We start from the raw sequence: 57,671 nt of genomic DNA, 5'->3' as shown, positions 1-57,671 counted from the left end.
TTAGGGGTTAGTGTTTAATACATAAACTGCCCCTAACCCACTAAACATTAATGTACTAAGGGATTTTATCCAATGCCGGAACATTGTTTTCGTAACCCGTATAGCCTTTATTTTGATTGATACGGCCCTCTGTATTAAAGCGCTGCGCTGCTGCCGGAACAGGCCAAAGCACATGGTATGGGGAAATCCTGAAGTTGACCCCTAATACTGTTGGTACCTTGTTCCGGTAAAAATCGTTCTTTTCTATAATCCTGTCGTAAAAGAAATTATTATCAGAAAAGGTGGCAAGATTATAGCTTTTTCCATTATAGGCAGGCTTACCTGTTGTTGCAAAGATATAGGCAATACGGGTAAGCTCTGTTTTACGCGGTTCTTCGTAAAAGAGTTCTCTCGCTCTTTCGTCTAATATCGTTCCAATAGTAACTGCTGAGGCATCAGTTAACAGTGCTGCATTGGCCCTAGAACGCACTTGGTTTAAATCGGCCATCGCCAGGGCTAAATTCCCTTTCCAATAATAGGCTTCCGCCCGTAATAGATAGGTTTCGGCCAAACGGAAGATATACCAGTCGGTATTGGTTCCTCTTGGCGGTGTCCAATATTTATCAGCCGCAAGTGCATTGGTAGAATTGATAAAAGTTTTATAATGTGGCCAACCAAAAAAATGGCGGATGGTATCTAAACCTTTATTCAAAAACATGTTGTTTACATTCGCAGGGGTCACATCTACCAGCGGTTTACCATACAGCGCTCTTTCGGCAACGTTACTTCCCGTTTTAATGGCAGGGTTATTATATACCAGGTCAGTCATGTTCATCCACATGCCCGGTGCATGGCGGTAATCGGTATTGTCTGTCCAGATATTTTTGGTGCTATATGCGGTACCACGGTAACGCCCAATTCCCCGGCCATACATTAATGTTAAAGGTATTTCTACATTTACCCCATCTACAATGGCCTGGGTGGCACCAGATGGTGTTTTCAAATTGGCGAAATGCCAGGCAGGTACACAGTTACGCATTACTTGTGAGCCCAAATCGGTAGCCCCGGCAAGTGTTTCTCTGTCAATGGTTAAAAAAAGTGCCTCCCGGTTAGCCGCAATAGCTTTATTATCCATCCGGTGCAAATCCCAAACCACATTTTTGCTTGCATCACCGGCAGTACTTCCGAAGCGGGTCCGCATTAAGCTATATGTTCCACTGTTGATTACATTATTAGCTGAGGTAATGGCTGCATCAAAATCGCCCAAAGCCAGATTAACTTTGGTAAGCAGGTGGCTACAGGCGCCCTTGGTTACGTCCCCACGATCTACATTATCCTTTAACCATTTTTCGGCAAATAAAAGATCTTCCTGCATTTTTTTCAATATCACGTCGCGCCTGGTCGAAAAGTAATCCAGTTTGGGAGATGTGATATCTTTTAAATTCAACGGTACGTCGCCAAATTGATGTACCAAACGGTAATAATAATAAGCACGGTAAAAATAGGCCGCACTAAGAATAGCATTTCTTTCGGCCTCATCTTTAAAAGTTACATTATCGATGTAGGTAATCACGGTATTGGCCATACGTACTCCTCTAAAACCTTCTGTCCAGTAAAACCCGATCCTGTTGAAATCAGGATTGTCCAGATTCGCATCGGGCGTTACCCGGGTATCCATATCCTGGGCCTGCGTGGTTTTATCGGTTGTTCCGTCTACAGCTACTTCAGAGAATATGGATTCGGTAACAATGGGCGCCATATCGCCGGTAAATTCTCTTCTCACGTTGGCTCCAATCGCTGCAATAGCTGCTTTCATCGCGGCTACACTTGTTAAAGCGGTTTGAGGCTCCAATTGTGATAATAATTCTGAATCGAGATTTGATTTTTTACATCCATTTGCTGATAGTAGAACGGCCAGGGCCACAAACGGAATTATTTTTTTATATGTGATATTCATCTTTGTCATTTTTTAAAGGGTAACATTCAGTCCGAAAGTGTAAACTCTTGGTGTTGGAACCGGATTTCCATTATTATCTGCAGTTTGCGGGTCCCATTGGTTCCAGTTTGGCGCATATACACCAGCATTACTTACATTGGCATATATTTTTGCACCCTGTACCCTCAGTTTACCCAGAAAATCTTTGGGCAGGCTATAGGCAAGCGCAATGGTATTTAACCGGATAAACGAGCTTTTACGATACGAATTAAAACTTACACCACTTAAACCCGAATTTAGGCGGGCATAATCATTAATGGGGTTACCGGGAGTCCAATAAGGTACAGCATATGAGCTCGATCGGCCAAAACCTACACTGCCAGGCTGATTTTTAGTCTGGTTATCCGCCCTAAGCTGCCCCCAGCTAGATATAAGTTGAAAAGAAAAATCGAAATTTTTATAGATGTTAAAATCGTTGCGGAACGACCAATTGAACCTTGGGCTTCTGTAGCCTATAAACTGTTTATCCAGATCGTTGTACACATAATTTCCATCTACATCCAGTAATTTAAAGTCGCCCGGCTTAATACCCTTGTTAAACTTATTAGCTTCTGCCACTTCATTTTCCTGCCATACCCCTAAAATTTTATACTCCCAGATTACATCGATATCTTTACCGATAAACCATCCGTTACCCGGGTCATCATTAGGTGTGGCCAAGCCAACAATTTTATTGCGGTTAAGTGAAAGGTTTGCAGAAGTGCTCCAGGTGATATTTCCGCCTGTAAAGTTTTTACTGGTGATGCTAAACTCAAATCCTCTGTTATTTACCCGGCCCAAATTGGCAATAACATTTACATAGCCCGAAACATTCGGTAAAGTCTGACCAATTAAGAGATCTGATGTTTTCTTGTCATAAAGTTCAATAGATCCGTTGATTCTATTGTTCAAAAATCCAAAATCCAAACCAAGATTTAACGACTTTGTTTTCTCCCACTCCAGGTTTGGATTACCCAAACGCGAGCTGTTTACAACCGTATTCACCTCTCCTGGTGTACCACTGCCGTTAACCGATTGATACTTGCCCCCGGTTAAAGTCTGGATAGCTACATAAGGATCAATCACGTTGTTGGCATCCCTGATTTCTCTGTTTCCATTGATACCGTAAGATAAACGCAGTTTTAAAAAATCGATCCATTTAACCGGTTTCAAAAAGCTTTCTTCACTTACTGTCCAGGCCACTGCAGCAGCAGGGAAATTAGCACGTTTTTTAGAAGCTCCAAAAGCAGAGTACCCATCTCTACGCACAGAGCCTGTTAAAGCATACCTGCCTTTGTACGAATAATTTACCCTGGCCATCAAAGCATCGCCCGTGTACACCTTATCATCGCTGCTTACGGTTGGTTTGTTACCACTTTGAATGTTATGATAACCCAAAACATCTGTTGGCGCAAAACCCTCATTACTGGCAATGGTATACCAGGTAGAATATTTTTCGGCATTAACCAAAAGCGTTACATCAATGTTATGATCTGTTGCAATGGTCCTGTTCCATTTTAAGAGGTTATCCAGCTGCCAGTTGTATCTGGTTTCCTGCGCCCTTGATGCTGAACCGCCAGGTATGGTTACATTTGGATTTTTAGAAGATTGGTGGTTAAAGGTGCGGTATTGATCTAAACCCGGACTAAAATTAGCTTGATAAGTAATACCAAAAGGCAATTGTACCTTGGCATAAAGGCTACCAAACAAAGTACTCTGTTTTTGCAACCTCGAATTATAAGTTCGGTCAAGAAAAGGATTACGGGCATTAAGGCCGTTATCATCGGTAGGGATTCTCCTCAAAGAGCCATCTGCATTGTAAAAATCGCCGTAAGGAGATAAATCCGGCAGTTGCGAAAACTGTGCTTCAATAGCACCCTCATCACGGTCGGCAAATTGTAGGTTCATACCCAGGGTTAAAAACTTAGCCGCTTTACCTTCCAGGTTTAACCGGGTACGGAAAGTGCTGAAGCCACCACCAGCAATAATACTTTCGTTTTTAAGATAACCAAGCGACATGTAATAAGAAACTTCTTCTTTTTTCCCACTGAGGCTTAAGGTATGATCCTGGCGTTGGCCCGTTACAAAAAGCATATCGTACCAATCGGTTGTTTTTCCGGCAAGGTAGTTGGCCTTCTCGTTGGCCAAAAGACCAAGACGGCTTAACCAAAGATCAGTTGGATTGGTGGTGGTTTGTCCATTTAACCATTGGGTAAGTGTTACGCCCTCTGGCAGGTTATTGGGGTCATTGTAGATATACGGTGGGTTTACCCCGCCACTACGCTGTACATCAGCACGCCAGTTTAAAAAACCCGGGCCATCATACACAGGTTGATCCTCGGCCAGGGTAGCCATCCCGAAGTTTGTATTTACGGTAATGGTTGGCGCGCCGCTTTTTCCTTTTTTAGTGGTAATGGCTACAACCCCCGTTGCTGCTTTAGCACCATAAACCGCAAGCGAACTTGCATCCTTAAGTACATCAACCGATTCGATATCGTTGGGGTTAATATCAGACAGCTGGCCGATAAAAATAACACCATCTAACACAATCAGGGGCGTTGTAGTACCCGTAAGCGTTGTCTTACCACGCACAAGCAGATCTCCTCCACCTTTAGCGCTGTTATTAAAACCAACACTTAAACCCGGGATATTACCACGAAGAATATCGGTAACACTATTTGGATTTTCATTTTCCAGCTGCGTGGCTTTAATACTCGAAACGGCACCGGTAACATCTTTTTTCTGTGCAGTACCATATCCGATTACCACTACATCGTTAAGGCCTTGCACACCATCGTCCATCGTAATATTAATAGTGCTTCTACCGTTTATGGTAACTTCTTGTGTAGTAAAGCCAATAAATGTGAATACCAGGGTTTGATTGCCATCAGGAACCTTTATGCTATACTTACCCGAAGCATCGGTTAAGGTGCCAACTGATGTATTTTTTAGCCTTACACTTACCCCTGGAAGCGTTATGCCTTTGTTATCTTTAATAGTACCCACAATAACAGTTTGGGCAAAAGCACTGCCACTGCCAAGCAGCACCAGAAGCAAAAACGCAACTTTTTTTGCCTTACCTGCACAGATGCGCCTGAGGTATAGCAATACTACTTTTTGGTTGTAAATTTCACTCATAATTATAGTTTAGTTAATGATTATCTATTAAATGATCTTTGTCGCAGTCAGAACGGCCAAATGCTTAGCTGTAAAAAGTTCAGAACTTAGTTAGATGGCAAAACGGCTGCTGAAATAGAATGGAATATTAGCCTGAAAAAAAATGAATAGTCCCAGCGAATGGTGGCCTTGGTTGATTCTTAAACATGGATAATTTGGTTAGACTTATTTATCTAATATAAAAATCTGTAGCGCCAGATGTAAAGGGCTATAATTCAAATAAGCTAAAAATGTGCCTCAGATTGGATTTACAACGATGTAATTAATTTCGGGTTTTATACTTTATGTTTTCTATTACCACAGATGGAACAGCTAAACATGCACTTATTTGCTTGCATTTTAGTAGTTAGCCACGGAGGTGCAGCAAACGCGAAATACATATGCGTTTATTATCCTGAGAGATTATTTATTGTATAAAAATCAACACGAATGACATGAGATTTAACGAATCAATATATTGCGTAGAATCGTCATTAAACCCCACTAAACAAAAAATGGTGCCTGAAAATATTTCCGGCACCATTTTCTTATTGAAATTTTCAGTTTTAATAACCTGGATTTGGAGTCAGGTTAGGATTATTTTTGATTTCCGAAGTCGGAATCGGAAACAATAAATGTTTGGTTTGCAAAGGTTGGTTTACACTTTTGTTAATGTGACCAACAAAATTATCAAAACCATTAGTGGTTTCATTGTACACTTTACGCAAGCGAACCATATCAAACCAGGTAATACCTTCGTAACACAGTTCATGCCAGCGCTCTCTCCAAACCGCTTCTTCAAACTGCGTTTGGCTCAAGCCTGCAAGATCAGCCAGTTGAGCCCTTTTCCTTACAGCATTTACCGCAGTATATGCAGCAACATTCGGGCTACCATCTGCCCTGTTCTGTGCTTCTGCATAAATTAATAGCGTTTCGGCATAACGGATCTGTGGAATATTCAGATCACTCCTGCTGGTACCTTCTACACCTAGTGTTCCATTTGCAATCAGATCGAAGTGTTTAAAAACATAAGGTTTACCACGGTTAATCAGCGGCATTTTAAAGCCATCGGTATAATAATCGGTAAAGAAATAACCTTCTCTGTTTTTAGCCCTTAAATCTCCTGCTTCATACGAACCATAAAAACTTGCTGTTGGGATAGCAGTTCCAATCCCATCAATTTTAGAAACCAAAGGCTGGTGTAAAGGTAGATATGAAGACTGTAAAGGATTACCAGATCCGGCAGCATCATTGTACTGGATTCCGAATAAATGCTCCACTTTATTGTCATTCTTCGCATCGTGCAGGGCTCCATAACTTGGAAATAATCCAAGTGATGCAGGATTCCCGGTTGAATAATCGATTACCTCTTTGGCTTTATCTGCAGCTAATTTATAATAAGCTGCTCCCTTGTTAAGGGGTTGTCCGGCCATGGTTAAATATACTTTTGCCAGTTCCGTTTTAATTGCCGCTGTAGAAATACGCCCGCTTGCATCCATAAAAGGCAAACCTGCTGCTTCTGCAGCAACCAGATCATCAACAATCTGCTTGTATACCTGTTCTTGTGGTGTACGGGAAGGAGAAAAATTAGGATCGTTAGGACTGGTAATCGGTTTTGTAATCAAAGGTACATCACCCCATAAACGTACCAGGTAAAAATAGGCCCAGGCCCTGATGAAAGATGCCTCTCCTAAAATTCTTTTTTTCTGCGCATTATCCATCGGATTAATGCCCGGAACTTTATCCAATACCAGGTTGGTTTGTGCAATCACTTTGTAAAAGCCGTTCCAGGTTTGGTTAACATGCAAGTTTGTTCCATCATAAATTAATGAATACAAATTATTCAGGTCGGAGTTTTGCGCGGTTTCGGTAGATTGTATTCCCGTTGGTGCATCCAGCATCTGCCAGTTGTTGGAATAAATACCAGCACCGTTTCCAATAAACCGGATCTCTGCATAAACAGCAGCAATACCCGCCTCTGCATGCTCGGGTAAAGTATAAAAACTATTGGGCGAAAGATTGGTGGGATCTGTTTCATCTAAAAACTTCTTACATCCAGAGTTCCCGATTATAGCACCGCTTAGCAACAACAAAGCAGCGATATTTTTTATATTTATTTTCATTTTGATATCCTTTCTTTAGTTAATGTTTATAATCCAATGTTTAAGCCTACCATGAAAGTAGTTGGCTTTGGATAATCGAAAAATGTTTGACCTTGTGCAAATGCATTTCCATAGGTGGTTACTTCAGGGTCGTTACCTGTATACTTGGTGGCCAGGAAGAAATTCTGAACAGATGCATAAACGCGGAGTTTACTTAAGCGTAATTTTTCCACAAGTGTTTTATCAAATGTATAACCGAGTAAAAGATTTTTCCCGCGGATGAAAGAACCGTCTTCTAACCAGTGGGTATCTACGTTGGTTACATATCCGGCAGACTGATCCCTGATGGCGGCAATCGGTGTATTCTGGTTCTGAGGAGTCCAGGCATTTAATACACTGGCAAAACTATTGGCCTGTACCTGTCTGTCCTCACCCGAGTGGTGGGTCATATTCAATACATCATTACCATAAGAATATTGAAGCTCTACAATCAGCTCTAGGTTTTTATAGCGGAATGAGTTACCGAACGATCCCCAGCCTTTTGGTGTTCCGTTACCAATAATCTGACGGTCGGCATCTGTAATGGCATGATCGCCGTTTACATCTAAATATTTAATGTCGCCCGGAAGCAAAGTTTTACCACCACGGTAACTTACATATTTAGCGGCTTCTGCCCTTTCGGCCTCGCTCCAGGTCCCTAAACGAACAAGCCCCCAAAATGAACCCACGGGCTCACCTACCCTGATAATACCAGTTTGATTGGTGAAATTTGGGTTACCCACCCCAAAAATATCATCAGGAGTAGCCAAAGAAAGTACTTTATTACGGTTAAGGGAAATGTTGAAACTGGTTTTCCAGGTAAAATCGTCAGTTTGTACGTTTACTGTATTAATCCCTAAATCTAAACCTTTGTTCTGCATAGAGCCGATATTTTTTCTGATCACCGAGTACCCTGTGGTACGCGGAACCGGTGCATCCAATAACATATCGGTTGTTTTTCTGTAATAAAGATCGGCTTCTAAATTAATGCGGTTATTAAACAAGCCTAATTCTAAACCCGCATCAACCTGAGCTGTTTTTTCCCAAACCAGATCTGGATTTGCCAACCTACCGATACCAATGCCTGTTACCCTACTATCGTTAATAATAGCTGAGTTATTCACTAATGTGGCTAGCGATTGATACGCAGGAAGCTCTGAGTTACCACTTAAACCATAACTGGTTCTTAGTTTTAAGTTAGAGATGGTTTTGTTTCCTTTAAGGAAATCTTCATCTGAGGCTTTCCAGGCCAATGCTGCCGAAGGGAAAAAGGCGAATTTATGGTTCTCTCCGAATTTGGATGACCCATCTACCCTACCTGTAAAAGTAACTAGGTATTTATCTTTAAAGGCATAGTTTAACCTTCCAAAATAAGAGTTAAAAGCCGATCTGTTCCTGCTAGAACCCACTGTAATCGATTTACTTCCAGAGCCCATATTGTTGTTTCCGTAGAAATCGGTTACAAAATTCTCGGCATGGCTGGTGTTGGTAAAGAAGTTGGTGGCCTGCCACGAGATACCCAATAACGCATTAATGGCATGCGATTCGGCAAAACGTTTGTTATAGGTTAAATAGTTTTCCAATGACCAGAAGGTTTCCCGATCGTCGGTAACGTTCGCCGTTCCATTCTGTCCGTCAGAGATACCGTATAATTGTTTGGCATTGTACTCGTTAATGTTACGGCTTACAATATTGGCACCTAACTGGGTACGGAACTCTAAATCTTTGCTAAAGCTAATGGTAGAGTAAATACTCCCCAAAGCAGTTTGGGTAACCATTCCATATTTTTGATCGGTTAAGATGTGCACCGGATTGGAACCTCCTTCTGCCCATGGAATCAGTTTATTATCGCCCCACTTGCCATCTGCCAGTTTAATTGGTAGAAAAGGGAATGCTTCTGTAATCATACGGACTGAATTTAAACCGCCTGTTCCCTGATCAACAATGTTTTCATTCTGGTTATTGTAGCTCAAATTACCACCTACCTTTAACCAGGGTTTAATTTTACTGTCGAAATTAAACCTGCCCGAATAACGTTTTAAATAAGAGTTCAGTAAAAGCCCCTGGTCATCGCGATAGCCTGCAAAAACACCGTAGGTACTATTTTCATTCCCACCTGTAAAACCCAGCTGATGATTTTGCGAAAGTTTATTCTGTGTAGATTCTTTTAACCAATCGGTATTATATAGTGGATTTCCACTGCTATCGAAAAATTGAGGTAAAGCAATTCTGGCTGCTTTTGGAACGGGTGTGGATGCATAATTTCCTGCTGCCCACCCTACCGGATCGTAAACTTTGATGTTATCGTAAGCCAGATCCTGCACTTTAACATATTCGAAGGCATCGAGCATCTTCACATGGTGTGCCGCCAGTGTATTTATACCAAAATCTGCATCATAGGTAATGCGCTGGGCATTTGCTGTTCCTTTTTTGGTCGTGATTAAAATTACCCCATTTGCACCCCTTGCACCATATATGGCCGTTGAAGATGCATCCTTTAACACCTCAACTGAAGCGATATCGCTTGGGTTAATGTAATCGATAGCATTACTGTTCTGTGTTTGCGAGCCCACTGGCAAAGCCACGCCATCTACTACATAAAGTGGATTGTTACTTGTATTGATTGAACTAAATCCGCGGATTTTGATATTAGTCTGTCCGCCGGGCCTACCCGAGTTGGTGTTTACCTGTACACCAGAAATACGGCCAGCTAGCGCCTGGTTTAGGGATGAAGACGGACGTTCCTGAAGCTCACTTGCTTTAACCACACCAACAGAACCCGTGAGGTCTGTTTTTTTTACCGATCCATAACCAATTACCACTACTTCATCTAACTTATTGGCTTCGGCAGGCATCATTTTAACGCTTATGTTGGCTTCATTGCCCACTGTAACATCTTTATTTTGATAGCCTACATAAGAAAAACGGATCACATCGTTCGGGTTGGCCTCAATACTGAATTTACCAGCTTCATCGGTTACAGCAGTTTTACCTGAAGAAATATTTTTGATGCCCACTCCAGGAATAGGCATGTTTTTTTCGTCTAATACAGTTCCGGTAATTACTTTTCGGTTTTGGATATGCATTAAAGGCATTCTTCGCTCAGAAAATCCATCGGATTTTTCAGCAACCGGATTCATCGAAAAAACAGGACTATTGAGCAAAAAAAGCACAGAAAGCCCTGAAATCTTTAGTAGATTGATTTTCATTGGTTTAGGTTTAGTAAATGGTTAGTTAATAATATATAATTCAACTGCTAGCAGCTAAAACGTTTTATCAATTATTCAATAAAAATAACTGATGGCAAATATCATTTTTAATCAGAAGGCTTTGAGTTAAAAGCAATTGTGTGATGGGAGATCGTATTTTCAAACTTTTTAAAAACTACACACAAATAAACTACACAGACATATACTGCACCACATGCAGCAAATATTCCTAAGCTCATCATCATATTCGGTTATTGATAAATCGATTTATCAATTCAATATTAAATATTTTATCACAAAATCAAGAATATTATTTCGATCATTAGAAATACGCTATCGTATAAATTCGATTACAGTATGATTACTTTTACAGGCACTGATTTTTTTGAATAAATATTCCAGGTAAATCAAAAAATGGCTCAGTCTAAATTCATTATGCCTCACCTACTTAAGTGTATTTTTAGGAATTGAATAAAAAAAATGAGTTTTTTTTTCAAAAGAAGGGTGCTCAGTTTTATCACAGCGCGCATTAATCAGTTCGCCTATTTTTAATTGCTGGGTAAATCCGTTAAAACGAGAAAGCCCCATATTTCTATGAGGCCAATTATTTTGTCTTATTAGCATCCACCAATAAAACTAAACCAAACAAACTAATGAAACTAAAAGACAAATAAGTTTGAGAATTGTTTTTAATAAATAAAAAATATTAAAATATTTTTTATTTATTAGGTTATAGGAGAAAATAGATGCTGCTCAAACTACGTTTCAAAGGTTTCCAATACTAAAAACAAACCATTTGCTGAAAGATGGACGTGTCTTATGCTGAATTACCCTTCACAAACTGCAAAGTGAGATCCGCATCAGAACATGAGAAAAAACGATAATACAAAAAAGGCACCGAAAATTTCGGTGCCATTAAATGTTACACTGTATTTCTGATTAATTTAAATCAAAACGATCTAAATTCATTACTTTATTCCAGGTGGCCACAAAGTCTTTTACAAATTTATCTTGTGCATCTGTGCTTGCGTATACCTCTGCAATTGCCCTAAGTTCGGCATTAGAACCAAATACAAGATCAGCACGGGTTGCGGTCCATTTTGGCTGACCAGTTGAACGGCTGCTTCCGATATAGAGTTCTTTATCTTCTCCCACAGCTTTCCATGCAGTTTCCATATCCAATAGGTTTACAAAAAAGTCGTTAGTTAACTGACCGGGTTTTCCGGTTAAGACACCATTTTTCGAACCATCAAAATTTGTATCCAGCGCACGTAAACCACCCACCAACACCGTCAGTTCAGGTGCAGTTAAAGTAAGCAACTGGGCTTTATCAATCAGGAATTCTTCCGTAGGAACAGGAGATTTTGAATTACGGTAGTTACGGAAACCATCAGCAGCGGGCTCTAAATAACCAAAAGATTCTACGTCGGTTTGTTCTTGCGAAGCATCCATCCGTCCAGGCGCAAAAGGAACTGTAACTGAATGTCCGGCAGCAGCGCCAGCTTTTTCAACTGCAGCATTACCTGCCAATACAATTAAATCGGCTAAGGAAACTTTTTTACCATCAATTTGTGCTGCATTAAATTCACTTTGAATATCCGATAATACGCCCAATACTTTTTGTAATTGTGGAGGATTGTTAACTGCCCAATCTTTTTGAGGAGCCAAACGGATCCGCGCGCCATTGGCACCACCACGTTTATCAGAACCGCGGAAAGTAGAAGCCGAAGCCCATGCAGTAGAGACCAATTCGGCCACACTCAGTCCTGAAGCCAATACTTTTGCTTTTAATGTTGCGATATCGCTCTCGTTAATCAATGCATGGTTAACCGCAGGTATTGGATCTTGCCAAAGCAATTCTTCCTGCGGTACATCTGGCCCCAGATAACGTGCCAAAGGTCCCATATCGCGATGGGTTAATTTAAACCATGCCCTGGCAAATGCATCAGCAAACTGATCTGGATTTTCTAAGAAACGTCTCGATATTTTTTCATAAGCCGGATCGAATCTTAAAGAAAGATCGGTGGTAAGCATGGTTGGCAGATGTTTTTTCGATCCGTCAAATGCGTCAGGAATAATAGCCTCCGCATTTATAGCTTTCCATTGATGTGCACCGGCAGGGCTTTTTGATAATTCCCATTCAAATCCAAACAGGTTTTCGAAAAAATTATTGCTCCACTGCGTTGGTGTTGTGGTCCAGGTTACTTCCAACCCACTCGTAATGGTATCAGCACCCTTTCCAGAAGCATAACTATTGTTCCATCCTAAACCCTGGCTTTCGATACCGGCGGCTTCAGGCTCTTTGCCCACGTGATCTGCTGAAGCAGCACCATGCGTTTTACCAAAGGTGTGCCCACCAGCAATTAATGCTACTGTTTCTTCATCATCCATTGCCATGCGGCCAAAAGTATCGCGGATATCTTTCGCAGCAAGGATTGGGTCTGGGTTTCCATCCGGGCCTTCAGGGTTTACATATATTAATCCCATTTGCACTGCAGCAAGTGGTTTTTCTAAGTTACGTGAGTGAACATCTCCATCGGCATCGTCATCCGTAACCACTACGCCATGCGCCTTATGTGCACCATCAGAACCGTGTGCATAACGGAGATCGCCACCCAGCCAGGTTGTTTCTGAACCCCAATATACCGATTCATCTGCTTCCCAAACATCCTCACGCCCGCCGGCAAAACCAAAAGTTTTGAAGCCCATTGATTCTAGTGCGATATTTCCTGTTAAGATCATTAAATCTGCCCAAGAAATTTTGCGTCCGTATTTTTGTTTAATGGGCCAAAGTAATCTGCGGGCTTTATCAAGGCTCACATTATCCGGCCAACTGTTCAGCGGTGCAAAACGTTGTAATCCGGCACCTGCACCACCACGGCCATCGCCTACTCTGTAGGTCCCTGCACTGTGCCATGCCATGCGGATAAATAAACCTCCATAGTGACCAAAATCTGCCGGCCACCAATCTTGCGAATCGGTCATCAGTGCATGAAGGTCTGCCTTTAATGCGGCTAGATCTAAACTTTTAAAAGCTTCGGCATAACTAAATTCTCCATCCATTGGGTTGGATAAATTAGAATGTTGACGCAAAATACTCAGTTTTAACTGCTTTGGCCACCAGTCGCCGTTTCGGGTCCCGCCACCACCTACATTACTTTTCATGCTGCCATTATGAAACGGGCACTTGCTAATATCGTTCGATTCTTTTTCCATATATATTGTCTTTTGTTAGTGAAAACTGATCCGCTATTAAAACTTAACCAGATTACTATAAATTTAGAGAATTGAAAGAACTAATCACAATCATTTAATTCTATAATGGAATAGTTAGAATCTATTACTATGCTATATCAGCAATTTAGGAGGATGCCAGGGCTTAGATTCATAAAATATAACTTTATGTTAATCCTTCCTTAAAACAAAAAGGCCTACTAAGTATTTAACTTTTGGAGGATTGATGTAACTGTTTTTCTCAGAATATACCCAGAAATTTCTTCTTCTTTTTACCGTTCTGTTTCCTTGCTTTTTCGGTTGCTTTTACTTGCTGGGCCCATTGCATTTTTGCTTTCCGAATGCTGTCTTCCTTCGCTGTTTGCAGCGATTGTCTGTACTGTTCATTTGCAATTTCAAATGGTGACCGGTATGAGGTTGCCGGTAAGGCTGTAATATCATGGTTTTCTGTCTTAGTTAAGCTATAAACTACAAAGACAACAACTAAGGTGCAGGCGGCAGCGTAGCCTAAAAAAGCCTTTCTTGGCGCATGGATGTAATTTTCCTGGTGATATTCACCGGTCGAGCCATTGTATTTTATTCCAGCCTTCAGGGCGAGCGGTTTTAGTGTTGCGAGCTCTTTTTCAAGCTTTTCGTTCTTTTGCTGTGCCTCACCGTATAAGGCGGCATAATGCAAGACTTCGTTGGGTATGGTGGTTTTCGCGTCCCTGGTATCTTGTGGTGCCGATAATAGCCCGGCAGTAACTGCTTTCTGCAGTTCCATTCCACTGGCATACCGGTCATCTGGATTTTTTTGCAGGCATCGTCCGATCAACTTGATTAACCATTGGGGTACCTGCATTTCTGCATGTAGAATATCGTCCTGAAACATATTTTCCAGATTGCTTTTACGCAGTAACATGGCATCGGGGATTTCCTTTTCAAGATGTGCGATCATGACCGTGTTGCGGGAGGTATCGCCCCCTCCTTCGAGTGGAAAAGGAACCTGCCCGGCCAGGAGTTCATACAGAATAATACCGTAACTATAAACGTCTGTCTGTAACAGCATTTTTCCCTCATGCTGTTCTGGCGCCATAAATTCTACTGCTCCGGCATGGCGAATGCTTGTCCTGCGCTGCTCTTCACTCATAATGGCCAGGCCAAAATCCAGTAGCACGTAATTGGCAGTCTGCGTATTGTACTTCACATTATTGCTTTTAACATCACCATGTTTAACCCCAAACTGATGACAATGTGCAAGTGCCGCAGCCAATTGTTCAGCTACTTTCAATAGTTCTTTAACAGTGAAGACTTTTTGATGCGGAGGCAATAGCAGTTCGCTAAGTTCGGGGCCTTCGATGTATTCCATTTCTATATAAGGAAAGGAACCGCTATCGGTGATCCCCGAACTAAGTATCTTCACCACATTCGGGCTGGGATGAATATTTACCTGCTGTAGCTTATTCACTTCATTGAGGAAATTCCGGTAGTTTTTATCGCTTTCATCTTCCACATAAATTGGTGTGGGGATAAGCTTAATAGCAGAATAAACCGGTCCCATGCGCATCCCCTTGTAAACAGATCCCTGCCCACCGGTTTTTAAAGCCCCAAGGTTTTGTAGCCCTTCTGCAATTGTAAAAATTTTACTCATGATGCTGCGGCTTAAAACTAAATTCCAATACGACCGATTCTCCTAAGATAATCTGATCTCCCTCGGCTAATTCCTGGCCGATCTGCGTAGCATGGAGTTTTACTGTTTTTTCGGTTAGCGCTGAACGCAATTTAACCTTATTGCGGGGCGGTATCCCACCTTCATCTGCGAAGATTAAAAATTTGGCTGTGTTGGTGTCCCATTCAATATGCGCGTGCTGCCTGCTGATGTACTTATTTCGTTCATCATCACTTTCCGATGGAAATGCAATGTGGTTGGTACGGAAATAACCTTCATCAGATTGTGCCTTTTCATCTCTGCCGATATTGTATTTCCCTCCCGTGGAAGTTATTTCATAGCTTGGCTGTAAAGTCGTGCCGCTAAGCGCTTTCAGGTAGGCTTTAGACTCCTGCTTAACAAAATGGGTTTTGGTTTTAACCAACAGTGCTACTGGCAGCTGCTGCATTTCTACCGCGTCGTCCGGAATAGCTTCATCGAAAGCAACTGTGAGTGACCAGCCTGAGGGCAGATCCAGCGAATAGTCATCACTGATGCGTTGTATCTCGTTTTTTAATTGGTCGGGATCATCGGTGAATACAGCAGCTTCATACACATGGCGCGCTGCAGGGCTGCAATGGATAAAAATACCCAAACCTTTGATATTTGCGCCTTCTCCGCCCTCCGCTTTTTGTAACTCCTGTTTTACAAATTGTAGTAATGCGTGCCTGATTCCCTTCACATCGTCGGGATGTTCCCCACTTGCGCTTTTGAAGAGGTCGAATATCATTTTCATCTGTATGTTTGTTAGTGCTTGCTACTGTGTTATTTAAAATATCGAATTAAACATCTGCTCCGCTCCCAATTATAGTAAAGCTACACAAGCTATCGATTGGTTGATTGATTGATGGTTTGAGTTAAAATGTTTCAATGTCTTCAATTAAATTCCGGTATAGCTGTATTGTCATCAGTTTTGGCCGAAGGCACAATGCTTTTAATATAGCCACCTTCTTTCAAAAACGGGATTACATGCCTGCCAGCCAATCGTACAGCGTCCGATGATCCTTTGGTGGCCTCAATGCGTATGCAGACTACAATATGGCCCTTGCCAGTTGCAGTCGGTGCAAAAAATACGTACCAGCCATCATTAATCTGCTGTTTCTTCCAGATCCGCTCCGGCGTACCGGTTTTACCAGCAACGGCCAGTCCTAGCGTTTGCGTTTTTGGACTGCTCTGTTTGATCATATACTCCTGCATCAGCCTGGCGTATACCGGATTGTTTACCAATTTCGTACCAGTTTTTATCGCCTGTGGCTGATCGCTTACTTTAAGTACAAACCTGTTTGCAACCATGTTTCCATTATTTGCAATACCCGCAGCCATTCTAGCTACTGCCGCTGGGGTTGCAATAAGTGCGCCCTGCCCCCAAGACATCCCGGAAATTCCCTTTGCCCTGGTCTTTCGGATATTGTTGGGATCATACTTTGGTTTAGTGTTGAATTCGGTCCTGCGCCAAAGCTGTTTCCATTTTTCTTCCTGTGCTGCGTTTTCGCTGGGCTTATTGTAATAATATCCTCCGGCCCCATGCAGGAACATGCCTGTTTTTAAGTACAGCTCGCCCATGTTTTCCTGCAGCTGCTCCTGGTTTGCAAGTTTGATGAAATAGACGTTGTTGGATTTCACCACCGCCCGTTCCAGATCAATCCATCCCGTTTCATCCGGCTCAATACCTTTTGTACGGATACGCTCCCAGGAGGCCACCTGATATTTTTTTTCGGCAGCGGCCATGCCCAGTTTATTGAAGGATGCCATGGCGGTAATCAGCTTAGCGGTTGAGCCTGGCTGTGTGAAATTGGTAAAGCCAAGGTCAGCGGTCGTTGTCCACCCCGAAAGCTGGTTCTGTTCTGCATTGGTCATGGTTAACCGTTCCCAATCATGTATGGGTGGCAGCGGATATACGGCTGAAGTAAGGACATCACCCGAACTTGCTTCCATGATCACTACAGAAACCCGGTTATCCGATAATGAAGTGTCGCGGGCAATTGACTTTTGTATCTTGGTCTGCAAGCCGGCATCCATTGTTAATTGTACATCGCGGTTTTTATTTTTAAAATCTTCAACTTCTTTGCTACTGATTCCGGCAAGGAGTAACGGAGAAAGTGCGGCGTAATCTTTTTTCACAACCGTCATTTCCTTAACTCCCCGCACCAGGAAACGGTTTTCACTGTACCTATTTGCAAGGACGGTAAAGCTCTTTACAGGCAGTTTAAAGCCGCGGAGTTCAGCCGCGTGTTCATAATCGGCAAAATAGCCATTAATACTTCCGTTAAATATACCTGAATTTGCATCGCCTGTCCAAAAAAACAATTGTTCTTCGAAAGGATAATACCGGTCTAAACGCTGATGCACTGCAGAATCGAGATTGTAATCCGGAATACCTGCACCAATAAGTTTGAAGTGTTGCGCCCTCACACTGTCAACGTTACTGGTTGCCATTAAAATGCCCTTGCGGTCGTGTATGGTTCCGGCTTTTAAACGGCTCATCAATATTGCAATACGGGGATTATAACTGAACATTCTAGCGCCGCTACGGTCTGCTACAAGGGCCGGCTGTACTACCCATTTCCGGTTGTTCAGCACATAGCCCGCTACATTAGCGCCCAAGAGCAGGATGCCCAAACAAGCAGCAATCAAGGCCGGCACAAGGTTTTTGTCCTGCGCCTTGGCGATGTACTGCATCTGTACTTCGCTGCCCCGGACAGCAGATACCGACATCAAAAATCCGGCGGCTAAAAAATTGAGTACAAGTGATGATCCCCCATAACTTTGAAAGGGCAGGGATACCCCCGATAGCGGTAGCGCTCCGGTAGAACCACCTGCTATGAGCAGAAACTGTACAAAGGTGGATACGCCAACTCCTGCACTTAAATAAAAGAGAAATGGTGATCCGGTCCTCCTCCCGATAATAATGGATCGGTGAAGGTACAACAAGAACAGCAGGAAGATGCACAATATGCCCGTTAATCCAAATTCTTCACCTATTGAAGGTAAGATCATATCAGTATGTGCTTCAGGAATGGTTTTGGCAAAGCCCTGGCCTACGCCCTGGCCGGTTGCGCCACCTGTAGACATGGCCCACAAACCGTTGGCCACCTGGTCGCCGCCATAAACCTCATTGTTCCAGGCATCCTGCCAGATTGCTTTACGATCTCCCAGGCGCTGCACAGGCCCAGGGAAGACGCGGTCCAGATATGGAATCTGATCAATCGTTAAAAAAGCCGACATGATTACCAGCACCATGATGGCAGACTCACTGAGCTGCCTGCGCCCGAAAAACATCAGCGTACCCACCAAAAGCAAAGTGATTGCGGTGGATATCCATATGTTTTCAAAAATCCATGAGGCCAATACGTATAACACGATAGCGCCTGCCATGAACATAAAATCGCCCCGGGAGAATGAAAATAGTATAATAAAGGTGAAACAAACCACCATTGCCGGACCAAGGTCTCCCAATATCAGAAATAACATGAGGGTTAACAGTATCGCCAATAAGGCAAAGGAGAAAAATGACCATCGTTTTTTCCAGCTCATATATTCACTGATCAGTTTCTCGTTTACGGCAAAAAATCCGGCAAGAAAAAAAATGATCAGGTACTTTACCACTTCACTGGGCTGAAACCCGAACAGGTTTACCTTTACACCACTTCCTTCTGGTCCGGTTCCGAATAAGATCGTGAGTGCCAGCAATCCAATGGCGGCCAATGCCCAGGGCCATCCGTTTGCAGCTGATCGAATGTTCTTAAATAAAAGCAGGCGATAAACCCAGGTATCGGTATTGAAACGGCGCAATTTAATGCACAGCATCAATAAGATGCCTCCGAAACCCATTAACAGGTATAGAAGGGAATCTTTAGCTAAAAAACGGTCGCGCAGCGGATCCTGCAAACTCAGCAGCATCAGGAATGATATGCCTGTGAGCATCATCACTACGGGCAATATGACCTGATCGGCAGTGCTGAATTTCCATGACAGGATAAGGTGGACAAGTAAAAATCCACCGATCAGGCTTCCGCAGATAATCATAAACCACTTGTTGAATTCTTCGGGTGTTCTGATGATCAGTGATTTTTCCTTTTTGAGGATATTAAAGTCCCTGGTAGAGAAAAGCTTTATCGTATGTGGACGCTGTTCAAATGTAAAGGTGGTATTTTCATCAAGATTTTGTACGCCCTTTGAGGCGCCAAACTGAAAACCTGGTTTTAAAGGCAAGACCTTAAATGCCTGGTTGCCGGGCAAGTTGGCGAAAGTAAATTCCCCGGTAGCACCAGTACGGGCATAGGCGGTAAGCTGTATTAATTTTCGTTTATTGGCAGTATCCAAAGTATAAACCTTTGTGATGCCATTTGCTTTTTCAGTTATATTTTTGATGGTTTCTGTCGGCTCATCGTTGTAAATACTGTCCTGTGGCAAGATCATTTCCAAACGGACCAAAACACCTGGCGCAGCTTTTTTATTTTCTATAATTTTCCCACTGATATCATGCTCACCTATGGCGAGGTTTACCTTGGAGGGATACGTGCGGGGTTTACGTTGCTCCTGGTCGAATTTAAGCGAATCATCACCCGTATAACCGAGCAGTGCACGGGATGCCAGCACCCTTGCTTTAAATGATTTACCCCCTCTTGCATAGGCCTCGTCTGCAGGCAAAAAGTACCTGCGTTTGTTCACTTCGCCGATATTATCGAGTTCCTGGACATTAGGCGTTGCAGATGCAATGGTTTTTTCTATCAGGTCAATGTCCCGCTGATCTTCAAAATAGTAACCTTTTTTAAGTAGGTTACGGATATGTTCGGCGGGTTTTTCAGCATTCAGGTTAACCATCGTACCGGCTTTTAAGCGTGGTGCAACTTCTGCAAATCTGGGTTGAATGATCGCGTATAACTGGTAGAAGAAGAGCGCGAGAACCGTTGCGGTTGCTAATATAAAGATCCGCTCACGAGCCCTGCTCACTTTTACTGCTCCTTTATTTTGCTCCATTTTTCGAATCTGCGGTTTTAGGGGTATTACCTTTTAGTAGACTAATCTTCATCAATTCTGCATTTACCGGTTTCCCGTCAGGAAAATGGATGTTATTCTGTATAGGGATTAAACAATTGGTGAAGGTGATATTTTTGAGTAACACTGCCTGGTCTGAAATGGCGATAGCGGTAGCGAAGCCTTTAAACTGCAGGCTGTCCAGCTTCAATAGCCTGGATGGAGGGAGCATCGTTATGGCTGCACCTTTATATCCGCTATCCGGTTGAAGCACAATACCCTTTGCAATAACATACAGCGTGTCTTTCCGCAGGCGTAAAGTATCGCTGATCAGTACCGGACTTTTAAAAATCGAGTCGGATAACACAAGCGTGTCCCCAAGGGCGTGGTCAAATGCATCTTGTAATAACTGTTCCTGGCTATTTCTCACCTTTTGTTTCGGTAATGGACTAAGGGTAGAGACCGTATCTATCGTATGCTGGTTCTGCACGTACAAAAATACGGTAGTGCCAAGGAGGATGAGGCATAAAATGATAAGCGCGGTGAACCAATAATTTCTTTTGGGCCCTGCATGAGTTGACGGTGCTGGATTTTCAGGCAACCGTATGCCCTCATTAATTTCTGTCCCTACAGCAGCATGAACCTGTTGTTTATAGTCTGGTCTGGTAGGTGATACTTGTTGAGGCTTTTTGTTGTTCTGCAGCAGTACAACGGTGATGTTGTCACGGCCGCCATTTTCATTGGCAAGCGCGATGAGATTGCCTGCTTTTTTAGCAAGTGTATCCCCCTGGAGAAGCAGGGTGGTAATATCCTGTCTGTTTACCATATCGGTCAGTCCATCACTGCATAATACGAGCAGGTCGCCCGGCAGGAAAGGAGATTGACCGGTTTCAATATAGCTCTCATCTGTAGCAATCTGATCACTGAAGCCAATCGCCTTATTAATTTCATTGCGTTTGGGATGCTGCATGGCCGCGGTCTCGTCCAGCCTCCCCGAATCTTCAAGAAAACCCACAAATGAATGGTCTTTAGAGATTTTGATCAGCGATCCATCCCGTAGCAGGTATAATCTGGTATCACCAACATGAGCATAATAAAATTGATTATGCTCAATATCCGCAATTACCATAGTGGCTACGCAGGCCATTTCAGAAAGGTCTGTTTCTGTTTGCTTTTTGGCAATGATCATTTCATTTGTATTCCTGAATGCCATGATCATCTGCGAGATTGGATCGGCTGGACGATCTGTGAATTGCATCGAAATCTGCTCAGTTGCAATACCTGCTGCTACCTCGCCGCCCTGATAGCCACCAACACCATCTATTACAGCCGCCAAAATCAACTGATCGTTGGTAAGGGGCTTAACAATAAAGCTATCCTCGTTGTTGTCTCTGGATTTGCCGGTGTCTGTAAGGCCAAAAAAGTGTTTATCCATTTTTATTACGGGAGTTTTTAATGTCTTTAAAATGAACGATCATCAGCGCAACGACCAGCGATAACAATAAAATGGATAGCAGTTGCGACATTGGTTAGGATTTAAATAAGTTTATACCGATTATACCATTGAGTAACATCCGGGAGTTTAGCGGCAAAGAAACCCATTGTGGTGAATTGATCTCGCTGCGTGGTATCAAAACCTCGTTCAAAGTAGTAAGTTCGCCGAAAGAAGCCAAATAGAAATTACCGTCTGTTTTGTTGTAGCGAATGTGTAGGTGTGGTGAATTGACCCATTCTGATGCGATCTTGAAAATATTGGAATCTTCGCGTCCGTCATCATTCCCCGAAACGATAGTATCTTCTGTTTTAATCAGGAACTCGATTTTTTTGCCCGAAAACTGCTTGTCGGGTACGATGGCTTCCAGCCGGCCGATAAGGGCCTGGTCCTTGGACGATGTAGTATTGCCCTCAACATATTCCAATTGCGCATCGTATGGGATTTCCATATAGCCTTCGCTGTAATAAGTAAAACCCTTTAAAATATCATTGTTGATATCGAATGTCTGCGCAATACCAGTTTGGCGGGGAATAAAGGTTACCCGTAGATTTTCCGATTTCTGATTGTTGTCTGGCAGCAATTTTCCGATAAAACCCTTATCGCCCCTTGCGTAATCCGGATGTGATACCAACCGGAATACCCATTTTGAGCCAGATGGCTCAACATTTTTCCCGGCTTGCCGGTGTTCTCTTAAAATCGCATAGAATTTTTTGACTGTTTCCTGTACAATTAAGCCCAAAATCCCCTGCTTATTATCTATAAATTCACGGTAATCTTCTGCGTTGAAGGTGATGATGAATTCATGATAAAAAACAATACGATCGGCAAAAGATAATTCCCTGATAGACTCCTTAAATTTATCTACGATAAAGCTGTAAATGGTTTCCGGAGTGAGTTGCAATGCTTTTTGGTCACTGCTCTTGTTTTCATCGGTCAGAAACCAATCCTGAATACCGATACGCTTCCAGAAATTTGATTTTGTTTCCATAAGTTAGGGTGCCTATGCGGCGGTTAAGGGCAATTGTTTTTTAAAATTAAAACTGTACAGGACTAACTGAAGTATCAGGGTTAAGGTCTTCTGTGCTATCGGCAGCTTTATCTCTGGCTTTTTTGATCTCCGCGTTGATTGCACTATCCACCATCCGCTTTGCTGCTGCTGCTTCAGCTAGCTTGCGTTGGTTCGCCCATCTTCGTCTTTCCTGTGCTGTGGTATCAACTGCCGGCGGGATCGAATCTATAGGCTGGACAGCTTGCTGTGGCTGTGGCTCGTTCCCAAACTGGGAATAGCCCAGAAAAGCGATCAGTCCGATAATTGAGATGATCATAAGCGCAAACACAAAATGAGGCAAGAGTATCCCTCTTCTTTCAGGGGCCTGCGCTGTACTTTCCAATGCCAATACCTGATTACGGAGTGATTCGTTCTCCGTTTTGAGCAGATCCATAGCTGAATGGTCTATGGGTAAAGCATTGCCTGCTAAGCTTCCACTAAGCACCGCTTCATGCAAGGCCATTCCATCGCTGTATCTGAGTACAGGATCTTTTTGCAGGCATTTATCGATTAGTTTCAGGAGCCAATCCGGAACCTGCATTTCACGGGTTTTCTGTTCCTCGGTCCAGTTTTCGGGTAAGTTTGTCTTGCGCAGGTTAATCACGTCAGGCACTTCACTTTCCATATGACCGATCATTACCGAATTACGTCCTGTATCGCTATTTCCAGACAGGGGAAAGGGAACCTGGCCTCCGAGTAATTCATATAAGATGATGCCATAACTGTAAATATCGGTTTGCGGCAGCATTTTGCCTTCGTTTTGTTCGGGCGCCATAAACTCCACCGCACCTGCATGCCTGATGCTACTTCTACGCTGCTCCTCACTCATAATGGCGAGTCCAAAATCCAATAGCACATAGTTCGCTGTGTGCAAATTGTATTTAACGTTATTGCTCTTCACGTCGCCGTGTTTTACGCCCAGTTTATGGCAGTGCTCAAGGGCGGCAGCGAGGTGTTGTGCCACTTTTATGACTTCGCTTACCGTAAATATCTTTTGGTGTGGGGGTTGGAGCAACTCACAAAGATCGGGTCCTTCTATGTATTCCATTTCTATAAATGGGAAGGATCCGCTCTCGGTTATGCCGAAACTGAGCATTTTTACAACATTCGGACTGGGGTTTTCATTTACCTTTAGCAACTTTGCAACCTCATTTTCAAAATTGCGGTAATTTTTATCATCGCGGTTCTCGGTGTATATTGGAGTAGGGATTAATTTCACCGCGGAGTAGATTGCACCGATACGTTTCCCTTTATATACCGATCCTTGTCCGCCCGTTCGCAGCGCTCCTAAATTCTCCAGCCCTTCTGTAATTGTAAATACTTTACTCATATTTCTCCTAATAACAATTATAAGGATTTTTTGTTGCCTATTAATAATATAAATATGATCGGGGCTTACACAGCCCAATCCTTTTTTTGCCTGGCCAGGAGGAAATTCCTACTGCTGCCGGCATTCCCCGATGTATAACATCGGTTGGTTGAAATAATAACTGACGTTGCTAGAATAAAGTATCCAGGATTCATCTTATTTATGGAGCCATTATTATGCCAGAACCCAGGTTGGTAACGCAACAAGGTTATTAGTACGAAGTAAAAAGTGGTGGGTCTGAACTTTAGCCGACTCAACTACTGAATTATATGCGTTATTTGATCAAAAAAACAACTAAAAACCAAAAAGAAGCCTGCAATCGATGATTTGCAGACTTTTAGTTTTTTTCAATGATTTCTGATACTGATTCCAGTGGAGCCGAAGGGAGTCGAACCCTTGTCCGGTTGCAAAGCCAGAAAGGCTTTTGGCAAAATCATTAAACAGTACAGCTATTGAAGAATCACTATCATATACGTCGACAAGGGCTTTTATCTTTTAATTCTTTTCGGAGTGTTCAAAACTTACCCGTAAAGTAAAAAAGAAACCCACTCCATCTCTCAGGAAAGAAAACCTGGAAAATTCACAGCGACAACCATCTTTTTGTCTCTGAATTTCTGGCGTTGGTCGATTAGCTTCCCAGGCTGGTATAATGCTGCGATTTGCGCTGAAACGTTTCCAGTGGTTGCACGTCTTAATATCAGAACAATCAATAAAACATTATAAAAATTAAAACTCAAAGCATATGAAAACTTTATTCAAAACATTATTCGCATCATCTTTGGCATTGGTATTATCTACTTCAGCAGTATTATCAGCTAACGCAGCTGAAACCATCAAACCCGTTCACGCTTCAAAAGCATTGAGCTTCAAACGCATTAAAGTAAAGGGAAATGTAGAGCTGACCATTATACAGGGAAAACGTACAGGCATCAGCTATGCAGATGAAAACACCGGCAAAGTTAAGGTTGTGCAGAGCGGAGATGGTTTAGAGATCACCTCATTGGATAACAGCACTGCAAAACTTACCATTTATGTAAATGATATTTACCGCATCCATGCAACGGATAACGCTAAAGTGAAAACACAGGGCAAAATCAATGCACAATATTTGCAGGTTTTCTTAAGCGGAAATGCATCGCTCCACTTAAACGCACAAAGTGAAGGCTTGTATACGGTAATCGAAGATCACGCTGATTTAACTTTAAGCGGTTCAACCGGTGAACATGTGCTCGTAATGGGTAACAAACAAAAGCTAACCATGGATAAATTTGTTGCAGCAAATACAAAAACCAGCTTAAACACTGAAAATGCACTTGCCACATTGAGCAAATAATATATATATATTTTAGTTTAGGCGGTCTGTTTACAGACCGCCTTTTTTGTTTAATCGATACAGATCTGTTCTGGGGCAATCTGAAAAAAAGAAGAATGCAGCCTTCATCACCGATCGATCCTATCCTTGATCTCTATATGGCAATTCCGCATACCATTGCATATCACGAAATCGTTAAGGTTTCTCAACTTTCAATGTTAATAGCGGCTTCCCTTTTACTACGATATAAGTTGCCAGTTCAGAAGCTTTTACTTTGCCAATATTCCTGGCGGAATGATTTTTTCCAGCAGGAATGAAAAGTACTCCACCCGCTTTCAGCACAACAGGTTTTTCTCCTTCAATCACATATTCCAGCTCCCCTTCTAAAACATTAATAATTTCCTCGCCCGGATGCGAATGCAGGCCAAAGGCCTTACCTGCCTCAAAATCGACACGTACCTGGATCGCTTCGTATCCCGGAACAGAAAGATCATGTCGTTGAAGATCTGTACGTTTGATACCAGATTGTTGTGCTATCGCTTTATTTGGCAATAAGCAGCCAAACATGCCTAAAACTGCAATGATGTGTAAGAAGTAATGTTGATATGTTTTCATTTTTTTTGAGGTTTAAAGATTTATTTGGCAAGTGCTATACAATCAATTTCGATTAAAGCACCCAGAGGTAAAGCGTTAATTTGAACAGAAGTTCTGGCAGGCTTTCTTTCTGAAAGGTAACTGGTATAAATTTCATTTACCCGCTGTAACTGCGTAATGTCTTTTAAATAGATATTTACTTTAATAATACGCTGCATATCCGAATTATTCTGTTTAAGCAAAATCTTTAGGTTATCCATGATCTGCTTAGTTTGTAATTCCAGATCTGGCTGCAGCAATTTTGTTTGGAGATTTATGCCTAACTGGCCTGAAGCATATATAAGCCCATTGGCAATGACAGCTTTTGAATAAGGCGCATTATCTTCGCTCAAGGCATGCCTTACTACACTAGCATAAGGTTTACAGGCACAAACGGATATTATAAGAAACAGCCAAAATGCATTTTTCATTTCCTCTAAAGGTTTAAGACAGGAGACTGTATCATAGAAGCGATTTCAGCTCAGATGCTGTCATGTTGAGCCTGTCGAAACACCTTAAAGCGTATTAAACGGCTCCTTCGACAAGCTCAGGATGACAAATCTATATTTGTGAAACGACCTCCTGTCATACGGTTTTTACTGTTTAATGAAGTTTAAAAGTTCTGTGTTGAATTTTTCCAGTTCTTCGATGAACAGGGCATGGCCGCTTTTTTCAAGAGGAACCAGTTTAGCATTTTTAAGCAGTTTACTCATTTGTTCTGCCAGCTCATAAGAACAGATTTTATCAGATCTACCATGTAAAATCAATGTAGGCAACTGAATTTTTTTCAGGTCAGCACGCAGATCCGCATCTCTTAAAGTCTTAAGGCCCTCTGCCATGGCATATGGTGAGGCCTGCGCCTGGATTGTACCCAACCAGGCACCATAGCCTGGAGCAACACTTGTCTGGTTTGCGGGAAATATCTGACCAAAGTTGGCCAGCAACTGTGGCCTGTCTGTGTTATTCAATTTGATTAAACCGTCTACGTCATCTTTCGTCCAAAGCCCAAAGTTAAAATCGGTTCTTTTTGTCCACATTGGTGCCGCTGCTCCAAATAAGGCCATTTTAGATACGTGTGCCCCGTTATACTTGGCTACATAATGAATCACTGTTGCCCCACCCATCGAAAATCCACCAATTGTGGCATTTTTGATATTTAATTTATCAAGAATAACCTTAATATCGTCGGCAAAAACATCGTAATTGTATTTACCTCCCGGTTTGTCTGACAGGCCAAATCCCCGTAGCGTAATACCGATTACCCTATAACCTTTTTCTACAAAATAAGCGTACTGATATTCGTACATGGCATCGCTTAACGGCCAGCCATGGATCAATATTAAAGGTTGCCCTTCACCCAGGTCAGTTACATGAAGTTTTACATTTTTCTCAACTTCTATGTATTCCTCACGCCCGTACGCAGCAGCAGGCCTGTTTGTTTGTCCGTAGGTAGTAACGGCAGTCAATAATGTGATCAGCAATGCAATTGTTGAAGTTAAATTTTTCATTTTTATAAATAATGTTTAAAAGTTGTTAATAACGGCAATATGGTTTGCCCCTATCGGTCCGCAAATTTATCCGGCATTTCTTGCAAATCCTGTTAATGAAATCATAACGAAATGTTAATGGAATCAGACCACTTCAATTTTTTATTATTTTAGCGCAAAATGACCGAAATAAAAAAATATCAGCTCACCGCCTTCACCGGGTTTTTAGTTCTGATGGGGATTCTACTCTACCTGATCTATAACACGTTTGAACTAATGGATCGGCAGTATCAGGTTGATTTGAAACAAAGGTTGAAACAGTTTTACTTAAAAGACATCAAGCAAAATATCTATTCCGGCGGACTTTCCCTAGTAGACTCCTATTTAATCAACAATATCCGTTTATTAGAAAAGGAATATCATAAATCTGGTACGATAAACAACCAGTACGCAGATTCGCTACTTACAGCTATGTTTGAGGACTTACGTGTTAAAAACCCAACGGATTCCCTATTAGAAAAGACAAAAAAACTTCATAAGCTGGGTAGCAAGCTTGAATACCTCATCGTGATAAACAGTATTAGCCTACGCTTTAGCGATAACAAGCCGATCCCTTTATATAACCACTTAAAGAAATATCCGTTTTTAAAATCAAGCCTACAGTCTCAGCAAGGGTATATTATCGGAGGAAAGCTTAAATTTGCCCGGACTGAAAACATAGTAACTTCGGTATCAATGGGTCCATCCATTCCGTATTCCTATGATATCACCTTTACTTTATTTGCCGACAGCAATAACCGGCAATCTCAGATTTTAAAAAGTGCCGCTCCGGTTTTATTGCTTACCCTGTTTGCACTGCTGTTGATCTTTTTTGTCTATTACCTTACATTTAAAAGCTGGTCTAAACAAAAAAAGATCTCAGATATGAAGTCTGACTTTATAAACAGCATAACCCACGAATTTAACACACCTATTTCTACGATTATGGTGGCTAACAGAGCGATACAGAATGAAAAAGTATTTAAAAGCGAAGAAAGCATTACTGAATTTACAGAAATCATTGCAAGGCAAACCAAGCAGTTACAGACCTTGTTTGATCAGGTAATGGACATTACCCGTGTAAATACCGAAATAGAAAAAAAAGAGGTTATTTTCTGCCAATTTTTAACTGAGGTAATACAGGATTACCGTGTTAAAACGAATGATAAAAATGTATATTTTTATACGGAGGGTATACACAACGAAACGCCGGTATTCCTGAATAGATTCTGGGTGACCACAATGTTATCCAATATCTTCGATAACGCTATAAAATATAGTGATAAAACGCCTAAAGAAATACATATCACCGTTGATGGGACACCGAATGGTTTGAGGATCAGTATAAGAGATAATGGAATAGGAATGGAAAAATACACGGTTGAACATCTGTTCGACAAGTTTTTCAGGGGCAAAAATCCTGGCCGGGAACACGTTAGCGGCTTAGGTCTTGGCATGTACTATGTGCAGCAATGCATCCAGATCCATAACTGGAAGTTGGATGTGAAAAGCAGCGTCGGACAGGGAAGCGAAATTTTAATTGTGATTTAATGCAGGCCGTGAAGCGAAAACTACTTTATGTGGAGGATGAATCAGATCTGGGTAATGTAACCCGGCAATACCTTGAACTGATGGATTTTTCGGTGGATTGGTGCTGTTCCGGAACAGAAGCCATTAACCTATACCAAAAAAATCACGCTGATTACAATCTGGTTATCATAGATATTCAGCTTCCCGATGTTGATGGGTTCGGGGTAGCCGGAAAAATCAGGGAGCGCAACCCCGACGTGTACTTTCTTTTTCTTACTGCGCGCAAAGAGAAACCAGACAGGGTAAAAGGACTTACCCTTGGCGCGGTAGATTATATCTGTAAGCCTTTTGACATTGATGAACTGGTATTAAGAATCCGGAACATTATCCGGCATCAAATCCCACAGGCACAGCGGGAAAAGGAGTTAGTATCTAATGTATTGAACATTGGTGACCTATGCTTAAATAAAGACTTGCTGGAGCTAAGCATATCTGGACAAGCCCCAATAACGTTGACACAACGTGAAGCTGAATTGCTGGAATATCTCAACAAAAACCGGAACATAATTACCAAGCGGGAAGAGATTCTGGTTCAGATCTGGGGAGAAAGTGATTATTTTTTAGGAAGAAGTCTTGATGTTTTTATCGTCAGACTACGGAAATTGCTTGCTGTTTCTTCAAATGTAAAAATCAACAATGTTTATGGCGTTGGATTTATATTTTCAGTGACTGGAGTGGAGAAGTCATGACTTAGTTTTCGCATCGCCACCTTTTACGTACCGGCCGACATTAATTGTTTAAAATTGTTTGTTTTAACGATATGATTTTTGATAATTAGAATTACATTAACCCGATTATAGAGAACGGTTTCCAAGTTTACATTTGCATAGGTCAGCAAAACTTTATCGCAACCATCTAACGGAATCAGATAGGATATGCCGTTTCACTTTTAGGCTCTGAGAGTACAAAATAACTTTGAACAGTTGTGATATTGGGCAGTGTAGCGAGTTTGTTCCGCAGAAATTCGTGGTAATCGTCCATATCCCTGGTAGCAATACGGAGAATAAAATCGTGCGCACCGGTCATCTGCAAACATTCCATTACCTCGCCAAACTTAGAAACTTCGGTTTCGAATTCGATCAGGGTTTTAGCCGTATGTTCTTTCAATAGTACATGCGAAAAAGCGATCAGGTTTCTATTGATCTTTTTCCGGTCGAGAATGGCCACAATCCTTTTAATATAACCCTGTTCCTTTAATCGTCTTATCCTTTCATGGATAGTGGCTATAGACTTATGCAGCTTTAAGGATACTTCTTTATTGGTTAAAGAGGCATCATGTTGCAACAATTTTAGTATTTCTACATCAACCTGATCTAAATCTCCGTGGGTCATTGGACGATAATAAATTGAAAAAAAATATAATGGACCATCAAAAAAACAGTCAAAACCAAAATAAAGACTAAATTTTCATCAAAAAAGCAGAAATTTTCTGTAAAAAACAACGTGTATTGACATAAAAAATTATAATACTGAATTTTACCGAAATAAAAATGAATCAAATAGCCGTTGCTATCTGATCTAATCAACAGTCATGACCACAATAACAGCAAATAAAATGACTTCTGCCATGGAAGGAAAGTTCGAACATTTATCGCTTCTGGTTGGTAACACACCAATGCTTGAGCTCACCTACACCTACCAGGGGAGTGTAGGCAAAATTTATGTTAAGTGCGAGCATTACAACTTAACCGGCAGCATTAAAGACCGGATGGCACTTTACACGCTAAAAAAAGCATACGCCGAAGCTAAGATCAAAACTGGCGATCGGATTGTTGAAGCCACCAGCGGCAATACCGGGATTGCATTTGCGGCCATAGGTAAAGCTTTAGGTCATCCGGTTACCATCATTATGCCAAATTGGTTGAGCAAAGAGCGCATGGACATCATTAAAAGTTTAGGTGCAGAGATTATTCTGGTAAGCAAAGAAGAAGGCGGTTTTATCGGCAGCATTAAACTTGCAGAACAGATGGCCGCAAGCGATCCAAATATTTTCCTGCCTAAACAGTTCGAGAATATCGCCAATCCGGAAGCACATGAACATACCACTGGTAAAGAAATCTGGGAGCAGTTGCGCCTGAAAAATCTATCGCCCGATGCTTTTGTGGCCGGAGTAGGTACCGGGGGCACTATTATGGGGGTAGGAAATTTCTTAAAAAAGCAAAATCCGGGCATTAAGGTACATCCACTGGAGCCTGCAGAATCGCCTACCTTAACTACTGGTTATAAAGTGGGCAGTCATAGAATCCAGGGCATTTCTGATGAATTTATCCCTGAAATCGTTAAACTGAAGGAGCTGGATGAAGTGGTACAGGTAAACGATGGCGATGCCATACTCATGGCACAAAAACTGGCCGAAAAACTCGGCCTGGCCGTTGGCATATCATCGGGCGCTAATGTAATCGGCGCCATAAAACTACAGCAAAAAATGGGAATTGAAAGCTGTGTGGTGACCATCTTTTCTGACAGCAACAAGAAATATTTAAGTACCGATTTAATGAAGGCAGAACCTGTTAAAACCGGATACATTAGTTCTGAAGTAGACTTTATCGACTACCAGGCTTTTAGCAGATTACATTAATCAAAACAATCAACAAATAAACCACAACATGAAAAAAATCACCATTTTATTCTGTACCATCTGCCTGATCGGCCTTAGCGCATACAGCCAGATTTTAAAACCTGTAACCTGGAGTTACGCAGCAAAAAAAACCGGCCCAAATACGGCTACTGTTTTCATTAAGGCCACCGTAGATCAGGGCTGGCACCTCTATTCACAATTTGTTAAAGATGGCGGTCCGGTTAAAACAACCTTTAGTTTTCCAGCATCGGGTGCTTATACCCTGGTTGGAAAAACCATCGAACCAAAAGCCATAACCAAATTCGAATCTACTTTTAAAATGGATGTAAGCTACTTCGAAAAGTCAGTAGTGTTTCAGCAAAAAGTAAAACTAAAAGGCAAAACCGCAACTATTAAAGGTAATGTAGAGTTTATGGTATGCGACGATAAGCAATGTTTACCACCAGAACAGGTCGACTTTAGTATTCCTGTAAAATAAGCGCAAAGAGCATATGATATCCTTAAAGAAAATCTGTCTCGGTTTGCTGTTTTGCTGTGCAATATCCTTAAATGGATATGCACAGGACAGCACCAATACCGAAGAGCTGACTTTTACAGAGATTAAACCAGAAACGGCTGACAGTACTATTAAAGCAACGGATACTGTTTCTAAAATAGCCACTCCTGTTCCTGCTGCTATTCAAAAAACCATTGTCCAACCAAAAGAAGAACACAAAACCTTATGGGGAATTTTTATTGCAGGTTTTGTTGGCGGCCTAGCAGCTTTGCTGATGCCCTGTATCTTCCCCATGCTGCCCCTTACGGTAAGTTTTTTCACCAAAGGATCTGAAAAAGGAAAGGCTTTTCGGCGTGCGGCACTCTATGGTTTTTTCATCATCCTCATTTATGTGGTGCTTGGGCTTTTGGTAACGGTAATTTTTGGCGCCGATGCCCTGAACAGCCTGTCTACTAACGGTATTTTCAACTTTTTCTTCTTCTTATTGCTAGTCGTTTTTGCAGCTTCATTTTTAGGTGCATTCGAAATTACCCTGCCCTCTTCCTGGGTAAATAAAATGGATGCCAATTCTGATAAGGGCGGTATTGCAGGATTATTTTTCATGGCCGGAACACTGGCCCTGGTATCTTTCTCCTGCACAGGTCCTATTATTGGCACATTACTGGTACAGGCAGCAACAACAGGGGCTTTATTAGGGCCTGCAATAGGCATGTTTGGTTTTTCCCTGGCCCTGGCCATTCCTTTTGCACTGTTTGCACTGTTTCCATCGGCAATGAACAAACTGCCAAAATCTGGCGGTTGGTTAAATAGCGTAAAAATAGTATTGGGTTTTCTTGAACTAGCATTCGCATTAAAGTTTTTGAGCAATGTAGATCTGGCCTACCACTGGGAGTGGTTTGACAGGGAAATATTCTTAAGCTTATGGATCGTTATTTTCGGGATGATGGGCATCTATCTTTTGGGCAAACTGAAGTTTTCGCATGATAGTCCGCTGGCTTTTATCTCCGTACCAAGACTTTTTCTGGCAACAATAGTTCTTTCCTTTACCATTTACTTAATCCCTGGCATGTGGGGCGCACCGTTACGCAGTGTATCGGCTTTTCTTCCCCCACAGGAAACACAAGATTTTGACCTGTACACTGCCGGGTTACTGGCAGGAAAACAAACATCAACAAATGATGGCCCGCATAAATATGCTGATAAGTTCCACGCACCGTTAAAGCTGAATGCTTATTTCGACTATAGCGAAGGTTTGGCCGCAGCTAAAAAACAGAACAAACCTGTGCTGATTGATTTTACTGGCCATGCCTGCGTAAACTGTAGAAAAATGGAAGCTAATGTTTGGCCGGACAAGGATGTGTACCAAATGATCAATGATGATTATATATTGATCCAGTTATATGTGGATGATAAATCTGAACTGGCACCAACAGATGTAGTAATTACACCAGAGGGAAGAAGACTCAATACCATTGGTAAAAAATGGAGTGATCTGCAAGCCAGGAAATTCCAATCTAACTCACAGCCTTTTTATGTACTGCTCGATCCCAAAACAGAAGCACTACTGGCACAACCACAGGGTGCAGATTATGAAGTAACAAATTATAAAAAATTCTTAGAAAGCGGGTTAAACGATTTTCATAATAAATAAAAACATACTGGTCACTGTAGAAGTGTGGCCAGCAGTTAGTAATAGTTAAGACGATGACTTGGGCATTGCCGGATGGCATGCCCATTTTTACCACCAGATGCGTGATAAGAGATGTATTTATGCTGATTCAGTATTTATCTTATGATAAGGCTGAACATAATCCATCTGACGTTGTCTTCAAAGGAAACATAATCGTTTCTTTGATTTGCTGCGATTGCAATTCCAGTTGTTTCGCTGAGCAATTCATTTAATATATCCCCCCTGTTTCTATATGACATAAAACGGTAAGAAAAGGTCAGTAGTTTATTTTTTTTGTTTTTAAAGACTAGTTGGTAGTTGAGCGTGATATCGGCCCCATGATCTTGTGCTTTTTTGCTATTGTTTTTCTGTAATTACGCTCGTACTGCGTGAAATACAATTAGGATTATTATCAGTGTCTCTTCCTGCTATAGCTTGTCATTAAAAACTGAAAAATGGCAACAAAAAGCAAACACTAGACAGCGTTGGCAAAACTTTAGGCATCCAAAAAGTAAGGATTAAGAACTTTCTTATCCCTTACCTAAATTCGACTTAAAATGTGACTGACGTTCAGGAAACCCAATGTTTTCTGGATTTTCTTTAGAAGAATATTGATTTTTTCGTCGCGCCAGACGGGGTGAATTTTGGTTCCTGGGGCGTTTAGAGGAAGACTCTTGTCAGCGTTACTGAACCAAAAAAGCAGCTAAATTGCTGCTTTTCAGTTCGATAAATTTATCTGTGGAGAATATCGGATTTAAAATTTCCTCAATTGCGTTCCTTAAACGCTGTTTTGATGCTTTAGAAGCGGTTTTTTATTTGTCATTTTGGGTAATTTGGCTGAGTTTTGGCTGAGTTTTCAATCAATTATCTAAAATAAAGTTAAACAAACAAGATCGTTTAAACCACTTTAAAGCTATATTATATATCTATAAAGTGATGAATACATTATTATCCACAAATAAAAATTAATAAAAAATGGAAATTTTACCCAAATTTGCCCGTTTTTACACCCTTTTTCTAACTTAACAAGCGATCTATTTCATGGAGACATTTAAGTATACTGGCTGAGCTTTCGCTGAGTTTAATCTTCTCCTTTCTTCAAAGACTTTTGAAGACGAAATATTTTATTAAAATTCATTTAATCGGTCGAGCCGTAGTACGCCAAGACATATTAGATTGATGTTGATTGGATAACAGATTATACTATGAATGTAATGGTTATTAAATACCCTATAAGTCCAAGACAAATTATTGAATATGAGTGTTTCTTTCAATAGTTTTTCTATCAAAAGGGGATTATTCAATTCTCCCTTTAAATACACGGAGGGAGCCAATCGAACAAATTATACCACTAACAGGGTGGGACTAGGGAACAGCTGGTGCGTATAGGGGAATTTTTCAAAGAACTTCTTCGCCAAAGTTTTAACCCCTATCATGATCATTATAATCAAAAACCACTTTATACAATGAGATTTTTCCATCTGCTTCAAATTGAATTGCTTTCCTATTATCACCTTGACTTATTCTCCATACATCTATCTCATTCATTTTAAGCGATATAATCAAGCTGACTAAAGTGAATGGCTTAGGTCCTGTAGGCGCCACAATTACACGATAATCATCCTTCAAATAGCCACAAAGCGAAAATAGTTGGCGTTCGGTAAATTCGAGATCATAAATTGGAAAGATATATTTATTTTCCTCAGGAATATCTTCAAGCAGAGACTCATTTATTATTTCAAGGCTATTTTTGAATCTTTCATCGTTCGAATCTTTATTATAAAAAACAAATGTTTCCCCGTCAAAGTATTCACTCAAACCGAAAGCCTTATTCTTTTCATAGCCAAGACCAATTATTAGAGCGGTCGGCTTATTCGGAACAGAAAAATATGAAAATCCGTCGATGGGGCTAACAAATAAGTTTCTATAATTTTCTTCAGGAGGAGGTTGGAATTTGGCAAAGCTATAACCAAAAACCACTTCGACGGTAAAGCTTAAATCTTCTATATCTCTAAAATAGGCCAATACCTCAGCATACCAAACCCTTGTCATTGATGAATAGTCAACAAAAAGCTTAAAAACCTTTCCCTCAAAACCATCTAAAAAATTATTTAATAGTTGATGGATGATATTTGGATTATTCCCATCTGAATCTATAATTTCACAACCCTTTTTGACGAAAAATTTATCATTTTTTTTCCTTGTTTTATGATCATTAAAGCTTGCAAAACCAAGTACAATATTCTTTTTTGACAAAATTTCCTTCGAGAATAAAAATACTGATCTAGGCTCATAACCAGAACAATATATAGATAAATCAAAAACTGAATCTAATTCTTCTTCTGAACAATGTTTGCTAAAAATATTCATATTATAACTCAAAAATTAATTGCGATTCAATTTGATTGCTATTTCCTTTATACAAGATGGTAGAAAGATTGATGCTATTATACTCTCTCTTGGGAAAATCGAAGATTGGGTGTAATAGAAAACATAATCGAAGTTTTTTTCCTATCAATCCATTTTTACTGATCCCTTCATCCGGGTCTAGGTAAATTATAGCACCAAGATGTACACCAAGCTCTATTAGTGCGACAATGTGAGGTGAAACTTTGGAGTCTACAATGAACGATCCAGCAGGATCCATGACAAAATCACCCCTCAAAAGTTTATCTCTAAAATAAGTTCCAATTTGGTTTATTACGTCTCCCAGGTTTATTATATGGTTTTTAAAAATTTCTCGGTTTGCATCTGGATGTGCTCTAATAAGCTCAAGATATTTTTTTGAAGTATTATTTATTACTGATGATTGCTTATTGATATCAAGCACTGGTTTCTCATTTGGTTTTATGGAACTAAAAAGCGAATCCAGCAGGTTCATTAAAAATCTTGGATTTCCATCACAAACCTCATAAATAAAAGGAACGCCGTAAAATAGGGAGGGGTTTTTTCTCGAACGCCTACCCATACTTTTATTAAATTGGTATCTAAAAATTACTATAGGTAATATTTTTCTAAAAATCCTATCTTTTTCATCGGTATTTTTTCTTGGGGCTGGATTTGATTTAGAAATCCCTTTTTTATTTAGATAAGAAGCAAAACTGGGATCAATCAATGCCAGTTCCTTAAAAACGTTCCAGTAATAAGTCCCCTTTTCGTATTTACTGCTGAATTTAAGTTTATCATCTATTCGGAATGATGATTTCAGATTTCTCTCATAAGTTGATTCACCAAATAATTGGGTGGCAGCTACTCCTATATCTAAATTTTTTAATTTGTTATCCGTAAGTTTTCTGGAAAACTCGTTCCACTTAGAGGTACAGGTTTCATTATAATTCCATGTCCTGACTATTTTATAATCTTCATCCTCGGATGCATTAATAGGATCTTCCTCTATCCGATTAACCAAAGAGATTATTGGACTGGTTACTAATTTAAAATAAAATCTTTGGTCTACAGACCTCAGTTTATCAATAAGTTCGAATTGAAGCCACTGCGGACTGATTTCTAATTCATCAAAACACAAAGCCCACTTTCTTGTTTTCCCTTCACAAAAAACATTTTCAAACGAAGTACACGCATCAGATAAAAGTTGATAATAATCGTTGAAATAAAATTCAGGAACCTCTTCTAATTCTTTTTCACAAACAGTTCCAAACTTTAACCTATTAATAAGCTTATTACACGTTCTAATACGGCGATTTAATATTTTTTGCAGAGCTAAAAGATTAGGACTTATTGGTTCTTCAATATCAAAATCATCTACAAGAAACCGACATAGTTCAGCCTCCTTTTTTAAGCATGTTAATGAATCAAGTTTTGCTTCGGAAAATTCAAACTCAATTAAATATCTAAAAGTATTAGTTATGCATATAAGAATATTGGTGGTAACCAGGAATCGAGAAATAATTTCCTTTTTTTCCTGAGTGATTTTACCTTGCCCATAAAAATGATCCATTTGTTTCTTCCATTGAATGTCGGAAGGAATATAAACCGCTGTAAAAGGAAGATCAATCAAATCTGGAATATTTTCTTTTAAATAGTGATGCCCAGGTGTGGTTAACATTTTCAACAAGGTTGTCTTCCCACTACCTCTAGGTCCCATTAATAGCGAATGGTTTTTCTTTGAAAGATCATAGTACTGATCGTTAGCAATGAATGTCCGAGCCACCTGGTCAAAATCCAGATAACGCGCGTTGAACGAGTCGTTGAAATTATGCGTATTCATCTTTCTGTATTTTGAAACCAATATATTTCGGACGATCGGGAAATTCAGGTGTTAGTTCTGCGTTATAATCTCCAATAGCCTTATTAAATAATTCCTGATCATTCGGAGTGAGATAATCCAATTCAGGAATTTGCATTCTTAAAGTATCAAACAAGGCAAGTTCCTGTCCTTGATCTTTTAACCAATTCACCGATTTCAGTGCCAGTTCCTTAGTGTCAACGCGGGTACCAAAGCCCGTAAAAGTGGGGAAATAGGTTCCAGTTTTTTGAATCCATCCTTTTCTAGGAATAAGTACCCAAGTTTCGATTGTACCCATAGCTTTGCCCGGCAAAATTTCCATTATATGAAACGTGTTTTCTATTCTTAAATCATATACATTCTGCGTCGAGGAAAGGCTTCCTGCACAAAATATGGCAACAGAGTCTTTATAAGATAGCTTCGGTTCGTGTTTATGCCCATGTATAACGACCTGAAATCTATAGGATTCCAGCAATTTAATAAAGTCATCTCCATTGCTAATTAAGTCAACATCTGGATTACTTAGATTTCCATGATTGATAGGATGATGATGGCAAAGAGCTATTTTATAATCGAATTCATCAACATTGATTTCATTCAAGGCAGATTTTATTTTATCGAGTTGATCGATTGTAATATGTGATGTTCTACTACTTGCTGAATTCCTATGTGAATGACAACTATTAAACACCAAAATGAGAGTCTTATCATGCTTCACTAAACAAAAATCATCTTGCCAATATTTTGTTCGAATTCCATCCTTATCAGGAACTGGGTAATTCTGTTCAAAGTTTTTGAGACTTCCGCTTGGATCCTCGCCATCTGCACACTTAACGTTCACATCATGGTTACCGACTGTAGCCAAAAGCAAACTTGAGCCTGTGGTAGTCTGAATATTTTCAAGATATGTCCAACCAGTAGAAAGGCCTTGGGGGTCTGCTTTGTCAGCAATATCACCAGGACATAAAACCAAGTCACACTTAATTTCTTTATCTATTAACAATTTTTTTAGTGCCTTTATCGGATTTGTTAAAGGACTCCCATCGATATCATCTGAATAAAGTAAGGTTGATTGTGTTGCTCCTTCAGAAGACCTATGTTTGCAGTGTAAATCACTTATTATTGCGACCTTCATAAAATATCAAGACGCTTTAATGTTTGTAATTATAACTTCATTCTCTATTTTTCTGTGCTGAGCAAAACCTGAAATATTTCTAACCGTATTTACAACATGGAAGTCCCAATCGTTGCTAAGATCTAATGCTTCTTCGCAATGTGCGTAACTCAGAACAAAATGGGAGCCTCTATTATGTATCTCATTAAGTAATTTTCTCAATCTCTCTATATCATTAAGGCCGAAAGTGTGAGGCCCGTATTGATTAAATATCCGACGATTTTTAATTGCATATGGTGGATCAAGGTAAACAAAGTCATTTTTTTTACAATTTTCCAAAACCACGCTTTCGAAATCTCCAATTTTAAATTGTGCCCTCTCTAGATATTTTGAAATTGCCATTAATGTATCCAAGTCAATTAAAGACCCGCTACTCGCCGAATATGGCACATTAAATTTACCTGAATTGTTTGTTCTGTATAAACCATTAAAGCAAAAAGTATTTAGGTAGATGAATAATGCCGAATTATAAATATCATCAGAACTTGCATTGTACTGATCACGTATTTTATAATATTCATCCTTTCCCAAGGGAAATTTTTTGAGTTTTTTATAGATCTTCTCAGGATGCTCTTTGATATGTTCATAAGTTCTTATCAGATCAACGTTTGTATCACCCAAAATAGCATTAGGAACGGAAAGTTTAAAAAATAACTGTCCAGAACCTACAAAAGGTTCAATATATGTTCCCATGCCTGGCTTATAAAACTTTTCAAGCTCAGGTAAAAGTTTCTTTTTGCTACCTGCCCATCTCAGGAACGGTCTTGGCATACCTGCTATCATTAATGAGCGTTATCTTTAGTCATTTGCGAATATAAATATTTTTTACATTCCTTTTGGACTGGAGAATTGAACTATACCATACTGGAACTACTGGTTAAACTTAATTGCCTTATTTTTTTCTAAGAACTTTTTGAGATGTAGAAGGTATTTCATCCCACTTTTGCTGAAATACCCAGATTAGTTATAAAACACTTTTTCATTTTTAATACAGCGAAATTTTCAATACTGAACAAGATAAAAAGACAATTGCATGCCTTTTAGAATACAAAGAGTAGGATTGGTACAAACTATTTTATATCGATACTATTATCATTATAAATAACATTTCCATTGACAATTACACGATGAATTGGATCTGCTGAAATTTGGTTTTGAATTGAGTTAAGTTTTCGGTTTATTTTTTTAAGATTCTCAGTGGTTAAAATTTTATCCCTGTAGGCTTTATCAATCTCTTGCTTTTTTAAAGAATCGTCTAGCTGAAGTCTCTCATTTTCATATTTGATTCTCTCAGTTTCTGCTTTAGTCTTTTCGGTCTGTGCTTTTGTTAATTCTGTATCTGCTATTATCTTCACAGTTTGAGCGTTTGTATATTCGGTTTCTGAGCTAGTTTTTTTTGCATTTAGAAAATGTGAATGACCATAGATCAATGCAGCTACAGCAGCTAGCCCTATCCAAACAGATTTAGGTGGTTTCACCTTATCAATTATTTTAAAAACTACATCAATCGAATTGCCAGTATGAATTTCATCCAATACTAAAAGCTCTGCATCAGTAATAGGTCTACTGTGAATTATTTCGAAAACAAATTCATATAGTTCATTCACGCCCTTTGATAAAAGGTAGAAATTTCTGCTTGGCAGATAATCATATGATAGATAAATGTGAAGTTGAGTATCAGAATCATCTTGTTGAGGTGAAAACAGCTTATTTTTAATAACAGGTGGGTCAATTGTAGCTTGTGACATAACAGCGTTTAAATTTAATAGTTTTTAAAATTGAAGATATTCAAAGATTATTAAAAAAATTGTAAGTTAGCATTTTCATGGAAGGATTAATGGATAAATTGCTCCCAAGACTTCATCCCGATTTCCTAGCGAAATCCTTAGTCCAATTGTGCCCCTTTAATGATTTATTAAGTCCAATGTTAGCCGTTTCATTTGGATACAATTTCACACTTTTAAAGATTTTAATTTAAACATTCCTCATGAGCTTAGATTATGGATTTTGGTTTTACTACTATTTTGAAGAAAAGAATCGAACGGCATTAGAAAAATTCTTTAGTAACCTACAAGCAAAATTGGCTGCATTTATAGATCAAGTAAATCGTACTACTGAGCTTTATGAGTCAGATAATATTCAGCGCAACAAGGATATTGACCAACAATATAATCGCGATATTGCCAAGGCTGGTAAGCGATATGATGAAATCTTTTCTCAATACGATAATGACCCTAACCTCGCTAACCAAATTGCAAGCCATGAATCAGGAATTGATCAAATAGAAGCCTGGTATCAAAATCAAGCTGAACCACTTCTTCACAGATATAGAGAAATGAAGGATAGTTACTATAAATCTGCTTTAGGGCTTCTTCACTCAGAATTTGAAGGCGAGATCAAACAGCTTTGCGCATTACTACAACAGGAATTTCAGATTCACAAAGACTTGAAAAACGTAAGATCCGGAAATGGGGGACTGTTAGCAGATGTCGATGCTTATTTCAATCAGTTTGTTGGTCTGAATTTGAATGACATACAGACACTCAAGCAAAAAATGGATGATTTTCGACTATTGAGGAACTCCTTAACGCATGAAATGGGTAAAGTGAGCCAGCAAGAATCCTGGCTTACTAATTTGTTAACCGATCCAAATTTTCTGGAACTTGAATCTATTGGCCAACAGCAACTGGTCAGAATACTTACTCCAAACTACCTTTATGATTATCAAAGAACACTCAATTCTTATTTTCGAGGAATATATTGGGCGATTGATGAGCTAAAAGGCTATAATCAAATCGAAGAAAAACTTAAACATCTCTTTGGCTTCATTGATCCCAGTAACTTGAAAATTTCAAATTTAAATGTAACTAGCACTGCTCAGCCTACATTTAATAAAGTAATCAACCTAAATTTGGAATACGACAATAATCCTCCAATCCCCTACGTTGACCAACTTTTAGTGGAACCTAAGAATCTGCCTTCTCCAAATCTTCACACTATAGCGGTGCAAGTAATTTTCGGTATCGGCGAAAGTGACAAATTGGAGATATTAAACAAACTGGGACAAGATGAAAAAATAAGCATATTAAAACTAAACCTAGATCAGAATCCTAATGTGGTCTTCGATCAGATTTTCAACCTATTCTATTTTCAACCAGAATGTAGAACCATGAAAATTGTATTTACAAAATTATCATCATAATCCCTCATTTACAATGAAATCCGATCTGGTTAAGCGCCATGATACAATAAGTTCTAAAGATAGAAAATACGGTTAAAGTTAAACAATGTTCGATTCAAACGAAGGAGATCAGCTTTAAAAATTATATAATTATCCTATTAATTAAACAGTTGGTATTTGAGGTTCAAACTGTGCTAACGACCAATGTTTCCACATCACCCCAAAAGGACAAAGCTTAGCGTCACCACATCGACTCCATGGTGCAGTATCACATCGATTGTCTATTTCAACATCACCACCATCCTGCTGACTCCTAGCACAATGTGCTTTCATTTCGCATGGCAAGGGTTTATTATTAGTAAAGACCCTAAGAATTTGATTGATCGCCCAGAAAAGCCCGAGAAATAAACGATCGTCAGTGAAACCATTTGGTAGTGCAAAAGTACCTTCATATTCGGAATTTACAACCATAGGCGATCCTAGCTGGTTTCGAAGCATGCGAAAATCCAAATTTTTCTTTAGGTCTCCAGGTTTCAATATCTCGATTAAAAAATCTGGAAACTTCGCCCTGATCTCCAAGGCCCTATCAAAGATTATATTAATCCATATGTTGTTCCCCTCAAAATAATCGACCTTAAAGTTTTTCAACAATAGGTCTCTTGCCATATCAGAAACTTCTTTCAAACTCACATGGCTTCCTTTTAAAAAAGCACCAAGTTCTTTATAAAGTGGAACGGCATCTGCCCCATCGATAGGGAAATTTATCATTTTTAGGTGTTGCAAAGCCCTTAAAAAGCTTAGTCCTGGATTATATGTCATGAGTGCCGCATCACAGGTTGCAATTATAAAGGGAATATTACCCATCATTTCTGGATAAATAATTTCTACTAATTTTGAGATTACATTATAGGGATAATCCGATGTTTCCAAGTTGATACCATCAGCTGTTAAAAGATCTGCATAAACATAATGTTCTGCTAGATAAGCCATCCCCTCAGTGATGTGATTTCCCCCAAGTCTAAACTTAAATTCTTCACCATCCCAAAGATCAACTGCTATCACATCAATAAAAAACACTTTGTTATTTCCTATGAGCTCCGTTATTTCTTCGAAATTTTTGATTTCAATTTTTTTTCTGAAAGGTTGAATCGGGGTTCCTCTATACTCCTTTGCAACCTGATGATTAAAATAGCCTTGATCATCCTTATCGTTAGGTAAAAGGTAAGGAACAGAAAAGAATTTTTCCTTTTGTTTTCCTATCCTACTGGCAATATCCTGAATGTAATAAATTGTATTATGAATATTCATCAAGCCATATATGGTACTTATATCCTGTATAAAATGAATATATTCATGCAGATAAAAAGCAAGTGCTGCATTAGACATTTCCTCAAAGTCTAGAAGATCGTAGGGACCATCTATTTTCATCCTAAAGAATGCAGGAGTGTAATAACTATTACCGTAATACTGATAGTCTATCATAAGAGCATATTATAGAAACAAATTTCGAAACCATAAAGCTAAACATCTATTTATGAGAATATATTGTTGCTAGTAAAAAAAATTTCATTTACGGTAAATACACTCTGATTATATTATCTAAGCGACCATGTTCCTTGATAATTAAAGTTCCTTTAAATGAGATTTCATTTTTTCCTGTAATATTCCAGCACTCTTTTCACAAAAATTTCCATCCGGTTTTTTAAATCTTCAATCTGAACGAACGCAGCCTAGATTCCTTCCTTAGGATCCTTCACCTTTAACCTGCTATAGCGTTTCAGATCACCAGTAGTAATATTCTCTTCATTTTTTTTGAATTCTTCGGGTGTCTGCCAGCGTTTAATTTCAGGATCATAGATCCATAGCCCCGTACTCACCGCCTCATTATAAACAGGACGGTAATTTGCATTTGGAGCGCTTTGGCAACTTCCCATGCGGCGGCTCTACTCAGCAATAAACCCACCGTTACCCTGCAAATCTTTAGGCTTCATTTTTACTAATATTTTTAGCAAAAAAAATAATACTTTATCCCGCTTTTCAAAATCTTTTTCTACGCCTTGTGCGCATAAGCGCCGCCCGTCTGTTGCGCAGCAGCAGCGGGCGACCCGAGGTTTTTCGGACTAAAAAAACGGCCAGCCCCAAGGCCGACCGCTATCAAAAATAAAACCTATCAATTCAACGCATCCGCCCCCATCTTGGCAAATGCCGTGCAGAGATCAAAAGCAGTTTGATTATGCTTCAAACCAGTACCGTACATAATAGATTTAAATTTGCTTTCATCATCCTTGTAGTTCTTCAAGTTCTGGTGGTATCCCGTAACGGCATTATAAGCTCCGAACAAAGTACCTTTTGTGGTTTCCATCTGCTGGGTCGAGCTTGCCAACGCATACTCCAAAACCTGCTCCACCGTATTTTGATAAAGGGTGGAAAGTTCGTCCTCCCTACCATTCCGTACCACCTCCAAAGTTTCACGGTTCGGTGCCACAGCGAGCTGTATCAACTGCTTTAGATACTTATCGGTAATTTTTACCCTGCTCCAACGGTTAAATACTTCTTCCGTTTCATTGCCAATAGATTGGAAATCCCCAAAAGTTTGTGGGCTTCCCTCAACCTGTCCACCGCTCCCGCGGTATGTTTAATGCGAACACAATTGGTCATATCCTTCATCGCCGCATTCAAGGTATTTTGGCAGCATATACGGATCGGGGTAAAAGCAGCCGTTATACTTCCGCTCCCATCATGGGTGGTGGAAAGAAAAAGATATTTTTCGATACAGTCATTGCGCCCGACACGGATATAATCGGGCAGTTTAGCCGTAATAAACGTACGTTCCCCCTTTCCCAAACAGCCATCTGTTTCATACTTGATATCATCCCCACCGCCAACAATCGCATCAAAAAAAGCAAAAGCATCCACATTCTGTACAATCCTGTAATCCCTGCCGACCACGCCCAAAACTTCCTGCGTGTCCGCGCGGACAGTCGCAAAAGCCTCCGGCACCAAAATACCTTCATTCCCTCCGCCCAGGTAAACCGTATCCGGAAAATCCAACAGATCCATAGCCAAAGCATTCGGCGTAAACAGAGGCCGTTTTTCTACCGTGAAATCAAGCCCCGCAAATTTTATCGCCTCGGAACTGGTCGGATAATCCTCCACAATTGTACCCAGCCCATGCCAGGCCTTTTCCCGAACACTAAAAAAGCTGTGCTTTTCCGTGTTTTTATTGTAATTAATCTGATGTGCCATTGTCTTTTGGTTTTGGTTCAACATTCGTGATCATCGAGAGACTGACCTTGAAGAAACCCCATTCTTCGTATTGGTCAGCAAACAGCTCCCCTGTTCTAAAATCTCGTTCATGGTATCTTCAATATTTTCGTACGGCGTGCTGACCGCAGCCCGCAGCACGATAAAAACATGTCCCATTTTCATTGTATCTTCTATTAAAATCCGAAAAAACTGTTGCCCCCGAAAAACGGGGGCAACAACAATTAAGCAGGGACAACCATTTCACCCTCAATCTCCGAAAGCCTGCCCACGCAAAGCATTTTTACGCGTTCCGCAACTTCTTTGATGATAAAAGGATTCTTAGTCTTGAACTCATTCCCCTTGTCATCCTCAATCACCAGTTCACAGCGTTGGTACTGCCCGATAGCCGTTTCCTCCGCATCCTCCAACTGTGTCACTTCGAATTCTTCTAAAGTGGTAATCGTCTCTACCAGTTTATCCCTTTGGATCTTTTTGCGGTGCAGGCTTTCCACCATTTTCAAAACCTGCTCCAGATTCATCGCAGGCTTCTGTTCCGCCAACTGTTCTTTGATCGCAGCTTTTGTTGGCCCGTGCTTCACCTCTGCCCCTTTTACTTCTTCCTTTTTCACTTCCCCATTTACAGCACCGTTAATTTCCTTACCATCCTTTTTCGTTCCTGTTCCATTGCTCCCATCCTGGGCCACGTTTACACCCGCACCATCTGCTTTTGGCTTACCTGTTAACTGACCGTTTGATTTTCCGTTTTCGATTAAATTCGTTTTCATGATTTTTTGATTTAAGTATTTTTTAAAAATGATTTCTATAACATCCCCAATCGGGGCAATTGTCTTAAGCCGTGGCGCATCCTGCGCCGTGCAGGGCCTTATGGCTGTGGGTGGGCTTCTACCGTTTAAATTTTCCATGGGCTAATAATTTATGTCAGTCGGCAGGAGCCTCCTATCCTTTTGATAAGCCCCTCACCTGATCACGATCCTGTTTTCAAGACAAGGCTCTGCCGAAAAAAAAACCTCGCGAGCGCAGCGAGCAGGGAAGATTTTTTTCGAGCAGACCCCGCAGGGGCTTGGCCTTGACGGAAACAGGATTGTTCAGAAATTTGCTTCCACAAAAGGGCAGCGTGGTACCCACGATCACCTTCGAAAAGATTACCCATAGGGAAAAAGAGAGCAGAAAAGATCAGCTCCCGCTCACCGTAGAGGAATTATCCATGGTGCCGATGCCCGGGGAAATATCGGGCGAAACGCCCGACCGGAAAAAACCATAAGCCCTGCGGCCCGGTTCGAAAGCAGGAATAATCGATGAAGATTTGGCCATACCCATGCCCGGAAAACGGCAGAGTGCCGCATGCTCCAGACTGCCCAGCTTAGAAAGGTCATAGCCAACATCCTCCAGGATATTGCGCCCAAGCGATACCGCAGATTCATCTAGTGAGCCCGAACCGATCAGCATGGCCAGCAGTTCCTCGCCCCGCATAGCTTCAGTCCCTTGCTCTGCCATCTTTCCCTTTGGTCGCAGTTCCTCCGGCCAGCTTCTGATCGGAGTATCACCATCCCTTTTTTTCTTAAGATCCTTCACATGGACATGCCCACCTGAATAAGCTTCAGAACGGAAAAGTGAAGCAAAAGCAGAGATCAGGAATTCAAAGTCCTCCTGAAAGACAGTGACCCTTTTACGGACATAAGAGCCATCCTGCTGCTCATCACTCCTGGTGATGCTGATGTAATTGGTATCGTTTTTGGCAAGCATGAAATCCAAAAAGAAATGCTGCTTGCCCTTGGACGAGAACGATTCGGTTGCAATGATTTTATTTTTCATCTGTATATAATCTGTTTTCGATTGTGATGGAGCTATCAGACTTTTTCATGCCACGGTGTGTTATGAAAAATCATGATGGTTTCATGGTGTTTTTTATTGGTTACAGCACAAATTTCAGCAAGACAAAAGCAAACAGTCGGTACAAAATGAAATTACCCGGTCATGGATCACCCTATCCGATCCACAAAACAATTAAGGAGTAAAACCGTTTATCTATCAATCAACCAAATACTTAACCATGAACAACGATCAAGAAACCACAGATGAACAAGATCTGCATGGAATGCGGCAAAGAACTGTTCGGCCGCAGCGACAAACGCTTCTGCAATGATACCTGCCGCAACGGTTTTAACCGGAAGCTAAGGGCAGCAGAAAAATCAAGGGACAACGAAAACATTCCGGCCATATTTAAACAGATCAGGGCAAATTATGAAATCTTAAATCAGTACCAGCTGGAAAAACTGGAAGAAGGTACCACCATCCACATTACCAGACAGGAACTTTTAGGAAAAGGATTTGAGCCTAAATTCTGCACGAGCGTGCTGAACAAAGGATACAACGAACTTTGGTTGTTCTGTTTTGAATTCGGGTACAAAAAAGTAGGTGAAAGGCATTTTGAGCTTTGTTACGATCCCATACAGGCGAAATAACTACCACTCCAACTGCAATAAGGTTGTGTTAACCCGTGTAAATATCAAATTCCGTCGTCGGCCAAACTTCAACCTCCCCCTTAAGTTTACCCATCTGGTAAAACATGTAGATGATACTGGTCAGCTTCAGTCCTGTTTCGACTACATGATAATCAGATTCAGCAATAATATCATCCAGCTGCTGCTGCGAATAATGAAACTCCCGATCTGCCGGAATGTAAAACAGGACGCAGTTGTTTTTGCCTTCAGCGACCAACCAGCCCCTTTCCGCAAAGTAATCAGCAAGCAGCACAGACCTCGCTTTAACATATTGACTTGACTCCCTTATTTCCATAAATACAAAATAGGAAAAAGTTTTTTACTAACGAACGATCTGGCAATAATAGCAACTGTAACATTTAAAAGCCTTTATCAGGTGAAGTCATAGAGGTGGTTCATTTCCTACAAAACAAATTGCTTAAATCCAGTTCCATATACCAAAATATCGAACGGATCATCTACACATCGAAAAGCGTTCACAAAAGGCTTGGTTTATAAGAAGGAATCAAAACTGTTCAGTGACGGGAACACGGTTTGGATAAGAGCGAAAATAACAGGATAGATCCACCAGTAAAACACTAAAAATTGATAGACGGTATTAGTTTCATATCAATTAAGCAAGGCGTTTCAGATCACTGATAGGCCAATCAAAATTATCACCTCATTCAGTGTCGCGTCAGTAAATAAAATATACTGAACTGCAATCCAAAATTATCATCGCCTAAATTTCGTCACTTCAAAAGGTGAGTTCATGTTAAAAAAAGCGTCGTACATCAAAAAGATTTCCAACAGTTTAATTTTTACCTAGCTTACCAAACCGATTGATAAAAAACTAACCGATTCAATATGAGATTTCTAATATTACTGTTTTTCATCTTTACTTTTTGCCAAAACCAGAATGTCTTTGGCCAAAATAGCTCTGAAATGCCGAAAGCACCTGATGTTGCAGCGTTAAACAAATACATAGACTTTCCGGTTGATAAAAGTACAGGAACAATGAGTATCTCAGTTCCGATATATGTTCTGAAAACTAAAAGTTTAGAACTACCCATCTCCCTTTCCTATCATACGGGAGGTATAAAGGTTAACGAAATGGCGAGTTCGGTCGGCCTCGGATGGGCTTTAAATGCAGGCGGAACGATATCGAGATCAATAAAAAGTTTACCGGATGAGGCTTACTACAGCAATCGTGGTTTTTCTCCTATCCAATTCCCAGGTCTGGGATCACACCAGTTTGTAACTTATGGAAAAGATTTAGAACCGGACGTTTTTTATTATAACGTAAACGGTTATTCAGGAAAGTTTGTAATGGACAAATATCATCAAGTCCACACCATTCCGGAACAGGATATCAAGATTTTTTTAGACACGACAGTTAATTCAACTGAAACGTTCACAAAATGGTCGATTGTGACTCCGGATGGAAACCGTTATAATTTTGAAGGCGTATATGACCATGGCAAAACATATGATGGTAGTTTTGAAGCCCCTTACGACCAAGGAAATTACATTAGTGCATGGCATTTAAGTTCAATTATAACGGAATCGGGAGAGACCATTAATTTTCAGTATCAAATGGATTCTTACCACAACAGGGTAAATCTTGGAAATTCTTCAATAATAAAAACTAATGTTAACCCATGTATCACACCAAGTACAATTTCTGCCGACAGCTGGGTCAGTGGCAATGTGCTAAGGAGAATAAGCACAGATAATGCAGAGATATGGTTCAACAACAAAACAAACCTGAGGGAAGACGTTGAGCCGGAATCCAATTATTCAAAGGCTCTGGACAATATTGAGATCAAAGATATTGCCAGCGGAAACACGATCAAAACTGTTAAATTTATAACCAGTTATTTTCAGAGCAATGATAACCTGGCCCACAGCCCGACTTTGGGCATTGGCAACAACATTGAGTACGTAGCTTCCCCCTACCAGCAAAAAAGGCTTAGACTGGACGAGATTAAAGAGTTTTCTGGATCTGGAAGTTTTTTGCCGGGTTACAAATTTGCTTACAATAAGAATAACCCCATACCCATAACCCCAAACCGCCTATCAAATGGACAAGATCACTGGGGCTACTACAACGGACAATCCCAGAACCTAACTTTAATCGGAAAATACAATAACATAAATAACCAGGATTGTTCACAGTACCTTGCCAACCGTAATGTAAGCGAGCAATATAAAAGAGCTTTTATATTGGATGATATTACTTTTCCGACCGGAGGGGTCACCAAAATCTATTATGACAGCATTAGTGGGATTTCAGCTTACCCAGGGTTAAGAGTAAAAAAAGTTAATACCTTTTCGGGTGAGACAGCTGAATTTCTGGAAAAAAAATTCACGTATTCCGGCTGGCACATTACCGGAGGGCCACCGGTTTATCTACAGCATCCGATGAATACATCGGAAACGGGTCATTTTAACCCAAACGTTACCGACTTTAATGCACCAATTAGGATTGCTGCAGATAATGCTACATCGGTATACGGTATAGATGATAATTACTTTCATCCGAATATGGGAACGATAGATGATATCTACCTGGCGACAGGCTCACCCGTAAATTATTCAGGAGAACTTGCAGGTTATCATGTTTACTATGATCAGGTAGTTGAGTATCAAACGAAAAATGGGTCAATCGAATCGAATTATTCAACCGATGAGGTAGATGATTATATACCAGATTCTGATATTTACCCGTTGATTTTTAACAAACCAGCTGTTAAAGTTGGGAAACTCCTCTCAGAACTGGTCAGGAATGAAAATGGTGACTTGATTAAGCAAACAGATTATACCTACGATTTTTATTACAGGAGGATTATAAAATCGAATGACGCAGCGAAACTGTTCAATTCTCCGGGATACCAAGTCTTAACGTTCTATAATTTATATACGGGCAGTGCATTTTTAACAAAAAAGGAAGTGAGAGATTTTGTAGGGGCTAAGGAGAACAAAACAACGACCACATTTGGTTATGACGGGATACCTGCCTCTTTGAAAGATCAAGCCTGGACAACAAATATAAACCAGGCACATAATATGCCGAATCACCAGATGTTAAGTCTGGAAAAGATTAGTCTTAACGATGATAATTTCAAAATAAACCGAACGAAATATGTAGCTGATTTCAAAGAGATTCTTAAAAACACATCGGTAAACAACAATTTTGATAACCCAACTATGGGGCTAAAACAAGCTTTGATTTCAGGAAGTACCGCTTTACCTGTTGAACAGCTATCGACACTAGTCAAGAACGGGCAGGAAAAGATAGTTGGGGGAAAACTATTTCAATATCAGGGTGCTGCCGACTTGTCCGGAACAATGCACAGCAATCTTAAAATGGTCAGCGAGCTTGAAATTGAATCTCCTATCATTTATAGTCAAGGCTTTGGGGCAACAGCTTCCATAACTGGCGGCATCTGGACATTTAATAACCATATAGACTACAGCCCTAAAACAATTTTTGATTTTTATGACGATAAAAATAATCCCATACAATACCACCAGCACCGTCAACCAAACACATCCACAATTTGGGGATATAAAAAGAGTGCCCCTATCGCACAGATCAAAAATGCTGCCAAGGACGAATTTTATTACGAAGGTTTCGAAGAGACAGATCAGCCTAATATAATGCTCAATGAGTTGTTATCACATACCGGATCGAGGTATTATAGCGGATACCTCTTGGTTAATTGGGTTAAGCCAAATGCAAAAGATTATATCATTGTATTCTGGTACTTCCAGGATGGCGCATGGAAGTACGCCGAGCAGAGTTACACAGGCGCAACTACCCTGACAATAGGAAGTGCCTACGATGACATCTGCATTTATCCTGCTGATGCCCAGTTAACTTTTATTAGCCAGAAAGTAAACGTTGGAACGACTTCCATCACCGATGCACGGGGACAGACAAGTTATTATGAATACGATAATTTCAACAGACTATCTACAGTCAAGGATAATTCAAAAGATATAGTTAGTGCATCAGTCTACCATTACAACACGATTAGCACCAGCTTCCAAAATTCTGCATTCAGTACAGCTTACCAAAAAAACAACTGTCCGAATCAGGCGGTCGGAACTTCAGTCACATACCTGGTTCCCGCGGGCAGATATTCCTCTCCTTTTAGCCAACAGGAGGCAGATGATATGGCAGTCAAAGATGCAGAGAAGAATGGGCAGTCTTATGCGAATGCTCATGGAGAATGCACAGGTGGAACCCAGCTCTACTACAATGATGAAATGAGCCAATCATTTACACCAAACTGCGTAATTGGCCAAAGTGGCGATGAAACAGAATTTATAGTTGATGCAGGTGAATTCAGCTCTACGGTAAGCAAAGCGGATGCAAACAGCCAAGCATGGCAAAAACTCCAACAGGAAGGTCAGGCGCAAGCCAATCAAACATGTAGAGCTATTAGTGAAGTTGAATGGGAGTCCCAAGTTTCAGATGGAAACGTTAAGGTTTCAAATATCAAATTCTACAATGCCTCCTCAAATAATCTAGCCTTTGAAATCAGTGCTTCACAGTTGAGCAACATGTATGATACACATCATGTTAACACCGGTAATTATAACATTGTTGTCCAAGTTCAAGGGCAATATTATGATGGCAACAATGACACTGGATACAGCTCCTTAAGGTTGTCCGTTTCAACAGGGGCAACAACAATTCAACAGCTGTGTAGCAGTCACCCAGAGGCGTCCGCTACATCAACATATACTTTTAACAATGTTAATCTCGGTGATTTCACAAGATTAAAATTCAATATACTCAGCACTTTGTGCAACTAACCCAAATTTTAACAGCTGATATGAAAAAAGAACTTTATATATTACTGATCTGCCTCTTCTCAATGTTCAGATTTAGTAATGGTCTTGCACAGACAAATATTGTACTAAATAGTTATCATGGAGAAAGTTCGGTTCAGGCAAGTCAGAGCATTACGCTCAGCGACGGTTTCCACGTTCCAAACGGTTCAAATTTTACAGCATCGATTGTCTACTCCCCCCTGCAGATATGCCGGCCTATTCAAGATTATGTTGTAAGTAACCGAAACTATGTACAAAACTTTGCGCCCATGGTTCCGGGGATAAAATCACTTTCGGACATTTACACAAAAAACACCTGTGAGGTAGCATCATCAATATCTTTTTTTGATGGACTGGGCAGGCAGCTGCAGAACATTAAGGTTGCAGCAAGTGAAAATGGCTATGATATTGTTAGGGCGTTTGAGTATGACGAAAATGGAAGAGAAAAAATCAAATACCTGCCCTATGCAGATATCAATGGCGGTATAGGAGATTATAAAGAATTTGCGCTCAATAAAAACCATGGGGCAATGAAATTTTACAATCCACCAGGAACCTCCGGTTCACAACAGAGCAGTGGAATTATCAGAACGCCAAACCCTTACTCTGAAACAGTTTTTGAACCATCACCGTTAAACAGGACAATTGAACAGGGCTTCCCTGGGGCCGATTGGCAGATCCAATCCGGTCATACCAATAAAGTTGCTTATGACTTTAACGAACCGAACGAAGTAAAGCTTTGGACGGTAAATGGGTCAGCATGCATCTCAAATGGTTTCTTTACAGAGAACGAACTATTTAAAACCGTCACAAAGGATGAAAACTGGATAGAAGGGAAAGGGGGAACCCAGGAAGAATTTAAAGATAAGTCTGGGCGTACCGTGCTTAAAAAAGTGTGGCTTGATGAGACAAATGCTGCTTCAACTTACTATTTATATGACGATTTCGAAAATCTACGCTATGTTCTGCCACCAGGCGTAACAGGCAATGCATTTGAAGAAGGGGATTCCCAGTTTAATGCCTATATCTATGCTTATCACTATGACAAAAAACAACGGCTAACTGAGAAAAAAATACCTGGAAAAGGATGGGAAGAAATGGTTTATAATGCTGTAAATCAGTTGGTACTTAAAAGAGATGCGAAACAGAAATTAAATAACAAATGGAATTTCTTTAAATACGATGTAATGGGCAGGGATATTTTGAGCGGTTTACTTTCCAGTTCGGATTCGAGAACGGCTTGGCAGAATAGATTAGATACCGACAGCCAGCACCCGCTTTGGGAAAGTAGAGACAATCTAAATGCCAACAATAGTGAAACAGGCTATACTGCGAATTCTTTGCCTGCCCAAAATGATCTGAATGCCACGTATACAATTGATAGGTATTTGAATATCAAATATTACGATGATTATTTATTTCATGGAAGTACCGTATCAACGGGAACACATACCTCACGCACGAGAGGTCTTTTAACCGGGGAACGGACAAATATCCTGAATTCTGCTACTATGCTTTTAACTACAGTTTACTTTGACGAAAAAGGCAATCCAATTAAAAAAACAGAGCAAAATCATCTGGGGGGGAGTGACGTCTCAGAATTGAGTTATGCATTCACCGGATCGGTAACGTCGTCCTACAAAACCCACACTGCCGGAAATAATCTGACAACAATATCCAATACATATAGTTATGACCGCTTGGGGAGGAAAACAAGCGTAGCTCAGAATATTAATCAAAAAGGATGGGTGATAGTCAGCAAGTATGATTACAATGATATCGGTCAGCTTAAGACCAAATTTATTCATAGCGTTGATAATGGAACTACCTTTCTACAAAAAACTGACTATTCCTACAACGAAAGAGGATGGCTTAGAAGTTCAAACGCAGATAAGTTTAAACAGACGCTCAATTATGTACCGTCTGAGCTACAGAATGGTGCCCAAGCCAACTATAACGGCAATATTTCGCAGCAGATTTACTTTGGAGACCATAGTGGACAGCGGTCGTTCAATTACAGCTACGACAAACTGAATAGACTGGAAAACTCAGTTTACAGCAATGGGTCTTTACTTAATGAAAAGTTGAGTTATGATATTATGGGCAATATCCTGAGCCTTGAGCGTGGGACCAGTGGTAATCCTATCATTTACCAATATGAAGAAAATAATAAGAGCAATAAGCTTTCAAATGTCAGCGGAGGACTTTCCGGCGGATTTGTCTACGATACAAACGGGAACTTGATCGAGGACGGCACAAAGAACGGGACTGCTTATTTAACCTATAACGACTTAAACCTCCCCTCCACAGTAACCGGGAGTACCTCAGCAACTTACACCTACGATGCTGGAGGCAAAAAATTACATTCAGCCCAAGGGAACTTTGAAAGAGATTACATCAACGAAATCAATTATCAGAATGGGATATTGAGTTTTATTATAACTGAAGAGGGAAAGGCTGTCAGAATAGGAACGACAGATGACTATCGGTATGAATACAATCTTAAAGACCATTTGGGCAACATAAGGGTGAGCATTGATGATCAAGGCAATAATACTGCACGGGTAATTCAGGAAAATGAATATTATGCATTTGGAATGGTTAAACCTGGTGGCTATTTATTTGGTGATAAAAATAATTATCTTTACAATGGAAAGGAGTTGCTGGAGGTATTGGGTGAATTTGATTATGGTGCAAGGTTTTATAATCCGGTAATAGGACGTTTTAATGTTGTAGATAGGTTTGCAGAAAAATATGACCCTTTGACGCCATATAGTTATACAGCAAATAATCCTATTAACTTTCTCGATCATAATGGTGATTATATAATCATTACTGGAGCTGATTCCCAAGGCCATCAGTATTCAGTTATGTATGAGAATGGTAATGCTTATCACTATTCAAAAAATAAGGACGGAAGCCTGACTAGGGGAGGTAAATATGATGGAAAAAATGATTTTATAGAAAATACTGTTGCGGATCTCAATGAAATTGGGTCGTCTAAGTACGGTAAATCTTTGATTGGCGATCTCCAGGATTCTAAAGAAACAGTTGACATCAAGTTTTTGGCAGGAGAGCAACAGTCATACGATGATAAACGTAACTCTATTGGTTATAATCAAGGTAATGGAGGTGTTCATGATGGAGTAGCTTTCAATAAGAGTTTTATTAAATTAGGGCATGAACTTTCACATGCTTGGGATGATTTAATCGGTCGTTCAGATTTAATGCATACAAATATTGGTGGAACGAAATGGACTGAGAGAAATGCAGTAAGGTTTGAGAATTATCTGCGTGCTATGAGTGGCGAAACAAATATGAGAATGAATTATGGGGACAACGCTTTAGGTTTTGGAAGTAGTAACCCGGGGTATTTTAAAAATTACTCATTTCCCCTTCGGAAAAATGAAATATACAAACGGATAACAACAAGTAACTCAGTTTTACAAGATAATACTCGGGTTGATCAAAATATACAATGGCGCTATGACACAAGACTTCAAAAATTCACATCGGGGTACATTAAATAATATTAAGCATTGGGGAGTGTTATGTCTTCTAATATTCATTTCGTGTGCACAAAAATCTAAAGATTTATATAAAAGCACGTGTGATAAGGGAAAGACATACCAAAAGATCAATTTGAATGACTTATTGAAAAATATAAACAATTTTCAAGGAAAATATGTTGAAATTGAGGGTTTATATAAAGGGGGATTTGAAGAGTCGGCCTTACATGCCAGCAACAATGAAGAAGGAGTTTTATGGGTTAATTTTGACTATTACGTCTCTAAATGCCCACTAGTTTCACCTAAGGGCAATATAGATCTTTTTGGTAAAGAGCAGGTTTATAAAAAGATTTACGATAAGAACTTGATACTGCATGGAAAAATTAACACGACAGATAAAGGGCATCTTTCTCAATATAAAGCTACAATAGAAGAAATAACTTTAGTTAGCATCGAATAACCATCTTCGTTGCCACAGACCTGTGCCGTGAGAAATGAGGAATCGTTGCGAAGTCAAAAAGAGATGTTGGACTTTGCTTTTTTGGAACTTCTGCTGCAAGCGTAACAGCTTGGTGCCCGTAACTAATAAACATCTTACAATGTGAAAGAGTTATGAGAGAGGCCTGGACAATACGATAACGGAGCATTTTTTTACCACTTTTGATGTTTAAATTTGTCTAAAAGCGACCCAGAAAATCGCAGGTATTGAACCTATTCTTAGGGTCTATTTCCCTATTTTTTGATAATAAAAGAAAATATAGCAAATTTTTAATCAACGAAAAGTTATATATATAGTGTTCTTTTTGGAAGAATTACTGAGGATCAAGCGGAAAAGTTGGGGGAGTTAAACTCTAGGCATATATTTTCGATAATCTAAATAAGAAAAACTTAATAT

Annotated in this window: 36 protein-coding genes and 1 pseudogene; 11 read left to right on the top strand and 26 right to left on the bottom strand. The window is 40.2% G+C overall.

Annotated features, from left to right (window positions below):
* Positions 1-55: 55 nt before the first annotated feature.
* From AC07VK_RS19870 to AC07VK_RS19820, 11 genes are all read right to left on the bottom strand, one after another.
* Positions 56-1,936 carry a RagB/SusD family nutrient uptake outer membrane protein gene (locus AC07VK_RS19870; RefSeq protein WP_492954436.1) on the bottom strand — a complete coding sequence of 627 codons (1,881 nt, stop codon included), beginning with the start codon at positions 1,934-1,936 and terminating at the stop codon, positions 56-58.
* 12 nt (positions 1,937-1,948) lie between these two features.
* On the bottom strand, positions 1,949-5,092 hold the full coding sequence (locus AC07VK_RS19865; protein ID WP_492963086.1) for a SusC/RagA family TonB-linked outer membrane protein: 3,144 nt from the start codon (positions 5,090-5,092) through the stop codon (positions 1,949-1,951).
* Between the two features lie 584 nt (positions 5,093-5,676).
* Complete coding sequence (locus AC07VK_RS19860) at positions 5,677-7,233, bottom strand: RagB/SusD family nutrient uptake outer membrane protein (protein WP_492954434.1); 1,557 nt, start codon at positions 7,231-7,233, stop codon at positions 5,677-5,679.
* 26 nt (positions 7,234-7,259) lie between these two features.
* Positions 7,260-10,460, bottom strand: coding sequence for a SusC/RagA family TonB-linked outer membrane protein (locus AC07VK_RS19855; RefSeq protein WP_492963088.1), 3,201 nt, complete (start codon positions 10,458-10,460; stop codon positions 7,260-7,262).
* Positions 10,461-11,399: 939 nt separating this feature from the next.
* Entirely contained in the window at positions 11,400-13,676 is a 2,277-nt protein-coding gene (gene katG / locus AC07VK_RS19850; RefSeq protein ID WP_492963090.1) for a catalase/peroxidase HPI, read from the bottom strand.
* 259 nt (positions 13,677-13,935) lie between these two features.
* Positions 13,936-15,324, bottom strand: a complete 1,389-nt coding sequence (locus AC07VK_RS19845; RefSeq protein ID WP_492963092.1) for a serine/threonine protein kinase — start codon at positions 15,322-15,324, stop codon at positions 13,936-13,938.
* Entirely contained in the window at positions 15,317-16,117 is an 801-nt protein-coding gene (locus tag AC07VK_RS19840) for an FHA domain-containing protein (RefSeq protein WP_492963094.1), read from the bottom strand. The genes AC07VK_RS19845 and AC07VK_RS19840 overlap by 8 nt, the downstream gene beginning before the upstream one ends.
* A gap of 140 nt (positions 16,118-16,257) precedes the next feature.
* On the bottom strand, positions 16,258-20,361 hold the full coding sequence (locus AC07VK_RS19835) for an FtsW/RodA/SpoVE family cell cycle protein (RefSeq protein ID WP_492963096.1): 4,104 nt from the start codon (positions 20,359-20,361) through the stop codon (positions 16,258-16,260).
* Positions 20,348-21,793 (bottom strand): PP2C family protein-serine/threonine phosphatase, encoded by a 1,446-nt coding sequence (locus AC07VK_RS19830; RefSeq protein WP_492963098.1) that lies wholly within the window; start codon positions 21,791-21,793, stop codon positions 20,348-20,350. Before AC07VK_RS19830 ends, AC07VK_RS19835 begins: the two co-directional genes overlap by 14 nt.
* A 94-nt stretch (positions 21,794-21,887) precedes the next feature.
* The gene (locus AC07VK_RS19825) at positions 21,888-22,841 is read right to left on the bottom strand and encodes a hypothetical protein (RefSeq protein ID WP_492963100.1); all 954 of its coding nucleotides are present in this window, start codon (positions 22,839-22,841) and stop codon (positions 21,888-21,890) included.
* 46 nt (positions 22,842-22,887) lie between these two features.
* On the bottom strand, positions 22,888-24,231 hold the full coding sequence (locus tag AC07VK_RS19820; protein WP_492963102.1) for a serine/threonine protein kinase: 1,344 nt from the start codon (positions 24,229-24,231) through the stop codon (positions 22,888-22,890).
* Between the two features lie 781 nt (positions 24,232-25,012).
* Here AC07VK_RS19820 and AC07VK_RS19815 point away from each other — a divergent pair.
* Positions 25,013-25,603 (top strand): GIN domain-containing protein, encoded by a 591-nt coding sequence (locus AC07VK_RS19815; RefSeq protein ID WP_492963104.1) that lies wholly within the window; start codon positions 25,013-25,015, stop codon positions 25,601-25,603.
* A gap of 174 nt (positions 25,604-25,777) precedes the next feature.
* Here the strand turns inward: AC07VK_RS19815 and AC07VK_RS19810 are convergent, their stop codons facing one another.
* From AC07VK_RS19810 to AC07VK_RS19800, 3 genes are all read right to left on the bottom strand, one after another.
* A complete protein-coding gene (locus tag AC07VK_RS19810) occupies positions 25,778-26,197 on the bottom strand; it encodes a cupin domain-containing protein (protein WP_492963106.1) in 420 nt (139 codons plus the stop codon).
* A gap of 20 nt (positions 26,198-26,217) precedes the next feature.
* Positions 26,218-26,646 (bottom strand): RidA family protein, encoded by a 429-nt coding sequence (locus tag AC07VK_RS19805; RefSeq protein WP_492963107.1) that lies wholly within the window; start codon positions 26,644-26,646, stop codon positions 26,218-26,220.
* A gap of 165 nt (positions 26,647-26,811) precedes the next feature.
* A complete protein-coding gene (locus tag AC07VK_RS19800; protein ID WP_492963109.1) occupies positions 26,812-27,723 on the bottom strand; it encodes an alpha/beta fold hydrolase in 912 nt (303 codons plus the stop codon).
* Positions 27,724-27,882: 159 nt separating this feature from the next.
* On the opposite strand from AC07VK_RS19800, the gene AC07VK_RS19795 reads away from it, so the two are divergent.
* Both AC07VK_RS19795 and AC07VK_RS19790 read left to right on the top strand, forming a co-directional pair.
* Entirely contained in the window at positions 27,883-29,292 is a 1,410-nt protein-coding gene (locus AC07VK_RS19795) for a sensor histidine kinase (protein ID WP_492963111.1), read from the top strand.
* An 8-nt stretch (positions 29,293-29,300) separates the two neighbouring features.
* Positions 29,301-30,020 carry a response regulator transcription factor gene (locus tag AC07VK_RS19790; protein ID WP_492963112.1) on the top strand — a complete coding sequence of 240 codons (720 nt, stop codon included), beginning with the start codon at positions 29,301-29,303 and terminating at the stop codon, positions 30,018-30,020.
* A gap of 175 nt (positions 30,021-30,195) precedes the next feature.
* On the opposite strand, the gene AC07VK_RS19785 is transcribed toward AC07VK_RS19790, so the two are convergent.
* Positions 30,196-30,663: an Lrp/AsnC family transcriptional regulator gene (locus AC07VK_RS19785; protein WP_057933797.1), complete on the bottom strand. Its 468-nt coding sequence runs from the start codon at positions 30,661-30,663 to the stop codon at positions 30,196-30,198.
* 199 nt (positions 30,664-30,862) lie between these two features.
* Between AC07VK_RS19785 and AC07VK_RS19780 the strand changes: the two genes are divergently transcribed.
* From AC07VK_RS19780 to AC07VK_RS19770, 3 genes are read left to right on the top strand one after another with little or no spacing between them, the layout of a single operon-like run.
* Entirely contained in the window at positions 30,863-31,909 is a 1,047-nt protein-coding gene (locus AC07VK_RS19780) for a PLP-dependent cysteine synthase family protein (protein WP_492963114.1), read from the top strand.
* Positions 31,910-31,937: 28 nt separating this feature from the next.
* Positions 31,938-32,387, top strand: a complete 450-nt coding sequence (locus AC07VK_RS19775) for a protein-disulfide reductase DsbD domain-containing protein (RefSeq protein ID WP_492963116.1) — start codon at positions 31,938-31,940, stop codon at positions 32,385-32,387.
* A 13-nt stretch (positions 32,388-32,400) separates the two neighbouring features.
* A complete protein-coding gene (locus AC07VK_RS19770) occupies positions 32,401-34,056 on the top strand; it encodes a protein-disulfide reductase DsbD family protein (protein ID WP_492963118.1) in 1,656 nt (551 codons plus the stop codon).
* Between the two features lie 1,440 nt (positions 34,057-35,496).
* Here AC07VK_RS19770 and AC07VK_RS19765 read toward each other — a convergent pair.
* The 5 genes from AC07VK_RS19765 to AC07VK_RS19745 all read right to left on the bottom strand — a co-directional run bounded on the left by AC07VK_RS19765 (position 35,497) and on the right by AC07VK_RS19745 (position 41,242).
* Entirely contained in the window at positions 35,497-36,444 is a 948-nt protein-coding gene (locus AC07VK_RS19765; protein WP_492963120.1) for a hypothetical protein, read from the bottom strand.
* A 1-nt stretch (position 36,445) separates the two neighbouring features.
* The gene (locus AC07VK_RS19760) at positions 36,446-38,302 is read right to left on the bottom strand and encodes an ORC-CDC6 family AAA ATPase (RefSeq protein WP_492963122.1); all 1,857 of its coding nucleotides are present in this window, start codon (positions 38,300-38,302) and stop codon (positions 36,446-36,448) included.
* The gene (locus AC07VK_RS19755) at positions 38,289-39,455 is read right to left on the bottom strand and encodes a metallophosphoesterase family protein (RefSeq protein WP_492963124.1); all 1,167 of its coding nucleotides are present in this window, start codon (positions 39,453-39,455) and stop codon (positions 38,289-38,291) included. The genes AC07VK_RS19760 and AC07VK_RS19755 overlap by 14 nt, the downstream gene beginning before the upstream one ends.
* A gap of 6 nt (positions 39,456-39,461) precedes the next feature.
* Positions 39,462-40,277, bottom strand: a complete 816-nt coding sequence (locus AC07VK_RS19750; protein ID WP_492963126.1) for a DNA adenine methylase — start codon at positions 40,275-40,277, stop codon at positions 39,462-39,464.
* A 287-nt stretch (positions 40,278-40,564) separates the two neighbouring features.
* A complete protein-coding gene (locus AC07VK_RS19745) occupies positions 40,565-41,242 on the bottom strand; it encodes a hypothetical protein (protein WP_492963128.1) in 678 nt (225 codons plus the stop codon).
* Positions 41,243-41,481: 239 nt separating this feature from the next.
* Between AC07VK_RS19745 and AC07VK_RS19740 the strand changes: the two genes are divergently transcribed.
* Complete coding sequence (locus AC07VK_RS19740; RefSeq protein ID WP_492963130.1) at positions 41,482-42,696, top strand: hypothetical protein; 1,215 nt, start codon at positions 41,482-41,484, stop codon at positions 42,694-42,696.
* A 141-nt stretch (positions 42,697-42,837) separates the two neighbouring features.
* On the opposite strand, the gene AC07VK_RS19735 is transcribed toward AC07VK_RS19740, so the two are convergent.
* From AC07VK_RS19735 to AC07VK_RS19715, 5 genes and pseudogenes are all read right to left on the bottom strand, one after another.
* Positions 42,838-44,157, bottom strand: coding sequence for a hypothetical protein (locus tag AC07VK_RS19735; protein ID WP_492963132.1), 1,320 nt, complete (start codon positions 44,155-44,157; stop codon positions 42,838-42,840).
* A 248-nt stretch (positions 44,158-44,405) separates the two neighbouring features.
* Positions 44,406-44,609 carry a hypothetical protein gene (locus AC07VK_RS19730; RefSeq protein WP_492963134.1) on the bottom strand — a complete coding sequence of 68 codons (204 nt, stop codon included), beginning with the start codon at positions 44,607-44,609 and terminating at the stop codon, positions 44,406-44,408.
* Between the two features lie 236 nt (positions 44,610-44,845).
* Positions 44,846-45,921, bottom strand: a pseudogene (locus AC07VK_RS19725) (DUF932 domain-containing protein).
* A gap of 242 nt (positions 45,922-46,163) precedes the next feature.
* Complete coding sequence (locus AC07VK_RS19720; protein WP_494939817.1) at positions 46,164-46,844, bottom strand: FlaG family protein; 681 nt, start codon at positions 46,842-46,844, stop codon at positions 46,164-46,166.
* 271 nt (positions 46,845-47,115) lie between these two features.
* The gene (locus AC07VK_RS19715; RefSeq protein WP_492963138.1) at positions 47,116-47,754 is read right to left on the bottom strand and encodes a UPF0758 domain-containing protein; all 639 of its coding nucleotides are present in this window, start codon (positions 47,752-47,754) and stop codon (positions 47,116-47,118) included.
* Between the two features lie 263 nt (positions 47,755-48,017).
* On the opposite strand from AC07VK_RS19715, the gene AC07VK_RS19710 reads away from it, so the two are divergent.
* Positions 48,018-48,404: a hypothetical protein gene (locus tag AC07VK_RS19710; RefSeq protein ID WP_492963140.1), complete on the top strand. Its 387-nt coding sequence runs from the start codon at positions 48,018-48,020 to the stop codon at positions 48,402-48,404.
* A 28-nt stretch (positions 48,405-48,432) separates the two neighbouring features.
* Here AC07VK_RS19710 and AC07VK_RS19705 read toward each other — a convergent pair whose 3' ends face one another.
* Positions 48,433-48,738, bottom strand: coding sequence for a hypothetical protein (locus AC07VK_RS19705; protein WP_492963142.1), 306 nt, complete (start codon positions 48,736-48,738; stop codon positions 48,433-48,435).
* 629 nt (positions 48,739-49,367) lie between these two features.
* Here AC07VK_RS19705 and AC07VK_RS19700 point away from each other — a divergent pair.
* The 3 genes from AC07VK_RS19700 (at position 49,368) to AC07VK_RS19690 (ending at position 57,236) form a co-directional block, all read left to right on the top strand.
* Complete coding sequence (locus AC07VK_RS19700; protein ID WP_492963144.1) at positions 49,368-53,249, top strand: DUF5977 domain-containing protein; 3,882 nt, start codon at positions 49,368-49,370, stop codon at positions 53,247-53,249.
* 20 nt (positions 53,250-53,269) lie between these two features.
* On the top strand, positions 53,270-56,797 hold the full coding sequence (locus AC07VK_RS19695; RefSeq protein ID WP_492963146.1) for a DUF6443 domain-containing protein: 3,528 nt from the start codon (positions 53,270-53,272) through the stop codon (positions 56,795-56,797).
* Positions 56,798-56,921: 124 nt separating this feature from the next.
* On the top strand, positions 56,922-57,236 hold the full coding sequence (locus AC07VK_RS19690) for a hypothetical protein (RefSeq protein WP_492963148.1): 315 nt from the start codon (positions 56,922-56,924) through the stop codon (positions 57,234-57,236).
* Positions 57,237-57,671 lie beyond the last annotated feature (435 nt).

Source organism: Pedobacter sp. GW821-FHT01D05, assembly GCF_059422505.1.
The sequence above is the reverse complement of the archived record's forward strand: the minus strand, read 5'-3'. Positions and strand labels throughout refer to the sequence as shown.

Bases quoted from the DNA above. Each gene is read 5' to 3' on its own strand.
- AC07VK_RS19870 (WP_492954436.1), bottom strand. From the start codon at position 1,936: ATGAATATCACATATAAAAAAATAATTCCGTTTGTGGCCCTGGCCGTT.
- AC07VK_RS19865 (WP_492963086.1), bottom strand. From the start codon at position 5,092: ATGAGTGAAATTTACAACCAAAAAGTAGTATTGCTATACCTCAGGCGC.
- AC07VK_RS19860 (WP_492954434.1), bottom strand. From the start codon at position 7,233: ATGAAAATAAATATAAAAAATATCGCTGCTTTGTTGTTGCTAAGCGGT.
- AC07VK_RS19855 (WP_492963088.1), bottom strand. From the start codon at position 10,460: ATGAAAATCAATCTACTAAAGATTTCAGGGCTTTCTGTGCTTTTTTTG.
- katG (WP_492963090.1), bottom strand. From the start codon at position 13,676: ATGGAAAAAGAATCGAACGATATTAGCAAGTGCCCGTTTCATAATGGC.
- AC07VK_RS19845 (WP_492963092.1), bottom strand. From the start codon at position 15,324: ATGAGTAAAATTTTTACAATTGCAGAAGGGCTACAAAACCTTGGGGCT.
- AC07VK_RS19840 (WP_492963094.1), bottom strand. From the start codon at position 16,117: ATGAAAATGATATTCGACCTCTTCAAAAGCGCAAGTGGGGAACATCCC.
- AC07VK_RS19835 (WP_492963096.1), bottom strand. From the start codon at position 20,361: ATGGAGCAAAATAAAGGAGCAGTAAAAGTGAGCAGGGCTCGTGAGCGG.
- AC07VK_RS19830 (WP_492963098.1), bottom strand. From the start codon at position 21,793: ATGGATAAACACTTTTTTGGCCTTACAGACACCGGCAAATCCAGAGAC.
- AC07VK_RS19825 (WP_492963100.1), bottom strand. From the start codon at position 22,841: ATGGAAACAAAATCAAATTTCTGGAAGCGTATCGGTATTCAGGATTGG.
- AC07VK_RS19820 (WP_492963102.1), bottom strand. From the start codon at position 24,231: ATGAGTAAAGTATTTACAATTACAGAAGGGCTGGAGAATTTAGGAGCG.
- AC07VK_RS19815 (WP_492963104.1), top strand. From the start codon at position 25,013: ATGAAAACTTTATTCAAAACATTATTCGCATCATCTTTGGCATTGGTA.
- AC07VK_RS19810 (WP_492963106.1), bottom strand. From the start codon at position 26,197: ATGAAAACATATCAACATTACTTCTTACACATCATTGCAGTTTTAGGC.
- AC07VK_RS19805 (WP_492963107.1), bottom strand. From the start codon at position 26,646: ATGAAAAATGCATTTTGGCTGTTTCTTATAATATCCGTTTGTGCCTGT.
- AC07VK_RS19800 (WP_492963109.1), bottom strand. From the start codon at position 27,723: ATGAAAAATTTAACTTCAACAATTGCATTGCTGATCACATTATTGACT.
- AC07VK_RS19795 (WP_492963111.1), top strand. From the start codon at position 27,883: ATGACCGAAATAAAAAAATATCAGCTCACCGCCTTCACCGGGTTTTTA.
- AC07VK_RS19785 (WP_057933797.1), bottom strand. From the start codon at position 30,663: ATGACCCACGGAGATTTAGATCAGGTTGATGTAGAAATACTAAAATTG.
- AC07VK_RS19780 (WP_492963114.1), top strand. From the start codon at position 30,863: ATGACCACAATAACAGCAAATAAAATGACTTCTGCCATGGAAGGAAAG.
- AC07VK_RS19775 (WP_492963116.1), top strand. From the start codon at position 31,938: ATGAAAAAAATCACCATTTTATTCTGTACCATCTGCCTGATCGGCCTT.
- AC07VK_RS19770 (WP_492963118.1), top strand. From the start codon at position 32,401: ATGATATCCTTAAAGAAAATCTGTCTCGGTTTGCTGTTTTGCTGTGCA.
- AC07VK_RS19765 (WP_492963120.1), bottom strand. From the start codon at position 36,444: ATGAATATTTTTAGCAAACATTGTTCAGAAGAAGAATTAGATTCAGTT.
- AC07VK_RS19760 (WP_492963122.1), bottom strand. From the start codon at position 38,302: ATGAATACGCATAATTTCAACGACTCGTTCAACGCGCGTTATCTGGAT.
- AC07VK_RS19755 (WP_492963124.1), bottom strand. From the start codon at position 39,455: ATGAAGGTCGCAATAATAAGTGATTTACACTGCAAACATAGGTCTTCT.
- AC07VK_RS19750 (WP_492963126.1), bottom strand. From the start codon at position 40,277: ATGATAGCAGGTATGCCAAGACCGTTCCTGAGATGGGCAGGTAGCAAA.
- AC07VK_RS19745 (WP_492963128.1), bottom strand. From the start codon at position 41,242: ATGTCACAAGCTACAATTGACCCACCTGTTATTAAAAATAAGCTGTTT.
- AC07VK_RS19740 (WP_492963130.1), top strand. From the start codon at position 41,482: ATGAGCTTAGATTATGGATTTTGGTTTTACTACTATTTTGAAGAAAAG.
- AC07VK_RS19735 (WP_492963132.1), bottom strand. From the start codon at position 44,157: ATGATAGACTATCAGTATTACGGTAATAGTTATTACACTCCTGCATTC.
- AC07VK_RS19730 (WP_492963134.1), bottom strand. From the start codon at position 44,609: ATGGGAAGTTGCCAAAGCGCTCCAAATGCAAATTACCGTCCTGTTTAT.
- AC07VK_RS19720 (WP_494939817.1), bottom strand. From the start codon at position 46,844: ATGGAAAATTTAAACGGTAGAAGCCCACCCACAGCCATAAGGCCCTGC.
- AC07VK_RS19715 (WP_492963138.1), bottom strand. From the start codon at position 47,754: ATGAAAAATAAAATCATTGCAACCGAATCGTTCTCGTCCAAGGGCAAG.
- AC07VK_RS19710 (WP_492963140.1), top strand. From the start codon at position 48,018: ATGAACAAGATCTGCATGGAATGCGGCAAAGAACTGTTCGGCCGCAGC.
- AC07VK_RS19705 (WP_492963142.1), bottom strand. From the start codon at position 48,738: ATGGAAATAAGGGAGTCAAGTCAATATGTTAAAGCGAGGTCTGTGCTG.
- AC07VK_RS19700 (WP_492963144.1), top strand. From the start codon at position 49,368: ATGCCGAAAGCACCTGATGTTGCAGCGTTAAACAAATACATAGACTTT.
- AC07VK_RS19695 (WP_492963146.1), top strand. From the start codon at position 53,270: ATGAAAAAAGAACTTTATATATTACTGATCTGCCTCTTCTCAATGTTC.